The organism is Streptomyces sp. NPDC018019 (assembly GCF_044327805.1).
GTDB lineage: Bacteria > Actinomycetota > Actinomycetes > Streptomycetales > Streptomycetaceae > Streptomyces.
Window position 1 is genome coordinate 1 of record NZ_JBIRGD010000003.1, and the last position, 56472, is coordinate 56472.

A 56472-nucleotide genomic window follows, 5' to 3' on the forward strand; every position below is an offset into this window, starting at 1 on the left:
GCCCCCGCGCCCGCCGGCCCCCGGGGCCCGGGCGCCCCGCGCCCCCCCCGCCCGGCCCCCCCGGGGGCGGCCCCCGCCCCCCCCCCCCCCGCCCCCGGGGGGGGGGGGCCGGGGGGCCCGGGGCCCCGGAAGAGCCGCCCCGCCCCCCACCCCCGGTCCCCCGCCCCCGTTCTGCTTGCCGTCCGGGACAATGGAGGTTCGTACGGAGCACAGCGGTCGCGGATACGGCGGTGGCGGTGCTCAACGTGTGGCAGGACAGGCTCCTGCTCGTCCCGAGGCAGGAGATCTCGCGCGGTGTCCCAGAAGCACGATGCCCCCTCGGCCGGTGACGGCCGTCCCGACCTGCAGGCCGACTGCGGCAGCTGCTTCGGGCTGTGCTGCGTGGCGCTGCCCTTCGCCGCCTCGGCCGACTTCGCGGTCGACAAGCCCGCCGGCAAGCCGTGCACCAACCTCCAGGCGGACTTCAGCTGCGGTATCCACGCCCGCCTGCGCGACCGGGACTTCTCCGGCTGTACGGTCTTCGACTGCTTCGGCGCCGGCCAGAAGGTCTCCCAGGTCACCTTCGGCGGGCAGGACTGGCGCAGCGCGCCGGACACGGCCCGGCCGATGTTCGACGTGTTCCCGGTCATGCGCCGGCTCCACGAACTGCTCTGGTACCTGACCGAGGCGCTGTCGCTGCCGCCCGCCCGCCCCGTCCACAAGGACCTCCGCCGGGCCCTCGCGGAAACCGACCGGCTCACCCGCGGCAGCGCCGAGGAACTCGCCGAGGTGGACGTCGCGGCCGTACGCCAGGAGGTCAACGCCCTGCTGCTGCGGACCAGCGAACTGGTGCGGGCCACGGTTCCCGGCCGCAAGAAGAACCACCGCGGCGCCGACCTGATGGGCGCCCGGCTCGCGGGCGCCAACCTGCGGGGCGCCAACCTCCGCGGCGCCTACCTCATCGCCGCGAACCTGAAGGGTGCCGATCTGCGGACCGCCGACCTGATCGGCGTGGACTTCCGCGACGCGAACCTGAGCGGCGCCGACCTCACCGGGGCCATCTTCCTCACCCAGTCCCAGCTCAACGCGGCCAAGGGCGACGCGACGACCAAGCTGCCGACGGGCCTCGGCCGACCCGCTCACTGGTAGCGGGAGCGTGCGCCGGAGGCGGCGCGCCCCCGGCCGCCTCGCACGGCCTCAGGAGCGCGGTACGGCACCGCCGCCGTCACCGGAGGCACCGGCCGCCTCAGCAGTCTCTGCACCAGAGGCACCGGCCGCCTCAGCAGTCTCTGCACCGGAGGCGCCAGCCGCCCCACCGGCTTCCCGGCCCGCTCCCCCGGCCGCTCCGACGCCGGCCGCTCCGGAGCCAGCCGCCCCGGCCCCAGCAGCCCCAGCGCCCCCGGACGCCCCAGCCGTCTCCGCCTCCTGCTCCGGAACCAGCCCCAGCGCCACGTCTCTGGCCGCCTCCGCCTCCCGGCGGAAGAGCCGGAACCACATGAAGACGACGAATCCGGCGAAGACGAACCACTCCCCGGTGTAGCCCAGGTTCTGGAACGCCTTCAGGTCCAGCCCGCTGCCCTCCGCCGCCGTCGGCGGCACGGCCCGCAGCGGGGCCTGCGCGTCCGTCACGGTGATCCAGGCGTCGTACACGTCGTACGGCACGATGTTGACCAGCGACGCCGCGCTGATCATGCCGAGCTGCCCGGCCGGCAGCCCGCCGCCCGCGTGCACCCCGTCGGTGCCCTGGTTCTCCGACGCCTGCAGGGCCCCGGTGACCTTCACCTCACCGCTCGGCGGCGCGGGCACCTCGGCCCGGTCCCCCGCCGCGTTCGCATCGCCGGGCAGCCAGCCCCGTACGACCGGGAGGGCCTTGCCGCCGTCCGTACGCAGCAGCGTCAGCACGTAGAAGCCGCGCCGCTGGTCGAGCTGCCGGTCCGGGACGAGCAGCTGGTGCGCGGTGTCGTAGCGGCCGGTCGCGGTGGCCTGGCGGCCGGAGGTGACCTTGTCCACCGGCAGCAGCTCGGTCAGCGGCCGGGCGGCCGCGGTCTTCGCCTCGGCGGTCCGGTCCTCCTGCTGCTGATGGGTATCGACGCGGTCCTCGAAGCGGCTCAGCTGCCAGCTGCCCATGAAGATGCAGAAAGGGATCGCCAGTACGGCGAAGACGTTGATTCCCCACCACCGCGGGGTCAGCAGGAACCGGTACACATGGCCAACGGTACGGGGAGCGCCGCCCGGACCGGACGGCGGGGCCGCACCGCCCCCTCCGCGGCGCAGCCTCTTACTGCGCGGGCAGCGCCTCGGTGCGGTAGACCGTCCCGGCGCAGGCATCCGGGATCTTGGCGTCCGCCGCCGCGGGCTCCCCGGACTCCGGGGTGTGGTTGAGCACGACGCCGCCCGGCGGCTTGGAACCGCCGCCACCCGGCGTCCCCTCGTCCCCGCCGGCCTGACCGCCGCCGCCCGTGGTGCCTCCGCCGCTGTCGCCGGAGGACGCCGAGGCGCCCGGCGACGTCTCACCGGGGGCCTTGGACGGGGCCGGGGTCGGTGACGGCGGCGGCGCGGCGCAGCCGGTGACGCCGCCGCCTTCCGCCGGCACCCACGCGAACTTGACCTCGTACGCCTGGCCTGGCTTGAGCACCAGCTGGTCCGGTGTCGTGATCGGATCGGGCAGGCCGGGGGCCGCGTCGCCCGCCGTGTGGTCCACGACGCTGATGCGCGAGCTGTCCGTACCACCCTGGGCGCGTACGCCGATCTCGCCGCCGCCCTCGACCGAACACGCGGTGTCGGAGGTGTTCACCACCCGGAACGAGCCGTAGACGCGGCCCGCCGCGTCGGCCGGGCCGACCGAGCTGACACCGTTGCCGAGCTGCGCGCGCGAGCAGGCGGGCGAGGTGACGTCCATCGTCCCGGTCGGGTCGGGGGTGCCGGCGGCGGTGCCGGGCTGCTTGCCGTTCCCGCCCGGGCCCTTGCCCGGCCCGGTGGGCTTGCCCTCTTCCGTCTTCTTGCCGCCGTGCCCGGCCGGAGGCTTGCCGCTGTGCTCGGTGCCCTCGCCGTGCGTGCCCTGGGTGCCGCCCGGGGTGCGCTGCGTACTGGCCGCGTTGGCGGGGCGGTCCTCGGGACCGTCGGCGAAGTCCGCCACGTGCACCATCGCGGGGATGGACGTACCGCCGAGCAGGACGGCCGCGGCCACGCCGACCACGGCATGGCGGCGCCGGCGACGCCGGGCCGGGACCGCGCGACGCAGCTGGTCGAGCGCGTCGGGGGCGGGCTCCAGGTCGCCCACGGCGGAGTGCAGCAACCGCCGCAGCTCGTCCTCGCCCACGCGGTGGCCGTCGTCGGCCGGACCGTCATGGCCCGGGCCGTCGCCGCTCGGGTCACCGCCGCTCAGGTCACCGCCGCTCAGGTCGTCGTGCGGACCGAACAGGCCGCGCAGGCCCCGCGCGTCCTCCGGAGCGTCCGTGCCCTCCCGGGCCCCCGGGTCCTTCGGAGCGTCCGTGTTCTGCGATGCCTCCGCGTGCTGCGATGTGTGCGAGTCCGTCGGGTCGTGCGGGTCCTGCCGGTGGTGCGGGTCCTGCGGATCATGCGGGTCGTACGGGCCGAACAGCTTGCCACTCATGCGGGAGCCTCCATGGCGACGCGCAGCGCCGCGATACCCCGTGAGCCGTACGCCTTCACCGAACCGAGCGATATCCCCAACGTCTCGGCGACCTGTGCCTCGGTCATGTCCGCGAAGTACCGCAGGACCAGGACCTCGCGCTGGCGACGCTGCAGCCCCCGCATCGCCTTGATCAATTGGTCGCGTTCCAGGAGGTCGTACGCGCCTTCCTCCGCGCTCGCCATGTCGGGCATCGGCTTGGAGAGCAGCTTCAGCCCGAGGATGCGGCGGCGCAGCGCGGAACGGGAGAGATTGACGACGGTCTGGCGCAGATAGGCGAGGGTCTTCTCGGGGTCACGCACCCGGCTCCGGGCGGAGTGCACCCGGATGAAGGCTTCCTGGACGACGTCCTCGCACGAGGCGGTGTCGTCCAGCAGCAGCGCGGCCAGCCCCAGCAGCGAACGGTAGTGCGCGCGGTAGGTCTCGGTGAGATGGTCGACAGTCGTGCCCGCAGCCATCGCGTCGTCAGTGTCCCCACGCTGGGAGGAGATCTGCGCGGGCTGCGCGGCGGGCCACGGGGCGATCACCGGCATGCCTCCGGGCATACGGGGCCGCAGCGGCCGCACCGCCGTGCCTCCGGTGCCCCCTGGGGCGATCGTGATGCCGAGTACCTCTGCCACGCCTGTTGGACACGTTTCCCCCCATCAGGGTTGTACGCGCAAGACACCGTTTTTGACGGTGGGTCAAATGCCCTCATGCGTACCAGCTCTTCCCCAAATACCCCATTTGTTCCGCAGGTCCGTGGCCGCCCGTGAGGGGCGGCCACAAAGACGCTCCCCTCCCAACTGCCGGTTGCAGTAAGGGGGGAGCGAATAGTCGAACACACCGTCGGGCCAGTTCAAGTGGTTTGGACCAACGAGTCGCTCACAGGACCTTCACACAACTCACAAGGTATCTCCTGAGCGGATCAGCGACAGCACCAATCGGGTCAGAGCCTGCCCCGAAGCGGCCTGCCGGGACCGCCGTCGGCGGTTACCGGCCACCGGGAGCCGATTACCGGACACCCCGCCCCGGTCTCCGGACGAGGCCCGGGCAAGCCCGGCGCTACCCCGGCAGCTCCGCCGCGACCACCTCGGCGACCTGCACCATGTTCAGTGCCGCGCCCTTCCGCAGATTGTCCCCGCACACGAACAGCTCCAGCGCCCGGGGGTCGTCCAGCGACCGCCGCACCCGCCCGACCCAGGTCGGATCCGTACCGACGATGTCGGCGGGCGTGGGGAACTCGCCCTGCGCCGGGTCGTCACAGACCACGACGCCCGGCGCGGACGCCAGGATCTCGTGCGCCCCGGCGACCGTGACCTCGTTCTCGAACCGCGCGTGCACGGTCAGCGAGTGCGTGGTGATCACGGGAACCCGTACGCAGGTCGCGGCGACGCGCAGCTCCGGCAGCCCCAGGATCTTCCGCGACTCGTTGCGGATCTTCAGTTCCTCCGAGGACCAGCCGTCCTCCTGGAGGGACCCGGCCCACGGGACGACGTTGAGCGCGACCGGCGCCGGGAACGGCCCGAGCGTGTCGCCCATCGCCCGCCGTACGTCGCCGGGCGTGGTGCCCAGTTCCGTACCGGACACGGCGGCGAGCTGGGACCGCAGTGTGTCGACACCGGCCTTGCCCGCGCCCGAGACGGCCTGGTACGAGGAGACGATCAGCTCGCTGAGCCCGTACTCGGCGTGCAGCGCGCCCACCGCGACGATCATGGAGAGGGTCGTGCAGTTCGGGTTGGCGATGATGCCGCGCGGGCGGACCCGCGCGGCGTGCGCGTTGACCTCGGGGACCACCAGCGGCACGTCCGGGTCCAGCCGGAACGCGGCCGAGTTGTCCACGACCACCGCGCCCTTGGCGGCGGCGACCGGAGCCCACTGCGCCGCGACCTCGTCCGGTACGTCGAACACCGCGACGTCGATACCGTCGAAGACCTCCTCGCCCAGCGCGAGGACCTCGACCTCCTCGCCCCGCACGGTCAGCTTGCGGCCGGCCGAGCGGGCGTGGGGTTCCCCACGGCTCGAACGCAGCTGAGAGCTCGGGTGGGGGTCCCCCCTGCTCGAACGCAGCTGAGAGCTCGGGGGAGAGACGAGCCTGATCTCGCCCCAGATGTCGGCCCGCTCGGAGAGGATGCCGAGCAGCACCGAGCCGACCGCGCCGGTGGCGCCGACGACGGCCAGATGCGGCTTACGGGCCGCACGGTCATCCGCGCGGCCCGCAGCCGTACCCGAGAAGGGGAAGGTCATCGACCGGTGCCGCCGTACACCACGGCCTCGTCGCTCTCGCTGTCGAGGCCGAAGGCGCTGTGCACGGCCTGCACGGCCTCCTTGACGTCGTCGGCGCGGGTGACGACCGAGATGCGGATCTCGGATGTCGAGATCAGCTCGATGTTCACGCCCGCGTTGGACAGCGCCTCGAAGAAGGTCGCCGTCACGCCGGGGTTGGTCTTCATCCCGGCGCCGACCAGGGAGATCTTGGCGATCTGGTCGTCGTAGCGCAGCGAGTCGAAGCCGACCGAGGCCCTGGTCTTCTCCAGCGCCGCGACGGCCTTGCGGCCCTCGTCCTTGGGCAGCGTGAAGGAGATGTCGGTCAGACCCGTCGAGGCGGCCGACACGTTCTGCACGACCATGTCGATGTTGACCTCGGAGTCCGCGATGGCACGGAAGATCGTCGCCGCCTCGCCCGGCTTGTCCGGCACGCCGACGACCGTGACCTTCGCCTCGGAGGTGTCGTGCGCGACGCCCGAGATGATCGCCTGCTCCATGGGCTGGTCCCCTTGCGGTTCGTTGCTGACCCAGGTGCCGCGCAGTCCGGAGAAGGACGAGCGGACGTGGATCGGGATGTTGTAACGGCGTGCGTACTCGACGCAGCGGTGCAGCAGCACCTTGGAACCGGAGCTGGCCAGCTCCAGCATGTCCTCGAACGAGATCCAGTCGATCTTCCGGGCCTTCTTCACGACCCGGGGGTCGGCGGTGAAGACGCCGTCCACGTCGGTGTAGATCTCGCAGACGTCCGCGTCCAGCGCGGCGGCCAGCGCGACGGCGGTGGTGTCCGAGCCGCCCCGGCCCAGCGTGGTGATGTCCTTCTTGTCCTGGGAGACGCCCTGGAAACCGGCGACGATGGCGATGTTGCCCTCGTCCACGGACGTCTTGATCCGGCCCGGGGTGACATCGATGATCCGCGCCTTGTTGTGCACGGAATCGGTGATGACACCGGCCTGGCTGCCGGTGAAGGACTGCGCCTCGTGACCGAGGTTTTTGATCGCCATCGCCAGCAAGGCCATGGAGATCCGCTCTCCGGCGGTCAGCAGCATGTCGAACTCGCGCCCCGACGGCATCGGGGACACTTCCTGCGCGAGATCGATCAGCTCGTCCGTCGTGTCGCCCATCGCGGAGACCACCACAACCACCTGGTTGCCGTTCTTCTTGGCCTCGACGATTCGCTTGGCAACGCGCTTGATGCCCTCGGCATCCGCAACGGATGAGCCGCCGTACTTCTGCACGACAAGGCCCACGTGCGCTCCTCGCAACTGTCTCTTCGGGAGTTTCCTCCCGGACCCCCGGATATGGGGGTACTGCGGTCGGCTCAGTCTAACGAGCAGGCGGAATCCGCCTCGCCAATACCACATGGTGAGACATCAGGCTCACGTCACGCGCGTCAGTGGACCGGCGTGGGCGCGCCGTTGCGCCCGCTCGGCCAGCACATGCCCGGTTCTCCGGAGGGCACACGGAAAGGTAAGCCAGGTCACATCGAGGTGGCGGCCGTACGGGTGGCCGCGTCGGGGAACGCGTACCCGCCCACCGGGCCGTCTCACACCCGCCGCAGCCCCAGCGGCCCGGCGATCTCCGCCGCCATGACCTTGCCGGCCTCCTCGGCCAGCTGCTCCTCGTCGCCGTCCGCCGCGGCGCTGTCCGTGTCCAGGCCGTCCAGCTCGACCAGCGGCTGGTCGAGGCGGACGTGGGCGACCAACGACTGCAACGCGCGCAGGGCCGCGCTCGCCGTCGGCCCCCAGTTCGACAGGTACGAGAACTGCCACCACCACAGCGCCTCGCTGACCCGGCCCGCGCGGTAGTGCGCCAGCCCGTGCCGCAGGTCCGTGATGATGTCCGCGAGGTCGTCCGAGATCCGGCAGGGGACGGGCTCGCTGCGCGGTACGTACGGGTCGAAGACCTCGGAATACACGTCCACCGGGTCCAGCAGCCGGGCGAAGCGCTCCCGCAGCTCGTCCACGTCCGGCTCCGGGCCGACATCGGGCTCGTACCGCTCGTCCGGCACGATGTCCTCATGCGCGCCCAGCCGGCCGCCGGTCAGCAGCAGTTGGGAGACCTCCAGCAGCAGGAACGGCACGGCGCTGTCCGGCTCGTCACCCTTGGCCACCTCGGTGACCGCGACGATGAAGCTTTCGATCGAGTCGGAGATCTGGACGGCGAAGTCGTCCGGGTCCTGCGTCGCGTTGTGCAGCGTGGCATCAGACATCGAGAAGTCTCCTCCCTTCGAAGGCCCGCCCGAGCGTGACCTCGTCGGCATACTCCAGATCGCCCCCGACGGGCAGTCCGCTGGCCAGCCGGGTCACCCGGAGGCCCATCGGCTTGACCATGCGCGCGAGGTACGTGGCCGTGGCCTCGCCCTCCAGATTCGGGTCGGTGGCCAGGATCAGCTCGGTGATCGTGCCGTCCGCGAGCCTGGCCAGGAGTTCCCGTATCCGCAGATCGTCGGGGCCCACGCCCTCGATCGGGCTGATCGCCCCGCCGAGCACGTGGTAGCGGCCGCGGAACTCCCGGGTCCGCTCGATCGCCACGACGTCCTTGGGCTCCTCCACGACGCAGATGACCGCCGGGTCGCGGCGCGGGTCCTGGCAGACCCGGCACTGCTCGTCCTGTGCGACATTGCCGCACACGCTGCAGAACCGGACCTTCGCCTTGACCTCCATCAGCGCGTTCGCGAGCCGGCGGACGTCGGTCGGCTCGGCCTGAAGAATGTGGAAGGCGATCCGCTGCGCGCTCTTGGGACCGACGCCGGGCAGTCTGCCCAGCTCGTCGATCAGTTCCTGGACCACGCCTTCATACACGGAACGTCTTCTCTCTCTTCTGCCGTGCTGCGTACGCTAGTTGGCTCCTCCCCGGAAAGGGAGCCCCATCCCCGGAACTCTTCCGCCGGGCCCGGGCCGGTGTCCGGGACCGGGCCGGCGGGCCGGATCGCTCAGGGATGGCTCAGGGGCTATCTCAGAACGGGAGGCCGGGGATGCCTCCGCCGCCCAGCCCCTGGGCGAGCGGGCCGAGCTTCTCCTGCTGCAGCTGCTGGGCGCTGGCGTTGGCGTCCCGTACGGCGGCCAGGACGAGATCCGCGAGGGTCTCGGCGTTCTCCTCCGCGGTCCCCGCCTCAGGGTCCACCGCCTTCGGGTCGATGACCAGGCCCTGGAGCTCACCGGAGCCGTTCACGGTCGCCTTGACCAGGCCGCCTCCCGCCGAGCCCTCGACGGGGGTTTCGGCCAGCTCCTGCTGGGCCGCCGCGAGATCCTGCTGCATCTTCTGGGCCTGCTGGAGCAGCTGCTGCATGTTGGGCTGACCACCGGGGATCACTACGTGACTCCTGCCGTACGACAACGATTGGTGCGGTAGCCCGAGCCTACGTGCTCGAACGGCGCTACGCCCTACGCCGTACGGAGGAGCACGGCTGTGCGCCCGGTCACCTGCGCCCGACGGCGTCGGGGTGCAGGTCCGGGCGGCTGTCGGGCGGGGCAACGGGCGGTTCGCCGGGCCTTGCGGGGGCTCGGCGGCTCCCCGAGGGCTGGCGTCCAGGTCCGTCAGCAATCGTCGGTACTTGTCGGTACTCGTCAGTACTCGTTGTTGAACTCCTCGACCACCGTCGCCCCCAGCTCGCGGACGATGAGTTCGTGCCCGCTCAGCGCGGAGTCGACCAGGTCGGGGTCGTCCTCGGCGGGCATGTCGTCCTCGATCGGCACCGGGGCGGGCTCCGGCTCCCGGTAACCGGCCTCCGGGCCGCCACCGCCCGGCGCACCGGCCCCGGCACCAGTCCCGGACCCGGCCCTGTAGGACCCGCCGTTCCCACCGGTCCCGCCGCCGGCGGTGCCGGTGCCGCCGGACCCGTAACCGCCGCCGCCGGCCGGGGCGCCCGTCGGCGCGACCGCCTGCCGCGCCATCTGCGCGCCCTGGCCGCCACCCGCCGCGCCACCGGCCTCGTGCCCGGAGCCGCCGTCGTGACCACCGCCGGACGGGCCGCCCGCCCCGCCCTGGCCACCCTGCGCCGGCGCGCCGGAGGACCCGCCGAAACCGCCACCGCCGCCACCGAAGCCGCCGCCTTGGGGCGCGCCGCCGCCGAAACCGCCGCCTCCGGGGGGATTGGTGCCCCCGGACGGGTCGACGATCGCCTCGACCCTCCACTGCACGTTGAACTTCTCGGCCAGCGCCTGCCGCAGCACGTCCTCACTGCCGCCGTTGGCGAAGCTGTCCCGAGCGCCGGCGTTCGGGAAGCCGATCTGCAACGTCGTGCCGTCGAACCCGGCGACCTGCGCGTTCTGGCTGAGCAGGATCCAGGTGAAGCGCCGCCGGCCCTTCACGGCTTCCAGGATCTCCGGCCACAGCTGCCGGATCTGCGCGGCCCCCTGCGCCATGCTGCCGCCGCCTTGCGGGGCCTGCTGCGGCTGCTGGGCCTGCGGGGACGGCTGCTGACCGTACGGAGGCTGCTGTCCGTGCTGTACGGGTCCGGTCTGCCCCGGCGCGGACGGCGCGCCGCCACCGCCCGGACCGCCCTGCCCCGGCGCGGCGGCCGTGGGCCATCCACCAGGCTGCCGCCCGGCCGCAGCACCGGCGCCCTGCTGCCCGGGCCAGGCCCCCGGCTGCTGGGCAGCACCACCTTGGCCACCGTCCTGCGCACCTGCGGGCCCCTGCTGCCCAGGCCAAGCCCCAGGCTGCCGTTGCCCACCACCGGCACCGGCCCCAGAACCGCCCCCGGCACCCGCACCAGGGCCGGCGACTCCAGCACCAGTGCCCCCAGCACCGGCACCGCTCTGCGCAGCTCCGTGGCTGCTGCCGCCCTGACCAGGCCAAGCCCCAGGCGCACCAGCAGCCGCGGTCTCCACTCCAGGACCAGCCTGCTCCGCACCGGCCCCAGCCGGCGCCCCCGCCCCCTCGGACGCGCCCACACCTGCATCCGGGCCTGCGGTCCCCGGCACTCCACCGCCACCGGCGGCACCGCCCCCGGCGTTGCTCCCGCTCATCCCCCGCACAGCAGCCCGCGCCGCGGCCGGACCGGACGGTCCGGCGGGCGGTCCTGCGGGAGGCGGCGCGACCGCGTGGCTCCCCGGGCCCGGTACGTACTCGACCGCGGGCCCGCCGACCCCCGTCGACACTGCCCCGCCGAGGTGCATCCCGGCCGTACTCGCCCCGCGCTCCAGGCGGTCGAGGCGTGCCTGCACCGAGCGCTCGTCGTCGTACGCAGCGGGCAGCAGCACCCGCGCACAGATCAGCTCCAGCTGCAGCCGCGGCGACGTCGCCCCACGCATCTCCGTCAACCCGGCATTGACCAGATCAGCGGCGCGCGCCAGCTCCGCGCCCCCGAACACGGACGCCTGGGCCTGCATCCGTTCCACCACGTCCGCGGGCGAGTCGATCAGACCCTTCTCCGCCGCGTCCGGCACCGCCGCCAGGATCACCAGGTCGCGCAGCCGCTCCAGCAGGTCGGCCACGAACCGCCGGGGGTCGTTCCCGCTCTCGATGACCCGGTCCACGACCTCGAAGGCCGCCGCCCCGTCGCCCGCGGCGAACGCCTCCACGATCGAGTCCAGCAGCGACCCGTCGGTGTACCCGAGCAGAGCCGTGGCCATGGCATATGTCACACCGGCGTCGCCCGCGCCGGCGAGCAGCTGGTCCATCACCGACATCGAGTCACGCACCGACCCGGCCCCGGCCCGCACGACGAGCGGCAGCACACCCTCCTCAACGGGGATGTCCTCCTGCCCGCACACCTCGGCCAGGTAGTCCCGCAGGGTCCCCGGCGGCACCAGCCGGAACGGGTAGTGGTGCGTACGCGACCGGATCGTCCCGATGACCTTCTCGGGCTCGGTGGTCGCGAAGATGAACTTCAGATGCTCCGGCGGCTCCTCGACCACCTTGAGCAGCGCGTTGAAGCCCGCCGACGTGACCATGTGGGCCTCGTCGATGATGTAGATCTTGTACCGGCTGCCGGCCGGCCCGAAGAACGCCTTCTCCCGCAGCTCACGCGCGTCGTCGACACCACCGTGCGAAGCGGCGTCGATCTCGATGACGTCGATGCTGCCCCGCCCGTTACGGGCGAGATCCACACACGACTGGCACTCCCCGCACGGATCGGGGGTGGGACCTTTCTCACAGTTCAGACAGCGCGCCAGAATGCGCGCACTGGTCGTCTTGCCACAGCCACGCGGCCCGCTGAACAGATACGCGTGATTGACCCTGTTGTTACGCAGGGCCTGCTGCAGCGGATCGGTCACGTGCTCTTGCCCGATGACCTGAGAGAAGGTCTCGGGACGGTAGCGGCGGTACAGCGCAAGGGACGACACGCATACGACGATATCGGCCCCCACCGACAACCGGGCCGCCCCCGATCCCCGGAACGCAAACGCCCCCCACGCACCCGCCAGAGCTCACTTACCCTTGCTGCCTTCCGGCCCTGGGGGAGTTCGGTGAGATAGCGCCACGTGAGGGGCTGTGCCCAACCCTAGCGGATCCCCCGCCCCCGACACGACCCCACCCCGCCCAAGATCCCTTTGCGCTCCCTCCCCCGAGGCCGTGTTCGCGAGCACCCCTCAACGTCTTGTATTGTTTGCGGCGGAGGATTCGCCTAGTGGCCTAGGGCGCACGCTTGGAAAGCGTGTTGGGGGCAACCCCTCACGAGTTCGAATCTCGTATCCTCCGCCAGTGCCTCACCGGGCACTACGTCGAAGGCCCCCACCGTTCGCGGTGGGGGCCTTCGTCGCGTCCGTCTCAGTTTCCGTCTCAGTTGACCGCTGAGGCGCCTCCCGAGCGGCCGTCTCCCCCGCCGCCCTCGCGCTCCGGCCCGGCCCCGCCCCAGAGCGCATCCCCGACCTGGTTGGCGACCTGCTTCAAGAGCGGACCCGTCACGTGCATGTACCGAGCTCGCATCCGGGCCGAGCCGCCCGGCTCCCAGCCCATGATCGCGTCAACGATCACGTCAGGAACCCCCAGCAGGAGGAGAACGGTGCCGGCCGTGTGACGAGCGTCATGAAGCCGTCCGTCCCGCACTCCCGCGCCCTCCAGGAGCTGCTTCCACCGGTGGTAATCAGTGTTCGGGTTGAGCGGACCGCCGGTTGGCTGAGCGAAGACGTATCCCTTGTCCTCCCACCCCTCCCCCATCTCCTGGCGCTCGCGCTCCTGCTCCTCCTGGTGCTTCCGAAGCAGCTTGATCAGCGGATCCGGAAGCCCCACGGTGCGCCGCCCGGCGCGTGACTTGGTGTTCTTGAACTCCCGCCGGATCTGGTGACGCGAGGGGCAGTACCCCGGCTTCCGGCCGCAGGAGTCCCCGCATCCGTGCTCATACCTGGGCCGCAAGCGGTTCTTGCGGATACGGATGTACCCAGCGTCCAGGTAGACGTCCTCCCACATGAGCCCGAGCGCTTCACCCTGGCGCAGGCCGAGAGCGAGGGCGATGACCCAGCGAGCACTGTTGCGCGCCTTCGAGGCCGTCAGCAGAAGGCTCTGAATCTCCTCGATGGTGTACGGCTCGATCTCCTCCTCTTCGAGCCGCGGCGCCTTGGCGATCTCGGCGACATTCTTGGTGATGTGTCCACGACGGACCGCCTCACCCAACGCCACGCGGACCGTCCGGTGAACGTGGTGCGCGGTGCCGGCGGAGCTCCCGTTCTTCTGCATCCGCTCGTAGAACGCTTCGAGGTGTTCGGGCTCCAGCCGCTCCAGCTTGTGCGCTCCCAGGCCTGGCACGAGGTGCACCCTGACGTCCACCTCGTAACCGTCGTAGCTGTTCTCACTGACGTACTTCTTCGCGATGTTCTCGACCCAGTGCTCAAGCCACGTTTGGACGCTCCACTGCTGCCCTACCTTCCGTATGGTCCCGGCTTCACGCTGGCGCTCAAGTTCACGCACAGCGGCAGTGACCTCGGCACGCGTCTTCCGTTCGACGTGGCGGCGGTCCGGCTTGCCGTCAGAACGCACGCCGACGGTTACCCGCCCGTGCCACTTCCCGTCCTTGCCGAGATAGATGGAAGATGCTCCGTTGGGCTGGCGGGACCTCTTGGGCTTCTCTGTCATCGGTGGACGGCTCCTCACGCTGTTTCGGCCCGGCCGTTCGCTCGCCGACGACGCGCAACGTATGCGGCAGGGGCGTCAGCAGGGACTCGGCGCAGGCGGCCGACGGGGATGGATTCGAGTTCTCCGGAGCTGATGAGGCTGTAGCAGGTGGTACGGCCGATCCGAAGCCTTCGTGCCGCCTCCTCGACGGTGAGGAGGACCAAGGTCGGATCGTTGGCTGCGAGGGACGTGGCGTCGCGAGGATCGGGCAATGGCTCACTCCTTGGACTCACGAGGGGGCTCCGCAGAAACCGCGGAAACCGCAGAAAGGCGAGGGCAGGCTGTCTCACCTGGGGAGTTGTGGGTGGGCGGGTGGGTGCCGCAGAAAGCTGCGGAATCTCCGCAGAAATGGTGGGAGGATCGCGGCGTCCGCCGGGGCTGGATGCCGTGCTGGGTTTCTGCGGGACTTCCGCGAGTTTCTGCGGCGGGTGAGTACGGGAGTTGTACGGTCCGCATCGCTCCTGGTCATGCCATGAGCCGCAGCGATTTTTGCGATTCTGCGGTTTCTACATGCTCGGCGCTGGGCCTGCCCTCATACCTGTCCCTCCCGGACCTGCGGATGGATGTGGTAGCGAGGCGCCGGCGGGCGCCCACGCTTGCCGGACCGGGGCGGGGTTTCGATGCGGAGGTAGCCGTGTTCTTCGAGCAGGGCGACGGCGGGCTCCAGATCGGCGACGGTGGGGAACTCGGAGCGGGACAGTTTGGCGAAGAGGTCGCGGCGGCTGACGCTCTCCCAACCGTTGGCGGCCAGGACTTCGACGAGAGCGCGGGCGCGAGCCTGGGTGGCGTCGGCACCCATCAGGTCGAAGACGGTCAGGGCATGGTCGGTGAAGTATTCGGCCAGCTCGATGGCGGCCGTCATCGTGGCGTCGCTGACGGGCTTGCCGTATGCGCCATCGAGGTGTTCGGCCAGGTGCAGGAGGCCGGCGATGCGGGCCGTGACGCCGATGAGCTTGCCCGCCCATTTGCCGACGTGGCCGAGTCGTCCGCCCTTGGCGCGGAGCTGCGGCTCGATGCGGTGCTCGAAGGTCTTCAGGGCCCCGTCGGCTTCGGTGGTGAGCTGGAGGACGGCGGGGTCGGTCCAGGCGGCGAGGGACAGCGTCAGGGTGGTGACGTTGTGCTCGTAGCGGGCCGCGACAGGTTCGGGTACCGGGTCGGGGCTGATCTTTCGGTAACCGACCAGGGACTCGGGCAGGGCGTACAGGAAGCGGGCGAGCAGGCCGCGGCCGTCGAAGCCACGGTTCTTGCCGATGTCCTCCAGGACGGCGGGCTGGACGGCCAGGCCCATGGTCAGGGCGGGGGCATCGACGTACTCCTCGCGGCTGCGCCTGTCTACCCGGAGACGGTCTCCGGCGTGGCCTTTGAGGAAGACCTCCATGTTGGCGGTGCCGGAGTAGCGGCCGGCGATGATGCCGAAGATGCCGCCCTCCGCGGACATGACGGCCAGGCGCCCGCCCTGCTCGGCCAGCAGCGTGGCGATCACTTCAGGGGTGGCATCGTCGGCGAGCAAGCGGGGGCGTGCGGGGACGGTGAGAGATTCGGCTGTTTGGGCCAGGCCGACGGCTTCGGCGACGAGTCCGTCCTTCTCTGGCCCGTCGGCCGAGGCGGCTTTGGCCGCTGCCTTGTCGGCAGCCTCCTGAGCCATCTTGGCGGTGAGTTCGGCCTCCACGATGCGCCCAGCGGCCTCGACCACGAGCAGCTTCTCAGCCTCGTAGAGCGGACCGGTCATGGCGGAGAAGACAGCCGACTTCCGGTTCGCGGGGCCGAGCGCCACGACGACGAAGAGGTTGGTGGGCTCACGCCAGCGCCCTCGTACCTGGACTACCGTGCACCCGCCTGCTGCCGCCGCGAGGACCGAGAGCGCCAGGGCGCCGGCCAAGTCTGGCGGGGTCTGAGTCTCCTCGGCGACGGCTGTGACGTACTGCGCGAGCCAGTCAGGGAAGACATGGGTCGGGAACCCCGGGAGCTCGGGCCGGTGGCTGAGGGGAACGGGCTCTGACCACGTGCCGGGCACCGTTTCGGCGCCCAGAGCCAGGGCCTCGCGCAGATCCTCGTCCGTGGAGTCCGGCGTCATCCCGGCCTGCACGATGCGGGTACCGGCCTCGATACTGCGGCGGCGCTGAGCCTTGCCGCGCACGATCTCGGCGTAGTACGCAGCGTTGGCGGCCGTGGGCACTGCCTGAACCAGGGTGTGGAGGTACGACTTGCCGCCGACCTTGGCCAGGACACCGGTCCGATCCAGGTGGTGGCCGAGGGTGATCGGATCGACCGCCTTGCCCTGGCCGTGCAGGTCAAGGATCGACTGATGGATGGTCTCGTGGGCCGGACGGTAGTGGTCAGCGGATGACATGACCGCGTTCACCTCAGCGATGGTGTCCGGGGCGAGCATCATGGCGCCGACGACTGCCTGTTCCGCTTCGAGGTCGTTCGGTGGCGCGTTCTCGATGGAGGTACTACCGCCGCGCATCGGTAGCACGGTGCCGTACTGCGCAGGCGGGGGTTCAGATGACATGCTTGGTGCTCCTGGTCGGTCCTTCGGGACGGTCAGGGAGAGCCAGGGCGGCGGTGTGTCCTTGCACGGGAGTGCCGCCGCCTTGGCGTGTCTGGGGAGTGGTTCAGCAGGTCATGCGAAGCCAGGCCGCGTACTCCTGGCGCACGTACGGGCGGTAGCTCGGGTGCCAGAGCGGGGAGTCCGGCGGGATCGGTCCGTTGGCCGTGCCGAGCGGGCCGCCGCCGCGCTGACGGTCGTACTGGGCGAGCCGGTGAGCTGCCTTGGCCGCGGTGGTGTTGGATTCCGCGGCGTCCGCCGGCGTGCACTCCGCCGATTCCCTGAGCGCGATGCGGTCGAGCAGAGCAGCCTTGCGGAGCCAGAACTCGCGGCTCAGGCCACTGCCCGAGGGGCTGGCCGCCACCTGGTCGATGACCCAGCGCATCTCGGCGAGGATGGTCGGCGCGTCTTCGTACGCCGTGATGGTGCCGGGGGCGTTCGAGTCAGTGTTGTGGTGCGGATGGGGCATGTATCAGTCCTCCGTGGAGCAGGCGCTGGACAACTCGGGAAGCCCTGCCTGAGCAAGAGCCGAGGAATCGAAGCCGGGGAGAGAAGCGCGCACCGTGATGGCGGCCGCGAGGCTGGCCGCGTAGGCGTGCTGCTCGCGGGCGACGGTGATCTGGGCCTGGCCGCGCATCGCTTCGACGCGTTCGGCATGGGCGTGGTCCTCGCGCTTCTCTGTGAGGCGACGCTCGTACGCGGTGGCCTCTCGGCGGTCCACGCGCCAGTGGCGGTGGGCGAGGGCGTACGCGATCACAGTGGCGATGGCCCACAGCAGCAGCGGCAGCGACCAGCCGTCGGAGTACGCGGCCACCCCCGCCAAGGCGAGAGCACCGGACGCGCCGAACGCGGCGCCCGTGATGATCGGGTCGCTGCTGTAGCCGAGGGCGGAGACCGCGCCCGCCGCAGCGGCAGCGCCGGCGAGAACGCCCATCAGCCAGGCATTGCCGACGGAGTGCTCGGCGCCATTCGCGTTCCAGATGCGGGCCAGGGCGAGGACCGTCGATGTGGCGACGACAGGTGCCGCCTTGGGCGCGGCCGCGGCGAGCCAGTGCCGCGCGGGAGGGGCGGAGTGCACGGCGTCTCCTAAAGGTTGCGGATCGCGTCGACGACAGCGTTGGTGAGCTGGTTCATAGGGCCGGCGGCGCCCGTCGCGGCGAGGTAAAAGCCGAACATGACAGCGATGAAGGCCGCGCCGTAACTGAGCGACTTCGACCGGAGCAGGAAGAACAGCACGAGCCCGAACAGGGCGACGAGCGAGACGGTGATGGCCATCGAGGTTCCCTTTCGCGGAGTGGTCGGTCAGCGCGTGCCGCCGCGGTGGATGCGGGCAGCGAGGTTGTAGAGGTGGCGGCCGACGCGTATGCGCTTGCGGTCACCGCGGCAGCGGCGGCAGACCTCGCCGGGCCGCAGCCGTCCCTTGCGGTCGGTCTTGAAGTGGAAGCCGAAGCCGCTGCACTTGCGGCAGTTGCCGAACGGGCTGATCGCGCAGAGCACGGCGTAACACAGGGTGAAGAAGAGGATGAGGGTGATAGCGGCCAGAGCAGGGGTCATCACGGGCCTCCAGGGCCGTTTTCCGGACATGCAGAGGGAAGGCCGCTAGTGACTAGCGGCCTGATCAGGACTTGTTTTGATCGCTAGCGGGGCCGCTAGGCCTAGCAGGGTGGGCTGCTAGGCCTAGCGACGTTCCACGGCTAGCTCGCGACTCGCGATCCGTCACGCTCAGCGACTGCTGTGGTGACCTTGGCGCGCTCGATACCGCGTCGGTTGGCCTTCCGGCCATCCACGGTCTTGCCCCAGACCTGGCCTGTGGGTACACCGAACGGCTTGAGGGCGGCGGTGAGTTGCTCGGCCTCCCACCCGCCGTAGACATCTGGGCGCAGCTCCGCGAGGCGGGCCACCACGACCTCGTTCCACAGCTTGGGCTCCTCGGCCTTCGTGACCGCGAGGATGTCCGCGAGCAGGTCGAAGGAGGCGGACGCGTCGGCCGCAGGGTCTTCGCCGAGGGCGTGGCCCGAGAGCGTGCCGGCTTCCTTGCGCAGCTTGTAGGTGCGCAAGGCGATGACGTCCGCGGTGGGCGCGTCGATGTAGACGGCGCGGACGATACGAGCGTCCGCGCCTTCGCCGACGAAGTAGCAGATGCCCTTGTCGGCCCAGGCCAGCATGTTGGCGCGGATGCCGCGCTTGTACGAGCCGGTGCCCAGGACCATGTCGTTCTCGATCTGGCCCATGACCTTCAGGCACCACCGCACGGTTGCGTTCGCGCTGATGCCGGTGGGCAGTGACTTCGAGTCCGGCCGCTGGGTGGCCAGCAGCAGAGTGATCCCGAGCGCGGGGCCGCGCTTCACGAGGTCGGTGCAGATTTCCTCGATCTCGGTACCGTACTTGGGGTGTTCGAACCACACCTGGCATTCGTCGGCGCCGACCACGATGGGGTGCAGCCCGTACTGCTTCATGTTGGCCAGCGTCGAGGTGACCTTCGACTCCGGGCAGATGTCCTTCGGCAGGTTTCGCAGCACCTTGGCCCGGCGCCTCAGCTCGGTCCGCAGTTCCCGCAGGTCCGCCAGGGCGTACGCGATGTCCTGCTCGTCGTCACCGGCCCGGTAGCGGTGCGCGATGCGGCCGAGGGCGGATAGATCACCGGTGCCCTTCAGGTCGTATGCGTGTACCTCGGCGCGCGGGTCCATGCCGGCGATGAGCAGGAGCAGCCGCAGGAGGAAGGTTTTCCCCATCCTGGGGACGGCGCCGATGATGCCGGAGATGTACATCAGGGACTGTGCGACCCAGCGTCCGCGCTGATCGGTGGCGAACGCCTGCGGCGCGAACAGGTCGACCGGGCCGCCGCCCATCAGCGGCCACTTCGGCTGCTGGGCCTTGTTCATGTCCTGATCGCCGACCCACAGCACCAGGCGCCCGGTGTGCTCGTCGGGTACGGCCTCGGGCCACACGCAGCCCAGTGGACGGCGCAGGCCGGAGGCGAGGCGGTCCCGGCGGTCCATGACGTCGGACACGGTGACGCCGTACGGGAGATCGCCCTCCGCCCGCCACCCCGGGCCGTCCCGGGTGATCGGAGAGGTGAAGACCATGCCGGGCCTGCCCTTGGCGACCGCCTGGTTGATCTGCGAGATGCTGAGAGAGGCCAGCGCCCGGAGGACGATGTCCGAGGTCAGGCGCTGCACCTTGGGCAGCTCGACGGCTCGGGTGGCAACCGGTGCGTCGGCCGCGGTCCCTACCGAGCCCAGCGCCAAGATCAGCGCGGACACTGACACCAGTTGCAGCCACCCTGGAGCCAGCACGTACAGCGCCAGTGCCGCACCGAGCCCAACGAGGGCGGCCAGGAGCGCGAGCAACGTACGCATCCGTACGCGGCCGTCGCGCTGGCGGGAAAGCTTGAGGTACTCGACGGCGTCCTCGCGCTGAACGGAAGCGGCCCGGACAGGCTCGCCTTCCGCATCAGAGACCCACCGCAGCGTGCCGGCGATGAACTTCGCCGTGCCGCGAGGTGACTGGAGGACGAGCTTTCCGGCGTAAACCGGGGACCGCAGACCGTGGAAGCCGATCAGGTGGCCGTAGTGCCCGGACACCCACTTCAACGCGGTGGCGAACTCCTGCTGGCTCTTCAGCCAGGAAGGGACGATCGCTCGCCTCTTGGCGCCCTTCAGCCGCCCCAGGTAGCCGGGTCCTTCAGGCTGCGGGCCGTCCACCATGATCGGTGAGCTCGCTGGAGCGGGCTGACTCTCCTCCTCGGAGCCGGATCGCTTACTGGTGATGTCCACGACCTCGGCAGGGTCGCGATCTGGTTCGTCGTGCTGGTCGCTGTGGTCAGTCGCCACCACATCGGACACGATGTGCATCGCTCCTTCATCGCTGGGGGAGCGGCAGAGCCCGGTGGAAGACTTTGGACGGTGGACCACCGGGCTCACGCCGATGGACGTGTTGGTTGCTGGCTTATCGGATCTCTGACTGACTGGCTTCTACGACCGGGCGCCCTGGGCCTGAAGCTCTTCGGTTACCTCGACCGCACCACACTCGACTTCGAGAACCGAGAAGATGACCGCCTCCTCGAAGCCGGCTTCTTCTTCGAGGCGTCGACGGGCCGCACGGACGCGGTCGCCGCCCCACGTCTCGCCGAGTCCGTATCTCTGAGCGAGCGCGACCGGGTCCGGCGTACGGCCGTCCAAGAGCGCTGCGGCCGCCTCGCGTTCGGCCTTCTCTCGCTGTGCCGCTCTGATCTCACGCGGCACGCGCCCCCCACTTTTCGAGCCGGGGTCATCGGAAATCGAGGGAGCCGCGAGACCACTCTTCGAAGCACCGCCCGTACTGTTCCGACGGTGCTTGGCGCGACTGCGCTGAGCGCGCTCACGCCGCTCGGCAGCTGCCTCCCGCTTCGTGCGCTCAGCCTCTTCAACGACCCTGGCCTCGGCTTCCGCCTTGATGCGCAGAGCCTCACGCTCAGCCGCACGATCCCGTTCCGCTGCCTCGATTTCCGCTTCGACGCGCAGTCGCTCCGCTTCTCGCCGCGCGGCCCGTTCTTCGTTTTCCTGCTCGATGCGGGCCAGCTCGCGAGCTTTCTCGATTTCCGCCTGCTGCACCTCACGAGCCAGGCGCGCGGAGTGCTCGCGCGCTTCGCGTTCCGCCTCACGCTCGTCCTGCTGCCGCGCTGCGCGAGCCGCTTCCAGAGCCTGCTCACGTTCGGCTGCTTCGGCTCGCTCGCGCTCTTCCCGCGCATGCCGCTCACGGGTGGCACGGTCGGCGGCGCGAGCGTCTTCCCATGCGCGGATCGTGCCGCGGTGAGCGGCGGCCTTGGCGGCGAGATACGTGCGGTAGCCAGCGGACGCCTCGGCCAAGATGATCAGCAGGAACGGCGCCACCGAGTGAAGCAGCAGGCCGCCGGCATCCGCCTGTCCGGGGATGATCCGGAAAACGCCGTCCGGGTACAGAGACTGCCAACAGTTCATGATCCAGGTCGACAGCCCTGCGAACCAGCGCAGGACGAACGGCCACCCGCTCGCCCGGTAGTCGCCCTGCTCGGCCAGGACCCCGTCGACGTACAAGACGGTCAGCAGGGCCAGCGACGCAAGCGGGTCGAGCATCCAGGCCACCCAGCCCGGTACGTGGTGCTGGATGGCGAACGTGGTGACGTTGACGCAGGTGAAGATCAGAGCCCCGAAACCTAGCACCAGCAGGGAGCGGGTCACCAGGCGCCCGATCTTCTCCAACTGCTCGATCGCTCGGCGAGCTGCTCTGGCTTCCTGTTCCGTCACCGGGGCAGGTCCTTCCGCCGTCGGACTCGACGGCGGAAGGACCGACGGCGCAGTTGGATCAGTCGGGGGCGTGGCCACCCGCCACCTCCCCACGCTCGGGGCCGCACTCGCACTCCCCCTCGGGGGCGCCCTGCCCGATCCAGCAGGCGCAGACCGCGAACAGCGGGCCGACAGCGACGGCTTCACCCGGCAGGAACCTGCACCGGTCGCACTTCGGGGTGGCCGGCTTCTCCGGGGCGTTCACGGGCGTGAAGTCGTACTCGGTCTCGTCGTAGTCGAAGTAACCGTTCACAGGGGAAGTCCTTCCGCGTACGTCGTGGGCCGGCCGGCGAGGCGGGCGCTGCCGCTGGGCGTGTACCCGAGCAGGTCGGGCGCGTCCTCCTCGATCGCGGCCACGGTGATTCGGATGACGAGGTCGAGCAGGTCGGGCGCGTCGGCGAGGATTCCGCGGCCCGCGTCCAGCCGTGCCGCGCGCTCTTCCGCGCTCTCGCCTTCCACGCCGAGCCAGAGCTCGGGTGGCGTACCGAGGGACAGCTCTACGTCATCGATGACGAACTGGTGGTTGCCGAACCAGTGCTTCATGGGTGCTCTCCTGATCTGATTGGGCTGGCAGGGAGCCCCGGGGCGACGGCGTTGTCCTTTGCACGGGAGTACCGGCGCTCCGGCAGATCTGTGTTGAGCAAGCCGCGCGTCGGCGAGGGCCGGGGCAGCGGCGACCATTCGTGGTGGACGAGTGGCCATGGCCGCCAGCGCCTCCGCGAGGAGGCGCCAGGGCCAAAACCACTGGTACGTGCACGGTCTGCTTGCCAGGCGCCGTGCCATTCAGTTCTCAAGGAACGGACGCTTCCTTCGACCCCGTTTCACGGAGGTCTCCGGGCGCGAGTACTGCGGGTTCGCATGGCGCTGCCGGACCAGGCAGGCATAGGCGAGCGGCACAAGAAGTCTCGAAGACCTCTTGTCCTCTACTCCTCTTAAGGAGTGCTCATGAACATAGGGCCCACTCCTGATGTCGTCAACTCCTCTTGAGGACTTATGCTGAAACCGTCCAACGATCAGGGACGGTGAGCACCACATGGCCAAGAAGTACGAGCGGATCGCTGACGAGCTGCGTCAGCACATCCGTGCAGGCCAGCTGAAGCCGGGAGAGCGCTTGCCGGCAGAGACCACACTCGCGAAGCAGTACAAGACCAGCGTGCCGACGATGCGCGACGCGCTGGGCGAGCTACTGGCCGAGGGGCTGATCGACAAGCGGCACGGAGTCGGCAACTTCGTCCGTAAGCCTCCGCAGCGCGTGGAGCGCACCAACGAGCGTCACCAGTGGGAGAAGGACCGGGCGCGTCTCACGCAGGCTGAGCGCGAGAAGACCGGCTCCACCGAGCACGACACCGGCCTCACTGTCTCCGATCTCGTCTTCAAAGCCCAGTACCGGGAAATCAAGGCCGACGAGGACCTGGCCGCAGCGTTCTCCGTCCCCGTAGGCACCCGACTGCTCGAACGCGTCTACCGCACCTACCCGCGCGACGAAGACGCGGCCTTCAGCCTCGTGTGCTCGCACCTCGTCTACGACGTGGTGGCGGCCAACCCTGACCTTCTCGACGAGGCCAACGAGCCGTGGCCGGGTGGCACGCAGAGCCAGCTGCACACCATCGGCATCGAGCTCGACCACATCGTCGAGCGGATAACGGCCCGGCCTCCGACATCAGAGGAGGCCGAGGAGCTCGGCCTCCAGAAGGGCGTCTCCGTGATCGTGCTCCGCAAGATCTCCATTGACACCGAGGGGCGGGTGGTGGACGTCTCCGACGTGATCATGCCCGGCGACCGCACCGAGCTGGTGTTCACGACCCGTCTGGACCGGTGGTGACAATGACGAACCTCATCACCGTGATCACGGCCGTCCATCCGCCGGCCGCCAAGTTCCTGGCCGACGCGCACAAGTCGCTCACCGAGCAGCAGCTGCCCGACGGCTGGGACTGGCAGTGGGTGATCCAGGAGGACGGCGAGACAGACGCCGTGACCCCTCACCTGCCCGACGACCCGCGGATCTCCTTCGGCCAGGGCCGGCAGGGGCGCGCCGCGGTCGCACGCACCCTGGGCCTGTCACGCGCCGAAGGTGAGTTCGTCAAGGTGCTCGACGCTGACGACATGCTGGCCTCCGGCGCCCTGGCACGCGACCTCCAGGCCCTCACCGCCGACACCTCGCTCGGCTGGGCCACCTCCCGCGTACTGGACCTCATGCCCGACGGCTCCACCGTCGGCTTCGACCAGGACCCACCCGAGGGCCCGATCGAACGCGGCGCCGTCCTCCAGCACTGGAAGGCCCACAACTACCGCGCCCAGGTCCACCCGGCGACCCTCTTCATGCGCCGCGACCTGCTCCTGGCGCTGGGCGGCTGGATGGCCCTGCCGGCGAGCGAGGACACCGGTCTACTGATGGCCCTGAGCGCGGTCAGTCGCGGCCACTTCTCCGCGGAGACGGGGCTGCTGTACCGCAAGTGGCCTGGTCAGGCGACTAACCAGGCGGCTCATGTTCATGAAGGCGAGCGCAAAGCGCGGTTCGCGGTTGTGGAGGCGCGGGCTCGGGTTTTGGCGGCTATGGGTGGATGGCGGCACACCGCTGAGTGATCGAGAGCTGAATCGGTGCAACTCTCCATGCGAGAGCTGCTGAGCGGGAGCGGTAGCTTGTCCAGCGCCTCATTGCGCGACCTCAAGCAGCCTGTTGAGGGCGAGCGACGTGCTGATGCCATTCGATTCGGAGGCGCACCTACGTGCAGAGCAGCTGATTTGAAAACGTTCAGCAGAAGCCAAGACTGATTAGTGGCCGGGGCCCTCACCGAGACATCTCGGTGAGGGCCCCGGCCACTTGATGCTGCGCTTCAGTCAAAATGATTAAGACAGACCCCAGAGCTGATCATAACCAGCTCCCTTGGTCCACTGAATCGCTCCAGCGCCGTTGGCCTTGCTGCTGCCGACGCCAACAGACTTGCCGCTGTGGGCATTGATGATCTCAGACCCGGAGAGCGCCCACTTCTGGTCTTCGTACCCCTTGCAGTCCCACTGGATAACCTTTGCGCCATTGCCGTACGCGGACCCCGCTACTGCCATGCACTTTCCCGACCAGTCATTCTTGATGGTGTAGTACCCACCCGAGGTCGGGGTGATGGTCCAGCGAAGATCGCGAGAGCCGTCGCAGGTCCACTGAATGAGCTGGGCGCCGCTCCCCTTTTCACTGCCCGTGCCCAGGCACTTGTAGCTCCAGACATTCTCCAGGCGAGTATGCGTGTATGAAGCGGCGCTGGCGGGCGTAGTGGAGATGGCCAGCGTTGCGGTGATGGCGGCACCGATGGAAGCAATTTTTACCGTGTTACGCATACCCACCCCTTTGGGACTTAAGTGAAGCTTACATCGAAAACCTAGCACATGCTTGCGATGCCCTGCAGGTGGTTTCGAAGGTAGATGTCCCATGTCGCCAGGTCGGCTATGCCCGAAACTCCCAGAAAGGGAAGTTCGCTCTATTTGCCTGTTTGGTATCGTTAGGTGGCTAACCGGGTTGCGAGGTGCCGAACATCCCTGTACGGCTACGGCTATGAGGCCGGTTAGGGTGGTTTGTGGATCCGGGTTGGCTAGGCAGGGTGTTCTCTTTGAAGGTTGGTTCGATGGCACGCAAATCGCGCCTATTTCTGGGGCTGGGGCTTATCGGTCTCCTGGCCATATCGGTATGCATTTATCGATGGATGGAGCCGGGATACCAGGTTACGGCGGCCCCAGACTCGAAGAATTCACTCTGTGATGCCGTTACAGCTGAGGCGCCGCAGCAATTGCTCGGGAAATCCCGCTACGAGGTTAATGCATCAGGAGTAGTGGCATGGGGGGACCCGACGATCGTTATGCGGTGTGGCGTTAAGCCATTGAAGCCCACGACTGATACGTGCATGAATGTGAATGGGATTGACTGGGTCCTTGATGAGGCAAGGGCGAAGGATGGAGGGGAGCGGGTGGTGACAACGTACGGCCGGAACCCTGCCATTGAAGTTACTTTTCTGAGCGATTCGCAATCCGCAGGTGACGCTCTGGTGTCACTAGACAAGGCCGCACGAGCTATTCCGCAGACCTCGAAGTGCATTTGATGCCCTACGAGTTCTGGTAGCCGCTGATGTCTTGAGCGCTACGATGCACCAAAAGTGCCCTACAAGACCTGCCGACTTGATCGCCTTATGGGCGCCCTTTCGACAGTGCGATCGCGAGTCGAAATGACTGGGTGGCTGCTCTTACAGAGGCCAACCCACTCTATTTATAACTCGTCGCTGATGAGGCCGTTGCTTGTTGAGCCGCCGCCCGAGTTGCCTCTTCCTGTAATTGGCAGTCGGGCGGAAGGTCATATTTTTCTAGGCTAGCGCCAGCCCAGCGCGCTCCTAAAATCAGAAACCTGGTCCCGCGGCTACGGAGTGTCTCGCCAGTCGACACCGTTTGTTGCTCGGCTCTAGGCAGAGGAGGCTGAGCTGGCTCTCACCGCTCAGAAGGCCTCCGATGCTCCATGCGAACAGCAGCAGTTACGGCAGAGTCTCGGCGTCGATCCGGCTGAAGACTAGTTCGCTCTCCTCGGTGATCAGCTGCTCCCACCGCACTGGTATTTGGGATTCCAGCCGTAGGGCAGCCGGGTAACGCCCCGCAGCGTAGTCGTTCGCAAGGCGATAAACATTGAATCTGTGCGCTCGCAGAGCCCTCAGCAGTTCCTCGGCCGAATCCCCCAGTTCGAGCATCCGCTGGGGAGTCACCTCGATCGCCAACTCCAAGTCGGGCCGTAGCTGGTCGAGCAAAGGGGCCAGCCCCCGGACAACAGCGCCTTCAGCCCCCTCCACATCAATCTTGATCACCCGCGCTCGCGCGAGCTCATCAGCGCTGAGTACGTCCCCCAGCGGCTGAGCAGCCACTTTGAAGGTGGACTCGGCCTCGCCGGCATACGGCACGATGCTGTTCGCTCCCATGTTGTGGGAGCTGGCGAGGACGAAGGTGAGCATCTCGTCCCGATCGGAGATCGCGGTGTTCACCGCCCGCACGTTGCGGCACTTGTTGATCGCGGCCTGCTTGAGCAGTACCCGGTGGAAGTCAGGGGAGGCCTCCAGAGCAACCACAGCGCCCTCTGCCCCGACTAACCGCGAGGCGAGCAGGCTGTAGTAGCCGATGTTCGCCCCGACATCCACGAAGACGTCGCCAGGCCGAAGCCGACGCTCCAGCCAACGCGTCAGATGCGGCTCCCATACCCCGAAGAGGTAGATGTACCGCTGGATCAGGTCCTGGGTGTCGGTGACGAACGTCGCGCCGAAGCGGGTACGAGCCCGGCGGATGCGGGGGTGGTCACGCAGCTCGGAGTTGAGAAAGCTGTCCACAATGTCGGCCTTGCCGAGCGTGCCGGGGGCGTAGCGCACGTACCAGCGGGAGAGGTCGAGCTTGAACTGCGTGAGGAGAGAAGTCACCTGAGTCCCCGAAGAGGTCGAGCCGGCGGCCGTGCGGATCACCCTACGCACGGCGTTCGATCGGCACCTCGTAAACGATCTCGCAGTACGCGTCCGGTACGACGATGTCCGCCGTCTCGACCGGCCGGCCGTCCTCCGAGATGTACGTACGCCGGATATGAGTCACCAGTGCGCTCTTCTGAATGCCGAGAAGATTCGCCTCCGCGGCGGTGGCCCGCCGGGGTTCCGGCTGCTCGATGGCATGAGTGATCACGACACCGATAGCGGCCATTCGCTCGATGACACCTCGGCCGGCGTACGGACCGCCCTCGGGCAGCACCACGATCGTTCCCTCAGTGATGCTGTACGGCTCCCAGCTGGTCGACAACTGCACCGGCTTCCCGTCGGCGAGGAACTCGTACGCCGTGCGGACGCACAAATCTCCCTCGGCGATACCGAGGCGCGTTGCGATCTCGCGCGGGGCCGGAACCTTCGCCTCGGTGCTGTGCTCCCACGTACCGCGCTTCCCGAGCCCGGCCATGTCAGCGCGGAACGGCGACCCGTCGCGCTGCTCCCGCGACCAGGACCGGACCATGCGCAGCCGCTGCCGAGGCTCCGCCACGTAGGTTCCGGACCCAGCTCGTCCTTCCAAGAGGCCCTGAGCGATGAGGAGTTCCTGCGCGCGGCGGATGACGTTGTCTCCCACCCCGTACTCGCCGGCGAGCTGCGCGCGCGAAGGGAGCCGATCACCGGGGGACCAGTCGCCGTTGGCGATGCTCTGCCGGAGCCGGTCAGCGACGGCGAGGTACGGAGGCTGCTCAGGCATGTGGCAAATCTAGTCCACTAGCTCTAGTCTAGTTAACCAGCTTCACAGTGAGTGATCCATCTGCAACGGAGGACCCGCCGTGCCTGCACCCGCATCCCGAGCGCAGGAAATCGCGGCACGGCTCACCGCGGCTGGTTACGAGCCGCACGTTCATCGTCGCCTCACCCGGATCCACGTCGTGACCAAGGTGCCCGACGAGCCGTCGCCAACACGCTGGCAGGCCCTCCTTGCCGCATTAGATCGCGCTGACCGATTCGGCCTTCGTGGAAACGAGCAGGGGCTCACCGCGTGGGCCCTCATCTGGACGATGCCGGGTCGGACAGCTCCCAGCAGACGCGACGAGGACATGGACCCGTGAACACCGACAAGAGGAGATCCCCTGCGTCCGAGCCCAAGGAGGCGATGACCCCGCATGGCTAATCGGTATGAGCAGATCGCCGCGGACCTGCGTAAGCAGATCGAGGACGGGGCCCTACCCGCCGCCGCGCGATTGCCTTCCGAGAGCGCCCTTGCGCTCCAGCACCGTGTCGGCTTGCCGACCGTGCGGCACGCGCTGAATGTTCTGCAGGTGGAGGGGCTGATCGAGAAGCGCCACGGTAAGGGTAATTTCGTCCGAGCGGTGGACCAAAAAATCGAGTACGCGAACGACCGGGTCGGTCGAGCTGCTCAACCCTCCAGCCCCACCGGTTCTTTGCTGGAGCGCGCTCTCGACGACTTACCAGAGGTCACCGTCAGCTGCTGCGAGATCCGTGCCAACGATGAGCTGGCGTCGCGGATGAACGTGCGGGTCGAGACGCGGCTGCTTGAGTTCGTCTACCGCGGTCGGCGCCCGAAGGACGAAGCTCCGTACAGCATCGTGCGCTCCTACCTGCTGTACGCGATGGTGGCCTCGGCACCAACGCCACTGACGAGCACCGCTTCCCCGTGGGGCAACGAGTACGTGGACTGGCTGACCGAGGCCGGCATCGCCTTGGGCCACGTCGTCGAACGGCTGACAGCGAGGCCCCCGAGCGTGAGAGAGGCTGCAGAGCTTGGCATCTCTCCCGGTGTGGCGGTGATCGAGATTCAGCGCACGTCTTACGACACGCACGGCACGGTGGTGGAGACGGCTGACCTGGTGATGTCCGGGGACCGCGTGGCGGCGGTGTACTCCACGCCGTGCGTACGTACGCGCCAGTCCTGCTGAAGTATCACTGTGCATGGCGGCTGTACCGGGACCAGCCCACCGGTGCGGCCGCCTCGACGGTCAGCTCCGCTCGCTTCTGAGCTGAATCAACGGGCGTCCGTCGGACTGAATCCGCAGGCGCCGAAGTTGATCCGGAGTAGCAGCCGCCGACCAGGCGCTTGTTGCGTTGCCGCCAGAGCGAACCGGCACCTAACCCTCGGCCGTCACCGCGTCTTGTCGAAGTCCAGGTCGAGCATTCGGATCGCATTCCCACGTAGGATCTTGTAAGCCACGTCCGGAGGCAGGCCGGCCACGTGGTCCGCGGCCACCTTTTTGGTGTGCGGCCAGGTGGAGTCGACGTGTGGGTAGTCGGTCTCGAAGGTGGCGTTGTCGACGCCGACCGTTTCGATCGAGGCGACGCCGTGCCTGTCGCGGAAGAAACAGCAAAAGATCTGCCGGTAGTAGTACGTGGAGGGCGGCTCGGGGATCAGGTCGCGTACGCCGCCCCAGGCGCGGTGCTCTTCCCACACGTCGTCGGCGCGCTCCAAGGCGTACGGGACCCAGCCCATCTGCCCTTCCGCGTAGGCCAGCTTCAGCCGAGGAAACTTGACCAGGACGCCACTGAAGAGGAAATCCATCATCGACGCCATGGCGTTGTTGAAGGACAGTGACGCTTGCACGGCTGGGGGAGCATCGGGCGAGGCGGCCGGCATCTGCGACGACGAACCGATGTGCATGCACACCACCGTCCCCGTCGCCTCGCACTCGGCGAAGAATGGATCCCAGTATCCCGAGTGGATACTCGGCAGCCCCAGGTAGGTGGGGATCTCGCTGAACGTCACGGCCCGCACCCCTCGGGCAGCGTTTCGCCGAATCTCCTGCACTGCCAGTTCGACGTCCCACAACGGGATCAGGCAAAGGGGAATCAGCCGACCGCCGCTGTCCCCGCACCACTCTTCAACCATCCAGTCGTTGTACGCGCGGACGCACGCCAGGCCGACTTCCTTGTCCTGGGACTCGGCGAACGTCTGCCCGCAGAACCGGGGGAAGGTGGGGAAGCACAGCGACGCCTCGACGTGGTTGAGGTCCATGTCCGCGAGGCGCGCCTTCGGGTCCCAACAGCCACGCCGCATCTGATCCCTGGTGATGCCGTCGAGCGTCATCTCGTCCCTTGAGAAGCCGACGGCCGCGATGATCCGCTTGTACGGGAAGAGATCTCCCTCGTACCGCCACCAGTCGGTCAGCTGGCCGGCCGGATCCGTCGTGAACTTGTACTTGCCGCCGACGTACGCCAGCTCGCCGATTCCGGCGGTGAACGGCTGCGGCCCGAGCTCGCGGTACTTCGCGGGCAGCCAGGCATCGAAGAGGTGCGCCGGTTCGATCACGTGGTCGTCCACGCTGATCACGCGGGGGATTTCGATGGTGTCGGTGGTGCCGTTCGTCTGGCCAGTCATGAGGCCCCTCTCAGCGGTTGCCGCAACGGCGACGTACCTGACGCCCCGTCAGCTCGAGGGTATATACGGCCTGCACAAGCAACAAGCCATTGCCGATGCCGCCTTCTCGGCGGCAGAACGCCACCGAGCGCCACCGGGTCGGAGGCCAGGAGCCCCGAGGCGGGCCTGGCTAGCCGGAGAGCGAAAAGGCGAAGGGGCTGGCAGAACTGCCGCCGACCACTATGCTAGTTAACTAGCTTCACGTTGTGTGATTGACCCGCGCTGCAGCTGCCATCTGACACCGCCAAGCACCGCGTACGACCTAGCGGCGATCAGACTCGCGGATCACTCAAGTCCCAAGCTTCCTGACACCTGAACGACAGAGACCCCCGCGGCCGCGGCGAACGGCCCGGGGGCGTGGCCAACCTGAGAGTGCAGGTCAACATGCCGCACCGTACCGCTCGCTTCATCAAGTCGCTCCTTCAGCGGCCGTTCCCTAGCCAAGGGCGCCATCGCGCAGGCGCTACCCGATTCCTCCCGGCCGCGGAACCCGTACTGACCAGCCGCCGGCCCACCCGCCATGCCCTGCCGCTACGAGGCGAAGACGTTGCCCTCATCCGCCCGTACCTGATCGCGTACGAACAGCAGGAAATGGCACGACTACAGCGGCAACGTCGCCGAGCTCTGTGGTTGGCCGTCCACGGCGTCGACGTCGGCCCGTACCGGATTCACGGTGTGCAGGTGGCGCCATGAGCACCGCACCGGGGCTGCGGCTGCTTCCCTGGTCCGGCCCGGACGGGCAGCAGTGCTACGTAGCGACGAACGGATCCCCCGGCTTCGTCTCGCGCCTGGCGGACAGCATGGAGGAGGTACAGCTCAACATCGGTGAAGAGATCCTCGGCCACGCCGACCGGTTGCTGGACGACCCCAAGGCGTCACCGGGCGAGCTCCGCTTCCTGGCCCGCCGGCTGCGCGAAGCCCTGGCCGATGCGCTACGAGTCGCAGACAGCCGCGGTGAACGCATCCCCGAGCGCGACGATGACGACGACTCCGACGACGACCTTGAGATCTCCCCGCGGTCGGCAGGGGAGCCGACATGAGGTCGACCTACCGCTTCACCGAGTGGACGCTGAGCGCCGCTCCGGACACAGAGATCCGCTACTACGCGAAGTGCCTGAAGTGCTTCGCCCAGTCCACCGATACCAACACGTCCGATGAGGCACAGCTCTGGTGCCTGAAGCACGCAGGCCTGTCCACGTGCACCAGGTACGAGCTGATCGCCTTCCAGTACTTCAACGCTCGGCCAGCCGACAGCCCCGCCGACCGACCCGCCTAAGACCGACCGGGGGCCGCCGAGCTAGTACGGGCCTGGCCGCCCCTGGTCTCCAAACCTCTCGGCGTGCCAGCTCGACGGCCCACACCGCCGAGCGTCGTCACCGAGGCACCACCGGCCGAGAGGCGGTGTCGGCTGAGTCCGGCACCGGCAGCCCGGTTCCCAGCTGTAGCTCCACTGGGAACCGGGCTGCACATCGTTGCGTCCCACGCGCGTACCGATTGCCTGTCTATTCCCGGCGCAGGCTGACACCACCGCCCCCACGAGGCCCTCCGCACTCATAAACTCCTCAACACGACGACACAAGTTCCGTGTCTGGGGGCTGGCTTGGGGACCACTGAGCAGTTCGTGACGATCGCTGCTGTGCTCCTGGGCGCGATGAGCTCGTACGTGGCGAACTTCCTCATGGAGCGGAGCCGCAACAGGTACCAGCTCAAGACCCGGTGGGACGACAAGAAGCTCAGCGCCTACGAGACCTACATCGACCGCATGCGGGCCTGCATCTTCCTGGCCGCCCAGCTCTACGAACAACGCGAGGGCATGCGCGAGGCGGAGAAGCCGGAGCAGGAGCTGCTCGCGGACGTAGCGGAGGCAGGACGCCTCCGAGGCAGAGCCTTCGAACGAGTCATGCTGCTCGGCGGCGACGACGTCGTGGAGGCAGCCCACGACCTCAACGCGGTGGCCCTCGAAGTCGACTGGCAAGCCGCCGGCAAGGTGACGGGCACCTTGCAGCAGTGGCGAGACCGAAACCGAGCCGTCTTCCGCGCCATCAACGACTTTCACGAAGCGGCTCGGGAGGATCTGGGGGTTCAGGGCAGCGTCAGTGGGAGCAAGCACCCAGAGCGTGACCTGCTTCTGCCCCCTCCTCGACCGGAGCGCGACAGCCCTGGCGCATGAACCCGCCTCGTCGACGTGAGTTACTACTTCGTCCACGAGCCCAAGGTGGCTCGCCAAAGCGGCCCGGCGGGACCGCGCCACCGCTCCTGTCTCCGCTACACTCCGGCACACCCCGCCGCCCCATGCGACAGCAACGAGCAGCTCAGCCAAGGCCAAAGGGTGACATCGTAGTAGCTGGGGTGGTCGGACGCCGAAAGCCTACTTGAACGGCCGCACTTGCCTACTGTAAGTGGATGTCACGCGCGGCGCATAGCGCCGTAGCACTTGAAAACTATTGCGCAATTCGCTGGTAACGAAATCGGGCTGCACCCGTCTTCGGGTCCGGCTCCAACTGCATGGGGCGATAAATCCTTTTGTAACCGGACAGGCCGCCCGCTGGTGGCGCTGTAACCTCGAAACGCCGCTCACCCCTCGCGACGGGATCGTAATCCTCGACGGGCAACGCTTTGAGCTCGCCGACGCCGTTCAGGTAATTCACTTCGAAGAGAAATGAAGCGTAGTACTTTTTCGAAGTATAGTTTACGAACACGTCAAAGCTGTCGCCCGGATCAACAGGAATCGAATGACCTTTGAAATATTCTGCCTTGTCGACGATCAGCCGAGGCTGAGGCGAGTCCAGGTCCAAGTCCGCAATAAGCCCCTCTTCACCTCCAGCCCCGCAGCAAGGTTCGTACACAACCTCATCGATGGGCTCCTCGCGGCGAAGCTGTATCGGCTTTATATTAATCACTCGAATGCGACGTTCCCCCACGTTGGTCACCGACAGCTTAACTGCATTTCCACCCGTACGGACCAGATGCTGCTTTCGAGCAAAGGAACGGTATTCTGCTGAACCCCACCCTGAACCCAGGACGGCGAAGTGCTTACGCTCTTCGGCCGCGTTCGGCATATATTTCGAGGCGACTGACCCCCCTTCCGCTTGCATGCCCACGGCGACCTTTACGTCACCACCTTCGGCAACCGTCCGCGGACTTTCGGGTAATGCGCCGCCGACGGGATCGCGATGGGTTTCGCTTCTATATAACAGATAGGAGGCGAGCATCCCCATCAACGCCAGCGACATCGTCGCTGCGACGAGGGCAATAACGTGACGCCCAGTTAACCCAATGACTTGTTTTCCGTGGCCGAGTTGGTGAACGTTTCCATTCTCTGACGCGTGCCCATCCTGTTGCGCCCGTGTCGCATCTTGGCGCATAGTCGCCCACCTCCCCCGAGCGCCTCACAGAAGCGATCACCCATTGAATTGATTTCCTCCCGCTTGGTAGATGTGGGCCCTCCCTGAGGCTCGCGCGGACTGCGTGATCGTCACGGTTCCGGAACCGACGTCGATGGCTTTATTATCCTCAAGCAAAGTCTTGAGGTCGTCGGCAGCGGCTGGACAATCTCGCAAAAATCGTCGGAGCCATCCAGCCCACTCCGACGAGACTTCCTGTAGAGCTTCACCATCGCCAGCATTCTGGGCATTTTCCAGTTCGCTGCGCGAGGCTTCGAGCCTGTTGGCCAAAGATTCTTCCTGCTCAGGGCGGAAGCGACGAACGAGTGCGAGCACGCGTTCCTTGGTCTGCCCCCATGCATCGGTGAGCATCAGCCCAACGACAGTATTCGCGGCGGAAGCTGCCAGCCCTCCCAGGTCTGTGCTCATCAAACCCTCTCCGTAGCTCGTGGATCAGCATGATGATAGTCCGCCTGATGGCCCATATCAGTGCTCAGAATGAACGATATCCAGCCAGCCATAGACTCTGACTCCGCATCTGGCATCAGCGACTGCGAACGGTACCCCTCGCACGGTCGAGAACGTCGCGCATGGTGGATGGACCCGTTGGCTATCACCTCCCGGTTGCCACCCAATGGAGGCATACGCGTGATTGCAGCTGCCCCACCGTCCGCCCCGCTGCCTCCTGGTTCCTGGGCTAAGACCAGTGGGCGGTGCGTACGCCCGCAAGGTCGTTCAACGCTCCCGCCAACGTGGCGGGCTGTCTGTTGTGACTGAGCGTTGTAGTTGGCCACTGAGCGTTCCAGCTGGCGGAGCTGCGCAACGCTGGCCAAGCCGGAGACTCGACCGGTAACGCGCGAGTCCGGGATATGGAGGTGCTAGCTCCTGGCCTGCGCAGGCAGGATCTCTGCATGTCGACAGATGTCAGCGGAATGATCGAGTGCCGGCCGGGTGCCCGTCTGTGGGGCCCTGACGACGAGGACTCCGTATGGGAGGTCGGCATCGATCTCTTTCTCCTCAACAGGGGCAACGCCTACGACGGCCTGGCCTGCCTTTTCGGAATCCGGAACTACTTCGGCTTCCGCCCCCTCGCGGAAGAACGTGGCTTTCCGGATGACGCTTCGGAGGGGCTGCGAGGTGAGTTCACCGGCTACGGCGGCCCCCACGATGTGCACGGGACCACCTGGCTGACCTGGGCCGAGCTGGAGACCACGAACTGGGAGGAGACCGACGCCTCAGGCACACGAACCCGCGCCTCAGCTGCGGGGATCGATACCGACTGGGGCCGAGTCTGGAAGGTCATGCGCATCCTCAGCGAAATCCACGGAGCGGAGAATGTGCGCCTCGTCGTCTGGTTCCACTGACTCGCGGCTGAGTAACCTAGTTGGCCAGTTGAGCGTGTGGGCGGACAGGGTAGCCCCGCCCGGGGCTGACGATCTGGTTTCCGGTGTTCTCGCCGTTGGTTCACCCCGGTCGCGGTGTGCTGGTGGCGTGAGTTCCTTGGTCGACGCCGTACGCGAGGTCGGGCCGGTGTGGTCGCATACCTGCTCCCTTGATGAGTTGTTCCTTCCGTACGTCGTGCCGGATGAGGCTGTGGGTCGGCTCGGCAGTGATCCGGACTAGGTGAGCAGCGATTCGCCCCCTGTCCACCAGGAGCTCGGAACGACCCCGGGCGGCACTACCTCACACGCGGAAGCAGCACGGGCTACACAGCCCTCAAGCGCACGCTCGACACCCACGCCAAGCACCTGTCCGCAGTGATCGACGCTGGGTACTCAACTGGCCAGATTGCACACTCACTGGACAACTAGCGCGCTCAGTCACATCTGTGGCTGAGGCCGCGACGGGGCGGTTGCGGTACAGCAGCGCGATCCAACAACCCCGGCATCCAACGTCACCTCGTACCGCCCCTCAAAGCGCCGCTCGCGTCCCCCAAGACCGCCACCGACCGATCCGCCAAGAGTCACGGATCAGGAGGTCACGCCACCTACAAGGCGGCTTGGCCGCGGCCGGACCGTCTCAGTTTCCGTCTCATTCGGCTCCGTTCACCGCCGTTCAGGCGAGTCCCGGCCCCGCTCTCACGACGACGGCCATCCGGCCGTGGACCCAGTTGAACGCCCCCGTACAGGCGTCACCACCCCACCACCAGACTTGGAAAGCGTGTTGGGGGCAACCCCTCACGAGTTCGAATCTCGTATCCTCCGCCAGTGCCTCACCGGGCACTACGTCGAAGGCCCCTACCGTTCGCGGTGGGGGCCTTCGTCGCGTTCCGGTTGAGGCGGGCCGCACGTGCGGGCCGTGAGATGCGCCATCCTGGAGGCCGTGCGGGGTCCGTCGAGGTCCGGCGCCGACCGGGAGACCAGAGGCCCTTGCGCTCCTGGCCGCACTCGGCCTGCGGCTCCGGTTCTGGCCCCGCAGGGCCGTGGCGGGCTGGGCTTCCGGAGCACGGCTACGCCCGTGTAGGGGGATGGACATGAAGGACGAGGCCGTGGCGGCGCGCTTTGATGGGCGTCCGGCTGTCGAGGTCGTTTTGACCGGGTATGGGGCGATGCGTGCTGACCGGGTCACCTGGATCGGCGCGGAATTGGGTTATGTCCTCAGTGCCGAGGAGCCGTACGGGCGAGGGCAGAGCCGGTTGATCTTCACGCGTGATGACAGTCCGGCAGCCCGGCAGCGCGCCCGGGCGGCACTGGAGCGCGTGCGGGCGGGCGGCACTTGGCGCGCCGTCGCTCAGGCTTGGCCGACGAATGGTCCCCTCGTCCCGTCGGTTTCCGGCCCGTCACTGATTCATCCGGAGCGTGCTGCCCGTGCGCAGCGACAGGTCACGGCGTATGAGGGGTGGCGCCCGGCTGGGCTGATCAGTCTGTGCTGCGTTGTCGCCGCGGGGTTCTTCGCGCTGGCGTGGGCCATTCGTGAGTCGGTTCCGATCGCGGCGGGCTCCTGCGCCGTCGGATTTCTGTGCCTGGTCGGGGCCGCTCTCGGACCGCGGTACGCGAGAAACCGGCAGCAGGCGAACCTGCGCCTGCTTGAGTGTTTCCGCCGTCAGCAGGCAGCCCGGTTTCCTGTCCCGCCGCCGGGTCCTCCGCCCCCTGACGCCCCTGCCGGGCCTCCGGGTGGGAGGCCGGGCCGGTCGCGGTAATGAGTGTCGGGGAGCCGCCCGGACTCCTGGAGTGTGGTTCAGAACTGCTGCTGTTTCGCGTCCGGCGGGAGGAAGCAGGAGGTGCTGACGGAGAGGCGGAGGGTGTTGGGGGGCTTCACCGTGTCGGCGATGATCAGGAACTTCTCGGTGCGCTGCTTGCCGTAGAGGGTCACCTTGTGGGCCTCCGCCTCCTCCGTGTAGTCGGTGACGTCCACGCCGTGGTCCTTCAGGGCCGTACGCAGCTTCCGGACGGCCGCGATGTGCTGTTCGCGGGGCAGGTGGGCGTACACGGTGTACGTGAGGCTGAACCGGCCGTCGTCGGCCACCTCGTCGTTCTTGCCGACGCACGCCTCGAAGTCGGTGAACGGGCCGAGGTCGTCGGCGATCTTCACATCGGCGTAGTGCGCCATGGTCGAGGTGTAGCTCTTGGCCCATGCGAGGGCATCGGCCCGGCTCTTGCGCGGGAGGGGGGCGTTGATGTGGTCGGACGGCTTGCCGGCGGGGTCGGACGGCTGGGACACGCAGGCTCCGGTGAACAGGAGGGACAGGAGGGACAGGACGAGCGGGACGGAGGTGAACGGTCTCCGGCGGCGGCGTACGGACGCCCGGGGCTCGCTGCCGCCGCCGGGCGGCGCGCCGGACGGGTCGCCGCTCGCGAGGGCCGCCGCGGAGAACGGGCCGCGGCTCACGGGTGCGGTCCCAGCGGGACGTCCGGGCGGTCCGGATCGCCGACCGGTTCCTTGGGCGCCGGGGCCGGTGACGAGCCGGCGATGACCTTCCCTTGGTTGGCGAGGCTCTGGCTGGGGCCGTCCTTGGTCTCGTCCCAGTAGCCGCTGTGCCCCTCGGTGTCGACCTTGAACCGGTTTCCGCCGAACATCTCCGTGGTGGCGGGGTCCGCGCCGAGGGTCGCGCCCGCGGCCCACTTGATGCCGTCGTCCTCCGCGCGGCCGACGTGGACGTGGCCGGGGTCGATGTTGAGCTCGTCCGCCTTCCGTACGGTCATGCCGGGGCTGCCGACCACGACGATGTCGTCGGCGCCCAGCCCCCCGTCGTGCGCGGCGGCGGCGCCGACCACGGTGGAGCCGTAGCTGTGGCCGAGCACGGTGAGGTGGGGCGGGTCGCCCTGGTGGGAGGCGCGCAGTCCGTGGGTGAAGTTCCGCAGGTCCGGTGCGGCGTCCTCGGCCCGCCCGGTGCCGGCGACGGAGAGGTTCGCGGCCTGGGATACGGGGATCTCCGGGGCGTCGTAGCCGAGCCAGTAGACCATCGACGTGCTCGCCGTCGGGTCCTCGCGCATGGCGGCCCGCTGGAGCTTGTCCATGCGGTCGAGCTGTCCGCCGGTGGACTCCATGGTGGTGTCGGTGCCGGGCACGTGCACGCCGACGTTGTCCGCCGTGTCGGGGTTCCCCTGGGCGATCACGGCCCGGCCGTCGCCCTTGGAGTCGAAGTCGAGCAGGAAGAGCTCCTTGCGGCCGGTCTCCCCGTCCCGCTTGTCCATTTCGCGTTGCAGCGTCTGGAGGTTGTTGAGCCGCTTGTTGTAGTCGTCGGTGGAGTACTTGTCGTGGTACTCGTAGTTCTCCATCGCGCTCAGCTCCTGCTCCAGGGCGAGCCGGTTGGCGTCGTCCCGGACGTCGGAGGGCAGACCGTCGGCCTTGCCGATCACCTCCGGGTGGAGGGCGGCCAGGGAGGCGCGCTGCTCGGGCGAGAGGTCCTGCCACCACTTGGCGGCTTCCTTCGGGTCCTCCGGAGCGACGGGGGCGGCCAGCTTGTCCATCGTCTTGCCCAGTTGGGCGACGTCGTCCCGGGCCTCGCCCGCGGAGTCGTCGATGTTGCCCTGGAGGATGTCGCCGTCGAGGACGCCGAGGTTCCTGGCCGCCTCGTCGTCGGCCTCCTTGGCGGAGTCGAGGGCGATGTCGATGTCCCGCTGGTAGGTGTCCATCAGCATGGACAGGGAGGCGCGGTCGGCCTGGGCCTGGACGTCGTCGCCGGCCGTGGCCTCCTTCTGGCTCGCCGACGCCTCCAGCTTGCCGTCGTCCCGTACGACGAAGCCCTCGGCCTCGGCGCCCTTCACGCTCTCGCGCAGGCTCCGCTGGGCCTCCTGGAGCTTGGCGTGCGCGACGGTGATGACCTCGGCGATCGCCATCGCCTCGGTACGGACGATGCCGAACCGCTTCTCCAGGTCTTCGAGGAAGAAGAGCGCCGCGGCGGCGTCATCGCCCTCCCACTGGGCGTGCAGCGGTCCGGTCACCTTGGAGCGGTGCTGGTCGTTGAGCGTGTCCATGGTGGTGGACAGCTTCCGCCACGCCGCGCCCGATTCCTCGAAGTCGGAGAGGTCTTGTTTCAAGAGGCGTGCATAGATGGAGCTCATGTGCGCTTTCCCCCGTCGGAACGGTTTCCCGTGTCGGTGTCATGAGCGATCCGCGCGGCCGTGCCCGGGCCCGGCCGCGGAGGCCGGGCCCGGGACGCGGTGCCCGGCGGGCGCGGCTCACCCGAAGGGCGAGCCGTCGGCCGGGGCCGCCATGGGCTTGGCGTTCGCCATGTCCTCCGGCGTCCACTTCGCACCGGGGTCCGGACCGGTGTACGCGGGGCCACCGGGCCCCGGCAGGCGACTCGCACCCGGCATCGGGTGGGTGCCTTCCGAGCCCACGGCGCCCGGACCACCGACGGCGCCACCATCCGGATCGAGGAAACGGCTCGCGCCCGGCATGGGGTGGGTGCCCTCGGAGCCGACGGCGCCGGGGCCGCCGATGGCGCCGCCCGGTCCCGGCAGACGGCTCGCGCCCGGCATCGGGTGGGTGCCTTCCGAGCCCACGGCGCCCGGACCACCGAGGCCCGGCCCGCCCGAGGGGGCGCTCATCGACCGCAGGCCCGACTGGGTCTGTGCCTGGTCGCCCGTCTTCTCGAAGTCCCGGTAGGTGTCGTGCTCGTTCCACTCGTGGCCGGACGCGCTCGCGCGGAGGTTGTTCGCGCCCGCCTTGGCGCGGGCGTGCATCCCGTCCAGCGAGGGCTTCCAGCTGTCGGCGATCTGCTGGAGGGCCGTACCGACCGCCCAGCCCTGGAGCGCCCGGGCGGCGTCCTTCGTCGTGGAGATCGCCTTGTTGTTCGGGTCCTTCATGTCGTCCGCTATCGCGTCCTCGGCCTGCGCGGACGCGCGCAGCTCAGCCGGGTCAACCGCCGTCTTGCCGGACACTCGTGTGCCACCCCTCCCCCGTACCTGTCATGGCCCAGGCAGATTACCAACGTCCGCCGCGCGGCCTGCCCGGGCGTCCGGCCGGGCCGTCACTCCGGACGGCGGGAGAGGGGCCTGCGCCTGGTCCCGCTGCGAACGGTTCGCCTGGGTACGCGCCACGGCATGGGTGAATTCTTGGTCGGGACGTGTTCGTGGACGGATCGGGCGTTGGTGGGGAGCGGGTGGTATCCGGCCGGGCGGCGGGACGCGGAGGGGCGGCTGCGGCATTATGCCGGGCGGTTTCCGGTGGTGGAGGTCGATGCCACGTATTACGCGCTGCCCAGTGAGCGCAACAGCCGGCTGTGGGCCGAGCGGACGCCGGACGGGTTCCGGTTCGATGTGAAGGCGTTTTCGTTGCTCACCGGGCATCCCACGCGGCCCGCCGCCCTGCCGGATGATCTGCGGTCCGCTTTCGTGCGGCGGCGGGCGCCGGAAAACGGCACGGACCACGGGCTGTTGGACGAGGTGTGGCGGCGGTTCAGCGGTGCGGTGGAGCCGTTGCGGGCGGCCGGGCGGCTCGGCACCTTGTTGTTCCAGTTTCCGCCGTGGTTCGCGCCGGGCGCACGGGCCGAGGCGTTTCTCGCGCGGTGCCGGGAACGTACCGAAGGGTGGCCGGTGGCGGTGGAGTTCCGGCATCCGGAGTGGTGGCGGGGCGGTGAGCGGCAGGCCGCTACGTCGGCGTTGCTGCGGGAGCTGAACATGGCGGCGGTGGCCGTGGACATGGTGCAGACGCTGCCGGTTTCCATACCTCCGGTCACTCCCGTCACGGACGGCCGGCTGGCGGTGGCGCGCTTTCACGGGCGTAATCCCGCCTGGGGCGCCGGGAGCAAGGAGGACCGCTTTCGCCACGCCTATACGGAAGAGGAACTGGCGGAGTGGGTCCCTCGGCTGCACGGGATGGCGGAACGGGCCGAACGGGTGCACGTCCTGTTCAACAACTGCTGTGCCGACGCGGCGGTACGCGCGGCGGAGTCGATGCGGCGGTTGCTCGGGGCGGCGTGAACTGAGCGGCACGCGTGGCCGTTTGAGGCTGGGAGGCGTGGCGGGGCGTGGTGAGGGCCAGGGGCGCACGTGAATGCTGCGGGTGCGCGGGCGGACTGGGGATGAAAAGCGGATCAGGTAGGGAAGGTAAGGAGGAGGACGTATTGAGGGGGCTGTGGTGATGGGGGCGGCGGTACGGGAGCCGGCCACACCTGGCTGCCGGTCGGGTCGGTCCGGTCGGCAGCGGTCGTAGATACGGCACGGATATAGCCCTGCCCCTCACGGCTCCCCTTTCCCTGCCCTCCCCCACCGAAAGGCACGCCATGCTGCACGGCATCGATATTTCCGCCCACCAGTCCTCATTTGAGGCCGCAGGGCAGGACTTTGTGTTCATCAAGGCGACCGAGGGCCGTTCGTACGCCAATCCGCACCGGGCCGAGCAGACGGCGAAAGCCCGGGAGGCGGGGTGTGTGGTCGGCTACTACCACTTTCTGTGGCCCGGGAACATCGCGGCCCAGGCCGAGTATTTCGTCGAGAAGTGCGGTGCGCAGGAGGGTGATCTGCTCGCCGCCGACTGGGAGACGACGGGTTCCGGAACGCACGCGAGCAGCGCGCAGAAGGACCAGTTCCTGCGCGAGGTGAAGAAACTGCGCCCCCACCACCGCGTGCTCCTTTACACCAACGTGTCGTTCTGGAAGGGCCACGACACCTCGTCGTACGCCGGGGACGGCCTCTGGATCGCCGATTACGTCTCGCCCGGCAAGCCGCGCATCAAGGGGAAGTGGCTGGTCCATCAGCACACCAACCGCCCGCTGGACAAGAACGTCGCACGGTTCGAGAACCGGGAGGCGCTGAAGAAATGGGCCGCGCCCGGAAAGACGTGAGGGGCCGGGCGTTCTGAAGGCCGTATTCGTGCCCCACGGGGGAGGCCGTTGCCGGGACCGCCCCCGGCCCCCGTCGCATGGTCCGCCCGCCTCACCCCGCCCCGAACGGTGTCGCCGCGTCCCGGTCGTACGCTCGCCTCCCCGCCGTGTAGGTGGCCCGGACGGTGCGGTCGTCGCCGAGGATGCAGAGGGCGAAGAGCAGGTCCTCGATGTCCTCGGCGCGGGAGGTGCGGTCGGCCAGGAGGGGGGTGGCGCGGGGGTCGAGGACGGTGAAGTCGGCTTCCTGGCCCGGGGTCAGGGAGCCGATCGTGCCGGCCAGCCCGAGGGCCTCGGCGCCGCCACGGGTGGCGAGGTAGAACGCCTTGACCGCATCGAGGGCGTACCCGCGCAGCTTGGCGACCCGGTGGGCGTCGCGCATGGTCTGGAGGAGGGCGAAGCTGGTGCCCGCGCCGATGTCGGTACCCAGGGCCACGGTGAGCGGGTGATCGCCCTCCTTGGCCTCGCGGAGGGGGAAGAGGCCGCTGCCGAGGTAGAGGTTGGAGGACGGGCAGTGGGCGACGGCCGTGCCGGTGCGGGCGCAGCGGTCGCGTTCGGCGGCGGTGAGATGGATGCCGTGCGCGAGGACGGTACGGGGACCGAGCAGGCCGTAGTGGTCGTAGACGTCCAGGTAGCCATCGCGGTCGGGGAACAGGGAGCGGACCCAGGGGATCTCGTCGGGGTGCTCCGCGATGTGGGTGTGCACGAGCGTGGTGGGGTGGGCCGCGTGCAGGGCGCGGGCGGCTTCGAGCTGGTCCGGGGTGCTGGCGGGGGCGAAGCGCGGGGTGATGGCGTACAGGTTGCGCCCGGTGCCGTGCCAGCGCTGGATCAGCGCCGCGGACTCGTCGTACGCGCGCTGCGCGGTGTCGAGCAGGGCGTCGGGGGCGTTGCGGTCCATTAGGACCTTGCCGGCCGCGATGCGCATGCCGCGCCGGGTCGCCTCCTCGAACAGCGCGTCGGCCGAGTCGGGGTACACCGCGGCGAACGCCAGCGCCGTGGTGGTGCCGTTGCGCAGCAGTTCGTCGCAGAACGACGCCGCGACGCGGCGGGCGTGGGCGCCGTCGGCGAAGCGCTCCTCGGCGACGTAGGTGTGGTCGAGCCAGTCGGGCAGCTCGGCGCCGAAGGCGGCGACGGCCTCCATCTGCACGTAGTGGGTGTGGGCGTCGACGAAGCCGGCGGTGATGAGGTGGCCGGGGTAGTGCACCGGCTCGGTGCCGGCCGGCAGCCGGTCGCGCAGGGCGGCGTACGGGCCGGCGGCGGTGATCCGGCCGTCCGCACAGATCAGCAGCCCGTCGGGCTCGTGTTCGAGGGCCGCCGCGTTGCCGGTACGGAAGGGGTCGGCGCGGAACCGGACGAGGGGGCCACGTACGGCGAGGGGTGCGGTGTGGGTGGTCGGGGTGTCCGGAGTGGTGGATGTGGTGGCACTGGTGGTCATGTCCGGCGGGTACCCGTTCCGGGGCCGGAGTGGACCCCCGTGCGTCAGCGGCGCGGCCGTCCCGTACAGCCGAACGGGTCGGGTATCGGCCACGGACGCAGCGGCCGGGGCGGGGACGGCAAGACTGTGACCGGGTGTCCGGGTGAGCGGATGCCCGGGTGCGCGGTTGCCCGGGTGACGGGCCGGACGCCCGGGACGGCGCCGGGCCGGGTGACGGCCGGGTGCGACAGCCGATGCCAGTCGAGGAACAGGGGCCGAATTGGGCGGGTGTGCGGAGGGACGTGCGGACGGGATCGCGGGCCGGGACGCGGCGGCGGGGGCGTACGGGCCATCGGGGCGCGGCGCGGGCCGACGGGCGGGGCGGTACGCGGCACGGACGGGACGGTACTCGGTACGGGCGGGGTGGCACGCGGTGCGGACAGGACGGTACTCGGTACGGACGGGGCGGTACTCGGTACGGGCGGCGGTGGCGGTTGTGGCGGTGCTGCTCCTGGCGGGGCCGGTGGCGGGCGGCCCCGCCGTCGCGACGCCTTCGGGAACGCGCCCCGCGCTGGTCTCTTCGGGTACGCGTCCCGCGCTGACCGCATCGGGCGTGCACTCCGCACTGCCGGACGCCGCACAAGCAGCCCTGGCCTCGTACGCCACACACACCGCCCGGACCCCGCAGGCTGTCACCCGCGCGCCGGGCAACGCCGAGGCGACCCGGGCGGCCGTCGTCCGGCTGGTCAACCGCGAGCGGGCGAAGGCCGGCTGCCGGCCCGTGCGGGCGCACCGTACGGTCACCGAGGCCGCCCAGCGGCACAGCGGCCACATGGCGCGCGCCGACTCGCTCTCCCACCGGGAGCGCGGCGGCTCCGGTCCCGGCAACCGGCTCTCGGCGGTCGGGTACGACTGGCGCCGCGCGGGCGAGAACATCGCGCGCGGCCAGCTCGACGCCGCCGAGGTGGTGCGGGCGTGGGCGCGCAGCCCGGAGCACCGGGTGGTGCTGGCCGACTGTTCGTTCCGGCACGCGGGCGTGGGGATCGACACCGGCACCGGCGGGCGCGGGCCGTGGTGGACGCTGCTGCTCGCCGCCCCGGCCTGACGCACACGGCTCCGGGACCGCGGCGTACGGCGGCCCCGTGCGGGACGTACGACGCCATGCGGGACGTACGACGCCATGCGGGACGTACGACGGCTCCATGCGGGGCGTACGACGGCTCCCCCGCCACGTACACGGCTCCGGCCGCGGCGGATGGCCGCGGCCGGAGCCGTAGTGGTGTCCGTGGAGTGGTGCGTCAGTGGACCGACCGTACGGCGGGCCCGCCCGTCCCGTGCGGAACGCCGGCCCGCCGCGCCCGGACGGCGCGTTCGGCCAGTTCGCCGAAGACCAGCCCGAAGGCGGCCCACAGGGCGAGCTGGACGGCGAGGGCGGAGACGCGGAACTTCCACAGCAGCAAGGCGGGGAAGTCCTCCGGCAGTTCGCTGACGGCCGGCAGGAACGCGTAGGCGAGGCCGACGGCAACGGCGAAGGCCGCCAGCGCGGCGACCGTGGCGTACCAGGTGCCGAGGCGGGGGGCGAGCCGCTTGCCGAGGATGACCGCGGCGACGGTGAGCAGCACGCTGAGGACGATCATCAGGAAGTACAGCGCGGTCCGCCTGCCGATGGAGTCGGGGTCGCCGACGGACGGCGGGTTGGCCGGGTACTTGAGGAACGGCACGAGGTAGACCGCGGCGAAGGCGGCGCCGGAGAGCAGCAGGGCGGTGGCGCGGGGGCCGAAGCGGCCGGTCCGGCCCAGCGCGAAGCAGTAGGCCAGGGCGGCGATCCCGCCCAGTGCGACGCCGTACACCAGGACGCCGGTGGCCAGGCCCGCGGTGGACTGCACGCCGCGGCTGACGACCTCCGCCTCGTGTTCGTGGGCGTGCGCGTTTTCGAACGCGATGGCGGCGTCGATCTGGGGTTCGCCCAGCAGGTAGGCGACGAGCAGGGCGAGCAGGCCGGCGGCGAGGCCGGCCAGCATGCCGCGCACCAGGAGGGACCTGACGGTGGCGGAGTTCATCTGCGGCCCCCGGTCAGTGGCAGGGGAAGCCGAGCAGGTGGCGTCCGTCGTGGACCCACTCGTGCACGTCGGTGCCGGAGAGCAGCGAGGTGGCGCCCTGTTCGGCGCCGACGAAGTAGAGCAGGACGAGCATCAGCACGCCGCCGAAGACCGCCCACGGCAGGACCGTCCTGACCGGCAGGGTGGCGGGGGCGGGGGCGGCGGAGCCGGTGGTCGGCGGCGCGACGGACTGGGCCATGGGTACCTCCTGGGAAAACACGCGTCCCGGACAGTGGATCGGTACGACAGGACGGGTCTGGCTCGTCCGGCGGCCCCGTACGGGACCGGTCCGGGCTCACAGTGGCGCGACCGCGCCGGAATTCCACCGGCTTCCGTCATGTCATCGTCAATATCATCGGGAACGTACCGCGTGGCGGCGGCCGGGCCAAGGGGCCGCGGACCCCTGGTGGGCGCACGGCGACAGGCGGGCGCCCCACTGTTCCCTTGTGCGCCATCAGGTTCTCGCGAGCGGAAGAGGTGCGCATGACAACCCGGGTGACGTTGGTCTCACCGGCCTTCGACGACGCGCTGCGCGCGGTGCGCTTCCCGGCCGACGAGCCGCTGACGCCCGGCGGCCTGCGCCGGGCCCGCGCCGCCCGCCCCGCCGCTGCCGCGCTGCCCGCCGGCCGGGCCCTGGCCTCGCCGTCCGCGCGCTGCCGGGAGACGGCCGAGGCGCTGGGCCTGCGGGCCGTACCGGACCCGGGCGCGGCGGGGTGCGCGATGGGCCGCTGGCGCGGGCTGGCCCTGGCGGACGTGATGGCCGCCGAGCCCGCGGCGGTCGCCGCCTGGCTGGCCGACCCGGACAGCGCGCCGCACGGCGGCGAGACGCTGACCCGGCTGCTCGGCCGGGTGGCGGACTGGCTGGCGGGCCGAGCGGCGGAGGGCGGCCGGACGGTCGCCGTGGTGGAGCCGGACGTCGTCCGTGCGTCCGTGGTGTGCGCCCTGGGGGCACCGCCCTCGTCCTTCTGGCGGGTGGACGTACCGCCGCTGGCCGTGACGGTTCTGAGCGGGCGGGACGGGCGGTGGAACGTCCGGGTGGCGGGGGAGCTCGGGTAGCCGACGGCGCCCCGGGGCCGTGGCCGCGTTACGGGAACGGGCACAGGCGCGGGCCGCCATGGCCGCGGCGCGGACGCGGACCGCCGCAGCCACAGCCACCGGCGTCAACCGCCACGCCCGGAGTCACACCCGCCCGCCGCCGTATCCTGGTCGGAGACGGTTGTTGCACATAGCTCGCAATAACGAATCCGGCGGGTGCGAAGGAGCGGTGCGGTGGGCTCTCCAGGCTCTCCAGTGGTGCTGGGGATCGAGTCGTCCTGCGACGAGACCGGGGCGGGACTCGTCCGGAACGGGCAGCTGCTCGGGCACGCGGTCGCGTCCAGCATGGACGAGCACGCGCGCTACGGCGGCGTCGTACCGGAGATCGCGGCCCGCGCGCACGTGCACTCCCTCACGCCCGTCGTCCGCCGCGCGCTCGACGAGGCGGGTCTGACCATGGCCGACATCGGCGCGGTGGCCGTCACCACCGGCCCCGGCCTGTCGGGCGCCCTCCAGGTCGGCCTGGCCGGTGCGAAGGGCCTGGCGTACGGGCTGGACGTACCGCTGTACGGGGTGCACCACCTCGCCGGGCACGTCGCCGCCGACACCCTGGAGCACGGCCCGCTGCCCAACCCCTGCATGGTGCTGATCGTCTCCGGCGGGCACACCTCCCTCCTCCTCGTACGGGATCTGGCGCGCGATCCGATCGTGCACCTGGGCGACACCCTCGACGACGCCGCCGGGGAATGCTTCGACAAGGTCGCGCGGGTCTTCGGCCTGCCGTATCCGGGCGGACCGGCGATCGACCGGGCAGCGCGCGAGGGCGACCCGAAGGCCGTCGCGTTCCCGCGCCCGCTGACCGGGCCGCGTGACGACCCGTACGGCTTCTCCTTCTCCGGCCTGAAGACGGCCGCCGCGCGCTGGGCCGAACGGCACAGGGGCGGCGAACTGCCCGTCGCGGACGGCGCGGCCTCCCTCCAGGAGGCGGTCGCCGATGTACTGACCCGCAAGGCCGTCGCGGCCTGCACGGAGCACGGCGTGGGCACCCTGGTGGTGGTGGGCGGCGTGGCCGCCAACTCCCGCGTACGGTCCCTGGCCGAGGAGCGCTGCCACGCGGCGGGCATTACGTTGCGGGTACCGCCCCTGCGGCTGTGCACGGACAACGGCGCGATGATCGCCGCCGTCGGTGACCTGCTCGTCCGGGCGGGCGCCGGACCGGCTCCGCTGGACCTCTCGATCGACCCGTCGGCGCCGCTGGAGTACGCGGCCCTGCACCCGGTCGCCAGGGCGGCGCAGGCCGCCGCGTAACGGCCGCCCGCCCTCCCGACCTTCTCCCCCGACCGCCCGGAGCCCCCTTTGCGTACCGCCGAGATCCGCGCCCGCTTCCTCGACTTCTTCGCCGGACGCGGCCACACCGTCGTCCCCAGCGCGCCGCTGCCGACGCCGGACCCGACCCTGCTGTTCGTCAACGCGGGCATGGTGCCCTTCAAGCCGTACCTGACCGGTGAGGTGGCGGCGCCCTGGCCGCGCGCGACCAGCGTGCAGAAGTGCGTGCGCACCCTGGACATCGAAGAGGTCGGCAAGACCACCCGGCACGGCTCGTTCTTCCAGATGAACGGCAACTTCTCGCTCGGCGACTACTTCAAGGAAGACGCCATCCGCTTCGCCTGGGAGCTGTCCACCACCCCGGTCGCCGACGGCGGGTACGGGCTCGACCCGGAGCGCATCTGGGCCACCGTGCACCACTCCGACGACGAGGCGCGCACCCTGTGGCGGGAGATCTCCGGGCTGCCCGAAGAACGCATCGTCTCGCGCGGGGACGAGGACAACTTCTGGTCGATGGGCGTACCCGGGCCGTGCGGGCCCTGCTCGGAGATGTACTACGACCGGGGCCCCGAGTTCGGCCGGGCGGGCGGCCCGGAGGCCGACGAGGACCGGTACATGGAGTTCTGGAACCTCGTCTTCATGCAGTACGAGCGCGGTGAGGGCAGCGGCAAGTCCGGCTACCCGATCCTCGGCGAACTCCCCCGCCGCAACATCGACACCGGCATGGGCCTGGAGCGGATGGCCACCCTCCTCCAGGACGTCGGCAACCTCTACGAGATCGACGAGACGCGCCCGGTCCTGGACCGCGCCGCCGCGCTCGCCGGCGTCCGCTACGGCGCCGACGCACAGCACGACGTACGGCTGCGCGTGGTCGCCGACCACGTCCGTACGGCCCTGATGCTGCTCGCCGACGGCACCACCCCCGGCAACGAGGGCCGCGGCTACGTGCTGCGCCGCATCCTGCGCCGCGCCGTCCGCTCGATGCGCCAGCTCGGCTACGAGGACCGCGCGCTGCCCGAGCTGCTGCCGGTCGCCCGCGACTGCATGGCGCCCAGCTACCCGGAGGTCGCCGAGTCCTACGACCGGATCGCCGACCAGGCGGCCGGCGAGGAGGACGCCTTCCGCGCGACGCTGCGCCAGGGCACCGCCGTCCTGGACACCGCCGTCACCAAGGTCAAGGCGGAAGGCGGCCGTTCGCTCCCCGGCAAGCAGGCGTTCCTGCTCCACGACACCTACGGCTTCCCCATCGACCTCACCCTGGAGATGGCCGCCGAACAGGGCGTCGAGGTGGACCGCGAGGGCTTCGCCGCGCTGATGCGCGAGCAGCGCGAGCGGGCCCGCGCGGACGCCCGCGCCCGCAAGTCCGGCGGCACGGTGGACACGTCCGCGCTGCGCACGGTCCTGGACGAGCACGGCCCCACCGACTGGCGCGCCTGGGACACCCTGGAAACGGACTCCCGTGTCCTGGCCGTCCTCGGCGCCCGGGGGCCGGTGCCCGTGGCCCGCGAGGGCGAGATCGTCACCGCCGTCCTCGACCGCACTCCCTTCTACGCCGAGTCCGGCGGCCAGGACAGCGACGCCGGGCGGCTGTCCGGCACCTCGGTGGAGGCCGAGGTCCTGGACGTACAGCGGCCGCTCCCCGGGCTGGTCGCCCACCAGATCCGCGTCACGGCGGGCGAACTCGCCCAGGGCGACACCCTGCGCGCGGCCGTGGACCCCGAGTGGCGCCTCGGCGCGCGCCAGGCCCACTCCGGCACCCACGTACTCCACGCGGCCCTGCGCGAGATCCTCGGCCCGACGGCCCTCCAGTCCGGCTCGTACAACCGGCCCGGCTACCTGCGCCTGGACTTCCCGTGGCGCGGCGGGCTGTCCGCCGCCGCCCGCAGCGAGATCGAGGAGGCCGCCAACCGCGCGCTCCGCCGCGATCTGCCGGTGGACGTGCAGTGGATGACGCTCCCGGAGGCCAAGGAGCTGGGCGCACTCGCGCTCTTCGACGAGACGTACGGCGAGAAGGTGCGGGTGGTCGAGATCGGCGGCGCCTGGTCGCGCGAGCTGTGCGGCGGTACGCACGTCGCCCACGCCTCGCAGATCGGGGTCGTCGCCCTGACCGCGGAGTCGTCCGTCGGCGCGGGCATGCGCCGTCTGGAGGCGTCGGTCGGCATCGAGGGCTTCGGCTACCTCGCCCGCGAACGCGATCTGGTCGCCCAGGTCGCCGAGCAGCTCCAGGCCCCGCGTGCCGAACTCCCTGACCGGGTGGCCGGTTTGCTGGAGCGGCTGAAGGCCGCCGACCGGGAGAACCAGCGGCTGCGGCAGCAGGCCACCGTGGCGCGCGCCGCCGGGCTGGCCGACTCCGCCGTACAGGCCGCTGGATTCCGGGTGGTCACCGCCACCGCCGACGGTGGCGCCGACGAGGCCCGCGCGCTGGCCATGGCCGTACGCGACCAGATGCCCGCCGGGCAGCCCGCCGCCGTGGCCGTCGGCTCGGCCACGGACGGCAAGGCGGCCCTGGTGGTCGCCCTGAACAAGGCCGGCAAGGAAGCGGGCGGCTCCGCGTCCGACCTGGTCAAGCGCCTGCTGAACGGCCGGGGCGGCGGCTCCCCGGAGCTGGCCCAGGGCGGTGGCCTCCCGGCGGACGAGCTGCCGCGGACGCTGGCGGCGCTGCCGGGGCTGCTCGGCGAGAAGTGACACGCGTGGGCGGTCCCTGCCCGGGGACCGCCCACGGCGGACCACTCACCCGGTCCTGGCGCGTCCCCCGCCACCATCGGCTCCCCCGCCGCCATCGCCTCCCCCGCCTCCCGTCGAGCACGCATCACAAGCCCTCGCGGCGAGCTTCGGATTCGGCTTGACCCTTACGTTGCGTGAGGCTGAAGGGTGAGGCGCATGAGCGACTACTACCACGCTTTCGAGATGAGCCCTGTCCCCGCTCCCGGCCCGGACGCCGTTCCGCCGGAGCCGTTCCGCGGCATCTACGGGATGCCCGCGTTCGTGACGATCCCCACGAACGACCTGGCGGCGTCGGTGGACTTCTGGGTTCGCGGACTCGGATTCTTCGAACTGTTCAGCATCCCCGGCACGCTGGTACATCTGCGCCGGTGGGCGTTCCAGGACGTACTCCTCGTCTCGGAAGGGAACGTTCCGGAGCAGGCGCCGGCGATGAGCTTCGGTTTCGCGTGCGTGCTCGGCCAGGTCGATTCCCTTGTCGAGGCCTGTCGTGCGGTGCGCCCGGGCTCGGTCGAGGGCCCGCGGGACACTCCCTGGAACACCCGCGACGTGGAGGTGATCACTCCCGAGAACGCCCGGATCGTCTTCACCGCGGCGAAGCCCTTCGACCCGGACAGCCAGGAAGCACGGAACCTGGCAGCCGTCGGGATCACCCCACCGGACGCCGGTCACGGCGACAATGAGGCGCATGCCTGAGGAAACAGACGCCGATGGCCTGACCGTCGGTCAGGTCTCGGCGCGTCTGGGCGTGACCGTCCGCGCGCTGCACCACTGGGACCAGATCGGCCTGGCGCGACCGTCGCTGCGCACGGCTGCCGGATACCGGCTCTACACGGCCGGTGATCTGGAACGCCTGCACCGCATCGTCGTCTACCGCGAGATCGGTCTCGGCCTGGACCGGATCCGGGACGTCTTGGACGACTCGACCGCGGACGTGCCCGGCGCCTTGCGCGCCCAGCGCAAGCAAGTCGCCGAACGGATCGACCGCCTCCAGCAGCTCAGCGCCGGACTGGACCGGATGATCGACGCCCATGAGCGCGGCCTGCTGCTGACCGCCGAGCAGCAGGCCGCGATCTTCGGCCCGCAGTGGGACCCGGACTGGCCCGCCCAAGCCCGTCAGCGCTACGGGGACACGGTGCAGTGGCGGCAGTACGCCGAGCGCTCGGCCTCGCGCACCCCGGAGGAATGGCAGGACATCGCCGACGCCATGACCGGCTTCGAACGCGCCCTCGGGGAGGCGATGGACGCCGGCGTCACACCCGGCAGCCCGGAGGCGCGTCACCTCGTCGAGCGGCACCGCGAGGTTTTCGCCGCGTACTTTCCGCTCACCAGGCAGATGCAGGTCTGTCTCGGCCGCAGGTACGAGGCCGATCCGGAATTCGCCGCCCACTACGACGGCATCCGCGCGGGCCTTGCCGCGTGGTTCCGCCGGATCATCGACGCCGACGCACGCGCCCACGGCATCGACCCCGACACCGCGACCTGGCAGTAGAGCGCGCTCCCGGGCCGGTCCGCCCCATCAGCCCGTCGCCGTCAGCGGCCCGTACGCGTCCGGGCGGCGCGTGGTCAGGAACGGGAAGAGTTCCAGCCAGTCGCGGCGGGCGTCCAGATCGAGGTCGGCCACCAGGACGGCGGGTTCGTCGCGGGGCGCCTGGGCCAGGACGCGGCCGTACGGGTCGACGATGAAAGAGCTGCCGTAGAAGGTGAGCGGGCCCTCGGTGCCGATGCGGTTCGGCACGATCATGAAGGTGGCGTTGGCGATGGCGTTGCCGGTGATCACCTTCTGCCACAGCGGCTGGGTGTCGAAGCCCGGGTGGCCCGGCTCGGAGCCGATGGCGGTCGGGTAGACCAGGACGTCGGCACCGGCCAGCGCGTAGGCGCGGGCCAGTTCGGGGAACCACTGGTCCCAGCAGGTGGGCAGGCCGAAGGCGGCGTCCTCGACGGTGTGCACGGGGAAGGCGTCGGGACCGGCCGGGCCGGGGCGGAACCAGTGGTCCTCGTAGTAGCCCTCGGTCACGGGGATGTGCGTCTTGCGCGTACGGGCCGCGAGGGTGCCGTCCGGGGCGACCAGGACGGCCGTGTTGTAGCCGAGGCCGTCGGGCGTCACGGTGCCGTCGGGGCCGGGGGCGGGGTCCGCCCGCTCGTAGAGGGACGCGTGCACGTGGACGCCGTACTCGCGGGCCGCTTCGGCGGCGAAGGCGACGGTGGGACCGGTGCGCAGGTCCTCCGCTTCGGCGGGCTCGGGGTGGTCGGCCTTGCGGACCACCGCGAAGTACGGGGAGAGGGTCAGCTCCTGGAGGCAGACGACGCGGGCGCCTTCGGCGGCGGCCAGGCGGATGCCCTCCTTGAGGGCGGCTCGGTGCTCGTCGGGGTCCCGGTGCCAGCGCTGCTGGACGAGGGCGACGCGCAGCGGCGCGCGCCGGGCCGGGCGGGTGCGGGCCGGCGAGGCGGGCGGGGTGAGGGCCGTGATCACACGCATGGGGGCTCCCTGGGTGCGGAAGGGCAGGGGGACGCGAGGGCATGAGCCGTGCCGGAACGTTCCGGCAGAAGAGCAATCTACGAGCGCCGGAACGTTCCGGCAAGAGGTATCGGGCGCGTGACCGCAGCCGCCACGGCGCATGTGCCGGAACGATCCGGCCCTGCGGGCGCCCCGGTCGGCCCCGTCCCCGTACGTCTAGACTTGCGCCCCGTGACCAGCCGCCGCACCGTGACCCTGCTCGACGTCGCACGGGCCGCCGGGGTCTCCAAGAGCACCGTCTCCGACGCGCTCCAGGGGTCCGGCCGGGTGGCGGAGGAGACCCGTCGCCGGGTCCGCGACGCCGCCGACCGGCTCGGCTACCGGCCCAACAGCGCCGCCCGCCGGCTCCGCCGGGCCAGCACCGGCGCGCTCGGCCTGCACCTGCCGCGCACCGCGACCCGGCTGGACTACTACATGACGCTCGCCTTCGGGGTGGTGACCCGCGCCCAGGAGGACGGCCTGGACGTGGTGCTGCTGGCCCCGGACAGCGGGGCCGCCGGGCGGCTCGCCTCGCGCGTGGACGGCCTGCTGGTGATCGATCCCGAGGCCGCCGACGACGCGGTGCCCGTACTGCTCGACGCGGGTGTGCCGGTCGTCACCGGCGAGCGCTACCTCGGTCCGGCGACCGCCCCGGCCGGGGCGGTGGTCTGCGACAACGCCGCCTCGCTGACCGCGCTGCTGGACCATGTGCGCGCGGCCGGCGCCCGGCGCCCGGCCCTGCTCGCGCCCGCCGGCAGCTCCGCCTGGGCCACCGCGCTGCGGGAGACGGCGGACGCCTGGGGCTGTGCGCACGGGAGCGGCGTCCCCGTACGGACCGTGCCGTTCGCGGCCACCGCGGACGAGGCGGCCCGGGCCACCGTGGACCTGCTGGCGGACGATCCGGCCGTCGACGCGGTGCTGTGCGCGCCCGACGGGGCCGCCGCCGGCGTGCTGCGGGCCGCCGCCGGACTCGGCCGCACCGCCGGGCGGGACCTGCTCGTCGCGTCCTGCGTGGACAGCGCGGCCCTGCGCGGCTGCGCACCGCCCGTCACGGCGATCGACCTGCGCCCGGACGCGTACGGGCGGGCCTGTGCGGCGCTGCTCTGCGACATCCTGGCCGGGCGCGCCACGCCGCAGACCGTCCGCCATCACGACTGGTCGCTGCGGGTACGGGCCTCCACCCGACCGGACGGAGCGGCGGAGCCGGGCGCGTCCACCGTCCGGCCCGTGTGACGCCCCGGCCCCGGAGGCCCAGGGCACGCCCTGCACGACGCGCCACCGCACCGGTCACAACCCGGCCGTAACCGGTCGTATCGGAGCGCCTTGCGGGTACAAGGGCGTCACATTGCGCCGCGACCCGGCTGATCGTGAACCCGTCGTGCTCCCGCCGTGCCGGCCGCGCGGATGCCGCTACCTTAAGGCCCTCTCGCATGGACGGTGATGCTCATGGCGTTCGGTCCGGTCCGGCCGTGTGGCGGGAGGCTCCCCGCCGAGGTGACGGGTTTCGTCGGCCGGACGGCCGAACTGGCCTGCGCCGAACGCCTGCTGGGGCGGGCCCGGCTGGTGACGGTGCTGGGCCCCGCCGGTGTCGGCAAGACCCGGCTGGCCCTGCGGGCCGCGGCACGGGCGGCCGACGGTTACGCGTGCGGCGTCCGCCTCGTCGAACTGTCCGGACTGCGGGACCCGGAGCTGCTGCCGCAGGCGGTGGCCGACGCGGCCGGGCTGCCCGGCCGGCCGCCGCTCGACGCGCTGACCGCGTACCTGGCCGAGCGCGAACTGCTGCTGGTCCTGGACACCTGCGAGCATGTGCGCGACGGCTGCGCCGCGCTGGCCGGCCTGCTGCTGTCCCAGGCCCCCGGCCTGACGGTCCTGGCCACCAGCCGGCAGGCCCTCGACGCGCCGGGCGAACACGTCCTGCCCGTACCGCCGTTGCCCCTCCCGGTGGCCGGCGAGCCGGACGACGGTGACGCGCTGGCCCTGCTCGTCCAGCGGGCCGCCGCCGTCGCGCCAGGCTTCACGCTGACCGACGGCAACCGCGCGCAGGCGGTCGCGCTCTGCCACCGCCTGGACGGCCTGCCGCTCGCCATCGAGCTGGCGGCCGTCCGGCTGCGGTCGCTGCCGTTCGACCGGCTCCCGGTCCGGTCCGGCGACACCTTCGCGCTGCTCGGCCCCGGCCGACCGGCGCCCGTGCCGCGGCACCGGTCGCTGCGGGCGGCCGTGGACTGGAGCCACGAGCTGTGCACGCCCGCCGAACGGCTGCTGTGGGCCCGGCTGTCCGTCTTCGCCGGGTCCTTCGACCTCGCCGCCGCCGGCGCGGTGACCCCGGACGCCCGGCTGCCCGCGCGCACCGTCCTGGACCGGCTGGCCGGACTCGCCGAGAAGTCGGTCGTACAGCGCCCGGACGAGCGCGGCGACCGCTACCGGCTGCTGAACACCCTGCGCGAGTACGGTGCCGAGCGGCTGCGCGAGTACGGCGGGACCGGGCCGTTCCGGCGGCGCCACCTGGCCCACTACCGCGCCCGGCTCCGCGCGTTCGCGGCCGACTTCGCCTCCACGCGGCAGCTCACCCGCTACCGGGCGCTGACCGCGGAGCGGCAGAACCTGTCCGCCGCCCTCGAATACGCGCTGGCCGAGGGCGAGCTGCTGAGCCTGACCGCCGTCATGTGGGCCTACTGGCTGTGCGCCGGGCAGCCGGCCGAGGCCACCGCCTGGATGTCCAAGGCGCTGCGGCGCCGGCGCGAACCCTCCCAGGACCGCGTCATCACGCTCGCCTGGTACTCGATGTTCACCGGCCACCAGGGCGACCGGGCCGGTGCCTCGGCCCTCGCCGCCGAGGCCGCCGCCACCGCGGACCGCCTCGGCGACGCCCGCGCCGCCGCGTGGGCCGCGCTCGCCGCCTCCGCCGCGCACTTCCACGGCCACGGACCCGCACAGGGGCCGTCCCGTGTCCGGGCCGCCGGCACGCTGATGCGCCGGGCCGGGGACCGCGTGGGCGAACGCATCGCCGCCCTGCACCTGAGCTTCGCCCACCTCCTCGCCGGTGAGCCCGCCG

The 56472-nt window shown here is 70.2% G+C and carries 52 protein-coding genes, 1 tRNA gene, 1 other RNA gene, 1 pseudogene and 1 riboswitch (1 of these 56 only partly in view); of the genes and pseudogenes, 20 read left to right on the forward strand and 35 right to left on the reverse strand.

Features of this window, described 5'->3' with window-relative positions; translation table 11 throughout:
• Nucleotides 1-294 precede the first annotated feature (294 nt).
• A complete protein-coding gene (locus tag ACH4FX_RS05790; RefSeq protein ID WP_398475537.1) occupies nucleotides 295-1128 on the forward strand; it encodes a pentapeptide repeat-containing protein in 834 nt (277 codons plus the stop codon).
• Between the two features lie 48 nt (nucleotides 1129-1176).
• Here the strand turns inward: ACH4FX_RS05790 and ACH4FX_RS05795 are convergent, their stop codons facing one another.
• From ACH4FX_RS05795 to ffs, 10 genes are all read right to left on the reverse strand, one after another.
• Entirely contained in the window at nucleotides 1177-2184 is a 1008-nt protein-coding gene (locus ACH4FX_RS05795; protein ID WP_398475539.1) for an SURF1 family protein, read from the reverse strand.
• A 73-nt stretch (nucleotides 2185-2257) separates the two neighbouring features.
• Nucleotides 2258-3592 (reverse strand): DUF4232 domain-containing protein, encoded by a 1335-nt coding sequence (locus ACH4FX_RS05800; RefSeq protein WP_398475541.1) that lies wholly within the window; start codon nucleotides 3590-3592, stop codon nucleotides 2258-2260.
• Nucleotides 3589-4164: a SigE family RNA polymerase sigma factor gene (locus ACH4FX_RS05805; RefSeq protein WP_398475542.1), complete on the reverse strand. Its 576-nt coding sequence runs from the start codon at nucleotides 4162-4164 to the stop codon at nucleotides 3589-3591. The genes ACH4FX_RS05800 and ACH4FX_RS05805 overlap by 4 nt, the downstream gene beginning before the upstream one ends.
• Before the next feature lie 511 nt (nucleotides 4165-4675).
• Complete coding sequence (locus ACH4FX_RS05810) at nucleotides 4676-5857, reverse strand: aspartate-semialdehyde dehydrogenase (RefSeq protein ID WP_398475544.1); 1182 nt, start codon at nucleotides 5855-5857, stop codon at nucleotides 4676-4678.
• Nucleotides 5854-7125: an aspartate kinase gene (locus tag ACH4FX_RS05815; protein ID WP_398475546.1), complete on the reverse strand. Its 1272-nt coding sequence runs from the start codon at nucleotides 7123-7125 to the stop codon at nucleotides 5854-5856. The genes ACH4FX_RS05810 and ACH4FX_RS05815 overlap by 4 nt, the downstream gene beginning before the upstream one ends.
• Nucleotides 7126-7421: 296 nt before the next feature.
• Nucleotides 7422-8087: a DUF5063 domain-containing protein gene (locus tag ACH4FX_RS05820; protein ID WP_398475548.1), complete on the reverse strand. Its 666-nt coding sequence runs from the start codon at nucleotides 8085-8087 to the stop codon at nucleotides 7422-7424.
• Entirely contained in the window at nucleotides 8080-8679 is a 600-nt protein-coding gene (gene recR, locus ACH4FX_RS05825) for a recombination mediator RecR (protein WP_398475550.1), read from the reverse strand. Before recR ends, ACH4FX_RS05820 begins: the two co-directional genes overlap by 8 nt.
• Nucleotides 8680-8833: 154 nt before the next feature.
• Nucleotides 8834-9190, reverse strand: a complete 357-nt coding sequence (locus tag ACH4FX_RS05830) for a YbaB/EbfC family nucleoid-associated protein (RefSeq protein WP_106968753.1) — start codon at nucleotides 9188-9190, stop codon at nucleotides 8834-8836.
• 254 nt (nucleotides 9191-9444) lie between these two features.
• A complete protein-coding gene (locus tag ACH4FX_RS05835; RefSeq protein WP_398475552.1) occupies nucleotides 9445-12168 on the reverse strand; it encodes a DNA polymerase III subunit gamma and tau in 2724 nt (907 codons plus the stop codon).
• A gap of 52 nt (nucleotides 12169-12220) precedes the next feature.
• Nucleotides 12221-12319: signal recognition particle sRNA small type (ffs, locus tag ACH4FX_RS05840), an RNA gene on the reverse strand.
• A 119-nt stretch (nucleotides 12320-12438) separates the two neighbouring features.
• Between ffs and ACH4FX_RS05845 the strand changes: the two genes are divergently transcribed.
• A tRNA-Ser gene (locus ACH4FX_RS05845) sits at nucleotides 12439-12526 on the forward strand.
• A 78-nt stretch (nucleotides 12527-12604) separates the two neighbouring features.
• Here the strand turns inward: ACH4FX_RS05845 and ACH4FX_RS05850 are convergent.
• From ACH4FX_RS05850 to ACH4FX_RS05905, 12 genes and pseudogenes are all read right to left on the reverse strand, one after another.
• Nucleotides 12605-13894 carry a tyrosine-type recombinase/integrase gene (locus tag ACH4FX_RS05850; protein WP_398475554.1) on the reverse strand — a complete coding sequence of 430 codons (1290 nt, stop codon included), beginning with the start codon at nucleotides 13892-13894 and terminating at the stop codon, nucleotides 12605-12607.
• 14 nt (nucleotides 13895-13908) lie between these two features.
• On the reverse strand, nucleotides 13909-14145 hold the full coding sequence (locus ACH4FX_RS05855) for an excisionase family DNA-binding protein (RefSeq protein ID WP_398475556.1): 237 nt from the start codon (nucleotides 14143-14145) through the stop codon (nucleotides 13909-13911).
• A gap of 320 nt (nucleotides 14146-14465) precedes the next feature.
• Nucleotides 14466-16007, reverse strand: a complete 1542-nt coding sequence (locus ACH4FX_RS05860) for a YfjI family protein (protein WP_398476383.1) — start codon at nucleotides 16005-16007, stop codon at nucleotides 14466-14468.
• A 69-nt stretch (nucleotides 16008-16076) separates the two neighbouring features.
• Nucleotides 16077-16445: pseudogene (locus ACH4FX_RS05865) on the reverse strand (DnaB-like helicase N-terminal domain-containing protein); the annotation flags it as partial.
• A gap of 103 nt (nucleotides 16446-16548) precedes the next feature.
• On the reverse strand, nucleotides 16549-16950 hold the full coding sequence (locus tag ACH4FX_RS05870) for a hypothetical protein (protein WP_398475558.1): 402 nt from the start codon (nucleotides 16948-16950) through the stop codon (nucleotides 16549-16551).
• A gap of 3 nt (nucleotides 16951-16953) precedes the next feature.
• The gene (locus ACH4FX_RS05875) at nucleotides 16954-17559 is read right to left on the reverse strand and encodes a hypothetical protein (RefSeq protein ID WP_398475560.1); all 606 of its coding nucleotides are present in this window, start codon (nucleotides 17557-17559) and stop codon (nucleotides 16954-16956) included.
• Between the two features lie 8 nt (nucleotides 17560-17567).
• Nucleotides 17568-17756, reverse strand: a complete 189-nt coding sequence (locus ACH4FX_RS05880; RefSeq protein ID WP_398475562.1) for a hypothetical protein — start codon at nucleotides 17754-17756, stop codon at nucleotides 17568-17570.
• Between the two features lie 27 nt (nucleotides 17757-17783).
• Complete coding sequence (locus tag ACH4FX_RS05885; RefSeq protein ID WP_398475564.1) at nucleotides 17784-18035, reverse strand: hypothetical protein; 252 nt, start codon at nucleotides 18033-18035, stop codon at nucleotides 17784-17786.
• Between the two features lie 140 nt (nucleotides 18036-18175).
• Nucleotides 18176-20335, reverse strand: a complete 2160-nt coding sequence (locus tag ACH4FX_RS05890; RefSeq protein WP_398475566.1) for a cell division protein FtsK — start codon at nucleotides 20333-20335, stop codon at nucleotides 18176-18178.
• A 120-nt stretch (nucleotides 20336-20455) separates the two neighbouring features.
• Entirely contained in the window at nucleotides 20456-21745 is a 1290-nt protein-coding gene (locus tag ACH4FX_RS05895; RefSeq protein ID WP_398475568.1) for a hypothetical protein, read from the reverse strand.
• 58 nt (nucleotides 21746-21803) lie between these two features.
• The gene (locus tag ACH4FX_RS05900) at nucleotides 21804-22037 is read right to left on the reverse strand and encodes a hypothetical protein (protein WP_398475569.1); all 234 of its coding nucleotides are present in this window, start codon (nucleotides 22035-22037) and stop codon (nucleotides 21804-21806) included.
• Nucleotides 22034-22327, reverse strand: a complete 294-nt coding sequence (locus ACH4FX_RS05905; protein WP_398475571.1) for a hypothetical protein — start codon at nucleotides 22325-22327, stop codon at nucleotides 22034-22036. Before ACH4FX_RS05905 ends, ACH4FX_RS05900 begins: the two co-directional genes overlap by 4 nt.
• A gap of 490 nt (nucleotides 22328-22817) precedes the next feature.
• Here ACH4FX_RS05905 and ACH4FX_RS05910 point away from each other — a divergent pair, with 490 nt between their 5' ends.
• Together ACH4FX_RS05910 and ACH4FX_RS05915 are read left to right on the forward strand one after the other, a co-directional pair.
• Nucleotides 22818-23606: a GntR family transcriptional regulator gene (locus tag ACH4FX_RS05910; RefSeq protein ID WP_398475573.1), complete on the forward strand. Its 789-nt coding sequence runs from the start codon at nucleotides 22818-22820 to the stop codon at nucleotides 23604-23606.
• A 2-nt stretch (nucleotides 23607-23608) separates the two neighbouring features.
• Complete coding sequence (locus tag ACH4FX_RS05915) at nucleotides 23609-24367, forward strand: glycosyltransferase family 2 protein (protein ID WP_398475575.1); 759 nt, start codon at nucleotides 23609-23611, stop codon at nucleotides 24365-24367.
• A gap of 264 nt (nucleotides 24368-24631) precedes the next feature.
• On the opposite strand, the gene ACH4FX_RS05920 is transcribed toward ACH4FX_RS05915, so the two are convergent.
• On the reverse strand, nucleotides 24632-25114 hold the full coding sequence (locus tag ACH4FX_RS05920) for an RICIN domain-containing protein (RefSeq protein WP_398475577.1): 483 nt from the start codon (nucleotides 25112-25114) through the stop codon (nucleotides 24632-24634).
• Between the two features lie 362 nt (nucleotides 25115-25476).
• On the opposite strand from ACH4FX_RS05920, the gene ACH4FX_RS05925 reads away from it, so the two are divergent.
• A complete protein-coding gene (locus tag ACH4FX_RS05925; RefSeq protein WP_398476385.1) occupies nucleotides 25477-25869 on the forward strand; it encodes a DUF3515 family protein in 393 nt (130 codons plus the stop codon).
• Between the two features lie 423 nt (nucleotides 25870-26292).
• Here the strand turns inward: ACH4FX_RS05925 and ACH4FX_RS05930 are convergent, their stop codons facing one another.
• Together ACH4FX_RS05930 and ACH4FX_RS05935 are read right to left on the reverse strand one after the other, a co-directional pair.
• A complete protein-coding gene (locus ACH4FX_RS05930; protein ID WP_398476386.1) occupies nucleotides 26293-27168 on the reverse strand; it encodes an FkbM family methyltransferase in 876 nt (291 codons plus the stop codon).
• Nucleotides 27169-27259: 91 nt separating this feature from the next.
• A complete protein-coding gene (locus tag ACH4FX_RS05935; RefSeq protein WP_398475579.1) occupies nucleotides 27260-28021 on the reverse strand; it encodes a GntR family transcriptional regulator in 762 nt (253 codons plus the stop codon).
• A 412-nt stretch (nucleotides 28022-28433) separates the two neighbouring features.
• Between ACH4FX_RS05935 and ACH4FX_RS05940 the strand changes: the two genes are divergently transcribed.
• Nucleotides 28434-29207 carry a GntR family transcriptional regulator gene (locus tag ACH4FX_RS05940; RefSeq protein WP_398475581.1) on the forward strand — a complete coding sequence of 258 codons (774 nt, stop codon included), beginning with the start codon at nucleotides 28434-28436 and terminating at the stop codon, nucleotides 29205-29207.
• Nucleotides 29208-29410: 203 nt separating this feature from the next.
• Here ACH4FX_RS05940 and ACH4FX_RS05945 read toward each other — a convergent pair whose 3' ends face one another.
• Nucleotides 29411-30640: an amidohydrolase family protein gene (locus tag ACH4FX_RS05945; RefSeq protein ID WP_398475583.1), complete on the reverse strand. Its 1230-nt coding sequence runs from the start codon at nucleotides 30638-30640 to the stop codon at nucleotides 29411-29413.
• Between the two features lie 728 nt (nucleotides 30641-31368).
• On the opposite strand from ACH4FX_RS05945, the gene ACH4FX_RS05950 reads away from it, so the two are divergent.
• The 3 genes from ACH4FX_RS05950 (at nucleotide 31369) to ACH4FX_RS05960 (ending at nucleotide 32849) form a co-directional block, all read left to right on the forward strand.
• A complete protein-coding gene (locus ACH4FX_RS05950) occupies nucleotides 31369-31719 on the forward strand; it encodes a hypothetical protein (RefSeq protein WP_398475585.1) in 351 nt (116 codons plus the stop codon).
• Nucleotides 31716-31955, forward strand: coding sequence for a hypothetical protein (locus ACH4FX_RS05955; RefSeq protein WP_398475587.1), 240 nt, complete (start codon nucleotides 31716-31718; stop codon nucleotides 31953-31955). The genes ACH4FX_RS05950 and ACH4FX_RS05955 overlap by 4 nt, the downstream gene beginning before the upstream one ends.
• Before the next feature lie 345 nt (nucleotides 31956-32300).
• The gene (locus ACH4FX_RS05960) at nucleotides 32301-32849 is read left to right on the forward strand and encodes a hypothetical protein (protein WP_398475589.1); all 549 of its coding nucleotides are present in this window, start codon (nucleotides 32301-32303) and stop codon (nucleotides 32847-32849) included.
• Nucleotides 32850-33120: 271 nt separating this feature from the next.
• Here ACH4FX_RS05960 and ACH4FX_RS05965 read toward each other — a convergent pair whose 3' ends face one another.
• Together ACH4FX_RS05965 and ACH4FX_RS05970 are read right to left on the reverse strand one after the other, a co-directional pair.
• Nucleotides 33121-34044 (reverse strand): hypothetical protein, encoded by a 924-nt coding sequence (locus tag ACH4FX_RS05965; protein WP_398475591.1) that lies wholly within the window; start codon nucleotides 34042-34044, stop codon nucleotides 33121-33123.
• Nucleotides 34045-34080: 36 nt separating this feature from the next.
• Complete coding sequence (locus ACH4FX_RS05970) at nucleotides 34081-34491, reverse strand: hypothetical protein (RefSeq protein WP_398475593.1); 411 nt, start codon at nucleotides 34489-34491, stop codon at nucleotides 34081-34083.
• A 482-nt stretch (nucleotides 34492-34973) separates the two neighbouring features.
• On the opposite strand from ACH4FX_RS05970, the gene ACH4FX_RS05975 reads away from it, so the two are divergent.
• Entirely contained in the window at nucleotides 34974-35426 is a 453-nt protein-coding gene (locus ACH4FX_RS05975) for a hypothetical protein (RefSeq protein ID WP_398475594.1), read from the forward strand.
• Nucleotides 35427-37239: 1813 nt separating this feature from the next.
• Here the strand turns inward: ACH4FX_RS05975 and ACH4FX_RS05980 are convergent.
• From ACH4FX_RS05980 to ACH4FX_RS05990, 3 genes are all read right to left on the reverse strand, one after another.
• Nucleotides 37240-37890, reverse strand: coding sequence for a hypothetical protein (locus tag ACH4FX_RS05980; protein ID WP_398475596.1), 651 nt, complete (start codon nucleotides 37888-37890; stop codon nucleotides 37240-37242).
• Complete coding sequence (locus ACH4FX_RS05985; protein ID WP_398475598.1) at nucleotides 37887-39566, reverse strand: alpha/beta hydrolase; 1680 nt, start codon at nucleotides 39564-39566, stop codon at nucleotides 37887-37889. Before ACH4FX_RS05985 ends, ACH4FX_RS05980 begins: the two co-directional genes overlap by 4 nt.
• 117 nt (nucleotides 39567-39683) lie before the next feature.
• The gene (locus ACH4FX_RS05990) at nucleotides 39684-40388 is read right to left on the reverse strand and encodes a hypothetical protein (RefSeq protein WP_398475600.1); all 705 of its coding nucleotides are present in this window, start codon (nucleotides 40386-40388) and stop codon (nucleotides 39684-39686) included.
• Nucleotides 40389-40550: 162 nt separating this feature from the next.
• Here ACH4FX_RS05990 and ACH4FX_RS05995 point away from each other — a divergent pair, with 162 nt between their 5' ends.
• Both ACH4FX_RS05995 and ACH4FX_RS06000 read left to right on the forward strand, forming a co-directional pair.
• Complete coding sequence (locus ACH4FX_RS05995) at nucleotides 40551-41429, forward strand: DUF72 domain-containing protein (protein ID WP_398475602.1); 879 nt, start codon at nucleotides 40551-40553, stop codon at nucleotides 41427-41429.
• Between the two features lie 302 nt (nucleotides 41430-41731).
• The gene (locus ACH4FX_RS06000) at nucleotides 41732-42292 is read left to right on the forward strand and encodes a glycoside hydrolase family 25 protein (protein ID WP_398475604.1); all 561 of its coding nucleotides are present in this window, start codon (nucleotides 41732-41734) and stop codon (nucleotides 42290-42292) included.
• Nucleotides 42293-42383: 91 nt separating this feature from the next.
• Here ACH4FX_RS06000 and guaD read toward each other — a convergent pair whose 3' ends face one another.
• A complete protein-coding gene (guaD, locus tag ACH4FX_RS06005; protein ID WP_398475606.1) occupies nucleotides 42384-43763 on the reverse strand; it encodes a guanine deaminase in 1380 nt (459 codons plus the stop codon).
• Between the two features lie 412 nt (nucleotides 43764-44175).
• Between guaD and ACH4FX_RS06010 the strand changes: the two genes are divergently transcribed.
• Nucleotides 44176-44847 carry a CAP domain-containing protein gene (locus ACH4FX_RS06010; RefSeq protein ID WP_398475608.1) on the forward strand — a complete coding sequence of 224 codons (672 nt, stop codon included), beginning with the start codon at nucleotides 44176-44178 and terminating at the stop codon, nucleotides 44845-44847.
• 193 nt (nucleotides 44848-45040) lie between these two features.
• Here ACH4FX_RS06010 and ACH4FX_RS06015 read toward each other — a convergent pair whose 3' ends face one another.
• Complete coding sequence (locus ACH4FX_RS06015) at nucleotides 45041-45802, reverse strand: CbtA family protein (protein ID WP_398475610.1); 762 nt, start codon at nucleotides 45800-45802, stop codon at nucleotides 45041-45043.
• A gap of 13 nt (nucleotides 45803-45815) precedes the next feature.
• Nucleotides 45816-46040 (reverse strand): CbtB domain-containing protein, encoded by a 225-nt coding sequence (locus ACH4FX_RS06020; protein ID WP_398475611.1) that lies wholly within the window; start codon nucleotides 46038-46040, stop codon nucleotides 45816-45818.
• A gap of 32 nt (nucleotides 46041-46072) precedes the next feature.
• Nucleotides 46073-46216, reverse strand: a riboswitch (cobalamin riboswitch).
• Nucleotides 46217-46324: 108 nt separating this feature from the next.
• On the opposite strand from ACH4FX_RS06020, the gene ACH4FX_RS06025 reads away from it, so the two are divergent.
• From ACH4FX_RS06025 to ACH4FX_RS06045, 5 genes are all read left to right on the forward strand, one after another.
• Entirely contained in the window at nucleotides 46325-46897 is a 573-nt protein-coding gene (locus tag ACH4FX_RS06025) for a histidine phosphatase family protein (RefSeq protein ID WP_398475613.1), read from the forward strand.
• 234 nt (nucleotides 46898-47131) lie between these two features.
• Entirely contained in the window at nucleotides 47132-48184 is a 1053-nt protein-coding gene (tsaD, locus tag ACH4FX_RS06030) for a tRNA (adenosine(37)-N6)-threonylcarbamoyltransferase complex transferase subunit TsaD (protein ID WP_398476388.1), read from the forward strand.
• Between the two features lie 48 nt (nucleotides 48185-48232).
• Nucleotides 48233-50887, forward strand: a complete 2655-nt coding sequence (alaS, locus tag ACH4FX_RS06035) for an alanine--tRNA ligase (protein ID WP_398475615.1) — start codon at nucleotides 48233-48235, stop codon at nucleotides 50885-50887.
• Between the two features lie 195 nt (nucleotides 50888-51082).
• The gene (locus tag ACH4FX_RS06040; protein ID WP_398475616.1) at nucleotides 51083-51619 is read left to right on the forward strand and encodes a VOC family protein; all 537 of its coding nucleotides are present in this window, start codon (nucleotides 51083-51085) and stop codon (nucleotides 51617-51619) included.
• Nucleotides 51612-52415: a MerR family transcriptional regulator gene (locus tag ACH4FX_RS06045; protein WP_398475617.1), complete on the forward strand. Its 804-nt coding sequence runs from the start codon at nucleotides 51612-51614 to the stop codon at nucleotides 52413-52415. The genes ACH4FX_RS06040 and ACH4FX_RS06045 overlap by 8 nt, the downstream gene beginning before the upstream one ends.
• Before the next feature lie 27 nt (nucleotides 52416-52442).
• Here the strand turns inward: ACH4FX_RS06045 and ACH4FX_RS06050 are convergent, their stop codons facing one another.
• The gene (locus tag ACH4FX_RS06050; protein WP_398475619.1) at nucleotides 52443-53402 is read right to left on the reverse strand and encodes a carbon-nitrogen hydrolase; all 960 of its coding nucleotides are present in this window, start codon (nucleotides 53400-53402) and stop codon (nucleotides 52443-52445) included.
• Between the two features lie 210 nt (nucleotides 53403-53612).
• On the opposite strand from ACH4FX_RS06050, the gene ACH4FX_RS06055 reads away from it, so the two are divergent.
• Together ACH4FX_RS06055 and ACH4FX_RS06060 are read left to right on the forward strand one after the other, a co-directional pair.
• Nucleotides 53613-54653 (forward strand): LacI family DNA-binding transcriptional regulator, encoded by a 1041-nt coding sequence (locus ACH4FX_RS06055; RefSeq protein ID WP_398475621.1) that lies wholly within the window; start codon nucleotides 53613-53615, stop codon nucleotides 54651-54653.
• A 213-nt stretch (nucleotides 54654-54866) separates the two neighbouring features.
• Nucleotides 54867-56472, forward strand: the 5' portion of a protein-coding gene (locus ACH4FX_RS06060) for a LuxR C-terminal-related transcriptional regulator (protein ID WP_398475623.1). The gene runs 716 nt beyond the window's last position; 1606 of the gene's 2322 nt are visible here — the first part of the coding sequence; it begins with the start codon at nucleotides 54867-54869; its stop codon lies beyond the right edge, outside the window.

Coding starts and splice junctions, on each gene's coding strand:
- ACH4FX_RS05970 (WP_398475593.1), bottom strand. CDS start 34,491: ATGAGCACAGACCTGGGAGGGCTGGCAGCTTCCGCCGCGAATACTGTC.
- ACH4FX_RS05940 (WP_398475581.1), top strand. CDS start 28,434: ATGGCTAATCGGTATGAGCAGATCGCCGCGGACCTGCGTAAGCAGATC.
- ACH4FX_RS06000 (WP_398475604.1), top strand. CDS start 41,732: ATGCTGCACGGCATCGATATTTCCGCCCACCAGTCCTCATTTGAGGCC.
- ACH4FX_RS05890 (WP_398475566.1), bottom strand. CDS start 20,335: ATGCACATCGTGTCCGATGTGGTGGCGACTGACCACAGCGACCAGCAC.
- ACH4FX_RS06025 (WP_398475613.1), top strand. CDS start 46,325: ATGACAACCCGGGTGACGTTGGTCTCACCGGCCTTCGACGACGCGCTG.
- ACH4FX_RS05985 (WP_398475598.1), bottom strand. CDS start 39,566: ATGAGCTCCATCTATGCACGCCTCTTGAAACAAGACCTCTCCGACTTC.
- ACH4FX_RS06020 (WP_398475611.1), bottom strand. CDS start 46,040: ATGGCCCAGTCCGTCGCGCCGCCGACCACCGGCTCCGCCGCCCCCGCC.
- ACH4FX_RS05905 (WP_398475571.1), bottom strand. CDS start 22,327: ATGAAGCACTGGTTCGGCAACCACCAGTTCGTCATCGATGACGTAGAG.
- ACH4FX_RS05935 (WP_398475579.1), bottom strand. CDS start 28,021: ATGCCTGAGCAGCCTCCGTACCTCGCCGTCGCTGACCGGCTCCGGCAG.
- ACH4FX_RS05880 (WP_398475562.1), bottom strand. CDS start 17,756: ATGGCCATCACCGTCTCGCTCGTCGCCCTGTTCGGGCTCGTGCTGTTC.
- ACH4FX_RS05945 (WP_398475583.1), bottom strand. CDS start 30,640: ATGACTGGCCAGACGAACGGCACCACCGACACCATCGAAATCCCCCGC.
- ACH4FX_RS05975 (WP_398475594.1), top strand. CDS start 34,974: ATGTCGACAGATGTCAGCGGAATGATCGAGTGCCGGCCGGGTGCCCGT.
- ACH4FX_RS05870 (WP_398475558.1), bottom strand. CDS start 16,950: ATGCCCCATCCGCACCACAACACTGACTCGAACGCCCCCGGCACCATC.
- ACH4FX_RS05885 (WP_398475564.1), bottom strand. CDS start 18,035: ATGACCCCTGCTCTGGCCGCTATCACCCTCATCCTCTTCTTCACCCTG.
- ACH4FX_RS05965 (WP_398475591.1), bottom strand. CDS start 34,044: ATGCGCCAAGATGCGACACGGGCGCAACAGGATGGGCACGCGTCAGAG.
- ACH4FX_RS05925 (WP_398476385.1), top strand. CDS start 25,477: ATGGAGCCGGGATACCAGGTTACGGCGGCCCCAGACTCGAAGAATTCA.
- ACH4FX_RS05955 (WP_398475587.1), top strand. CDS start 31,716: ATGAGGTCGACCTACCGCTTCACCGAGTGGACGCTGAGCGCCGCTCCG.
- ACH4FX_RS05850 (WP_398475554.1), bottom strand. CDS start 13,894: ATGACAGAGAAGCCCAAGAGGTCCCGCCAGCCCAACGGAGCATCTTCC.
- ACH4FX_RS05805 (WP_398475542.1), bottom strand. CDS start 4,164: ATGCCGGTGATCGCCCCGTGGCCCGCCGCGCAGCCCGCGCAGATCTCC.
- guaD (WP_398475606.1), bottom strand. CDS start 43,763: ATGACCACCAGTGCCACCACATCCACCACTCCGGACACCCCGACCACC.
- ACH4FX_RS05910 (WP_398475573.1), top strand. CDS start 22,818: ATGGCCAAGAAGTACGAGCGGATCGCTGACGAGCTGCGTCAGCACATC.
- ACH4FX_RS05920 (WP_398475577.1), bottom strand. CDS start 25,114: ATGCGTAACACGGTAAAAATTGCTTCCATCGGTGCCGCCATCACCGCA.
- ACH4FX_RS05820 (WP_398475548.1), bottom strand. CDS start 8,087: ATGTCTGATGCCACGCTGCACAACGCGACGCAGGACCCGGACGACTTC.
- ACH4FX_RS05800 (WP_398475541.1), bottom strand. CDS start 3,592: ATGAGTGGCAAGCTGTTCGGCCCGTACGACCCGCATGATCCGCAGGAC.
- ACH4FX_RS06050 (WP_398475619.1), bottom strand. CDS start 53,402: ATGCGTGTGATCACGGCCCTCACCCCGCCCGCCTCGCCGGCCCGCACC.
- ACH4FX_RS05995 (WP_398475602.1), top strand. CDS start 40,551: ATGGGTGAATTCTTGGTCGGGACGTGTTCGTGGACGGATCGGGCGTTG.
- ACH4FX_RS06040 (WP_398475616.1), top strand. CDS start 51,083: ATGAGCGACTACTACCACGCTTTCGAGATGAGCCCTGTCCCCGCTCCC.
- ACH4FX_RS05860 (WP_398476383.1), bottom strand. CDS start 16,007: ATGACGCCGGACTCCACGGACGAGGATCTGCGCGAGGCCCTGGCTCTG.
- ACH4FX_RS05950 (WP_398475585.1), top strand. CDS start 31,369: ATGAGCACCGCACCGGGGCTGCGGCTGCTTCCCTGGTCCGGCCCGGAC.
- ACH4FX_RS05915 (WP_398475575.1), top strand. CDS start 23,609: ATGACGAACCTCATCACCGTGATCACGGCCGTCCATCCGCCGGCCGCC.
- ACH4FX_RS05810 (WP_398475544.1), bottom strand. CDS start 5,857: ATGACCTTCCCCTTCTCGGGTACGGCTGCGGGCCGCGCGGATGACCGT.
- ACH4FX_RS06045 (WP_398475617.1), top strand. CDS start 51,612: ATGCCTGAGGAAACAGACGCCGATGGCCTGACCGTCGGTCAGGTCTCG.
- ACH4FX_RS06015 (WP_398475610.1), bottom strand. CDS start 45,802: ATGAACTCCGCCACCGTCAGGTCCCTCCTGGTGCGCGGCATGCTGGCC.